This is a genomic window from Advenella sp. FME57 (genome assembly GCF_014897675.1).
Taxonomy (GTDB): domain Bacteria; phylum Pseudomonadota; class Gammaproteobacteria; order Burkholderiales; family Burkholderiaceae_B; genus Advenella.
Map to the genome: position 1 here is coordinate 1 of NZ_JABUXU010000011.1, position 55,869 is coordinate 55,869.

Annotated in this window: 54 protein-coding genes, 1 tRNA gene and 2 pseudogenes; 34 read left to right on the forward strand and 23 right to left on the reverse strand. The window is 56.1% G+C overall.

Features of this window, described 5'->3' with window-relative positions; genetic code table 11:
- A pseudogene (locus INT32_RS13520) lies at positions 1-177 on the reverse strand (phosphomannomutase/phosphoglucomutase); the annotation flags it as partial.
- A 172-nt stretch (positions 178-349) separates the two neighbouring features.
- Here INT32_RS13520 and INT32_RS13525 point away from each other — a divergent pair.
- Positions 350-1,774, forward strand: coding sequence for an FAD-binding oxidoreductase (locus INT32_RS13525; protein WP_193089273.1), 1,425 nt, complete (start codon positions 350-352; stop codon positions 1,772-1,774).
- On the opposite strand, the gene mutM is transcribed toward INT32_RS13525, so the two are convergent.
- Complete coding sequence (gene mutM / locus INT32_RS13530; RefSeq protein ID WP_193089274.1) at positions 1,755-2,582, reverse strand: bifunctional DNA-formamidopyrimidine glycosylase/DNA-(apurinic or apyrimidinic site) lyase; 828 nt, start codon at positions 2,580-2,582, stop codon at positions 1,755-1,757. The genes INT32_RS13525 and mutM overlap by 20 nt on opposite strands.
- A 149-nt stretch (positions 2,583-2,731) precedes the next feature.
- Here mutM and INT32_RS13535 point away from each other — a divergent pair, with 149 nt between their 5' ends.
- From INT32_RS13535 to INT32_RS13575, 9 genes are all read left to right on the forward strand, one after another.
- The gene (locus INT32_RS13535) at positions 2,732-4,513 is read left to right on the forward strand and encodes a tetratricopeptide repeat protein (protein ID WP_193089275.1); all 1,782 of its coding nucleotides are present in this window, start codon (positions 2,732-2,734) and stop codon (positions 4,511-4,513) included.
- A complete protein-coding gene (locus tag INT32_RS13540; protein WP_193089276.1) occupies positions 4,510-5,121 on the forward strand; it encodes an outer membrane lipoprotein LolB in 612 nt (203 codons plus the stop codon). Before INT32_RS13535 ends, INT32_RS13540 begins: the two co-directional genes overlap by 4 nt.
- Positions 5,118-6,014 (forward strand): 4-(cytidine 5'-diphospho)-2-C-methyl-D-erythritol kinase, encoded by an 897-nt coding sequence (ispE, locus tag INT32_RS13545; RefSeq protein WP_193089277.1) that lies wholly within the window; start codon positions 5,118-5,120, stop codon positions 6,012-6,014. The genes INT32_RS13540 and ispE overlap by 4 nt, the downstream gene beginning before the upstream one ends.
- A gap of 4 nt (positions 6,015-6,018) precedes the next feature.
- Positions 6,019-6,095, forward strand: a tRNA-Gln gene (locus INT32_RS13550).
- A 97-nt stretch (positions 6,096-6,192) separates the two neighbouring features.
- Entirely contained in the window at positions 6,193-7,143 is a 951-nt protein-coding gene (locus tag INT32_RS13555) for a ribose-phosphate pyrophosphokinase (protein ID WP_193089278.1), read from the forward strand.
- A gap of 104 nt (positions 7,144-7,247) precedes the next feature.
- Positions 7,248-7,898 carry a 50S ribosomal protein L25/general stress protein Ctc gene (locus INT32_RS13560; RefSeq protein ID WP_193089279.1) on the forward strand — a complete coding sequence of 217 codons (651 nt, stop codon included), beginning with the start codon at positions 7,248-7,250 and terminating at the stop codon, positions 7,896-7,898.
- A gap of 135 nt (positions 7,899-8,033) precedes the next feature.
- Entirely contained in the window at positions 8,034-8,639 is a 606-nt protein-coding gene (gene pth, locus INT32_RS13565) for an aminoacyl-tRNA hydrolase (RefSeq protein WP_193089280.1), read from the forward strand.
- Positions 8,636-9,376, forward strand: coding sequence for a type II CAAX prenyl endopeptidase Rce1 family protein (locus INT32_RS13570; RefSeq protein ID WP_193089281.1), 741 nt, complete (start codon positions 8,636-8,638; stop codon positions 9,374-9,376). Before pth ends, INT32_RS13570 begins: the two co-directional genes overlap by 4 nt.
- 112 nt (positions 9,377-9,488) lie before the next feature.
- The gene (locus tag INT32_RS13575) at positions 9,489-9,887 is read left to right on the forward strand and encodes a VOC family protein (RefSeq protein ID WP_193089282.1); all 399 of its coding nucleotides are present in this window, start codon (positions 9,489-9,491) and stop codon (positions 9,885-9,887) included.
- 495 nt (positions 9,888-10,382) lie between these two features.
- Here the strand turns inward: INT32_RS13575 and INT32_RS13580 are convergent, their stop codons facing one another.
- Positions 10,383-10,847 carry a hypothetical protein gene (locus tag INT32_RS13580; protein ID WP_193089283.1) on the reverse strand — a complete coding sequence of 155 codons (465 nt, stop codon included), beginning with the start codon at positions 10,845-10,847 and terminating at the stop codon, positions 10,383-10,385.
- A 369-nt stretch (positions 10,848-11,216) separates the two neighbouring features.
- Here INT32_RS13580 and ychF point away from each other — a divergent pair, with 369 nt between their 5' ends.
- The 4 genes from ychF to INT32_RS13600 all read left to right on the forward strand — a co-directional run bounded on the left by ychF (position 11,217) and on the right by INT32_RS13600 (position 16,663).
- Positions 11,217-12,308, forward strand: coding sequence for a redox-regulated ATPase YchF (ychF, locus tag INT32_RS13585; protein WP_193089284.1), 1,092 nt, complete (start codon positions 11,217-11,219; stop codon positions 12,306-12,308).
- 251 nt (positions 12,309-12,559) lie between these two features.
- Entirely contained in the window at positions 12,560-13,111 is a 552-nt protein-coding gene (locus INT32_RS13590; RefSeq protein WP_193089285.1) for a YidB family protein, read from the forward strand.
- Positions 13,112-13,560: 449 nt separating this feature from the next.
- The gene (locus INT32_RS13595) at positions 13,561-16,227 is read left to right on the forward strand and encodes an AsmA family protein (RefSeq protein ID WP_193089286.1); all 2,667 of its coding nucleotides are present in this window, start codon (positions 13,561-13,563) and stop codon (positions 16,225-16,227) included.
- A 61-nt stretch (positions 16,228-16,288) separates the two neighbouring features.
- Positions 16,289-16,663, forward strand: coding sequence for an MOSC N-terminal beta barrel domain-containing protein (locus INT32_RS13600; protein WP_193089287.1), 375 nt, complete (start codon positions 16,289-16,291; stop codon positions 16,661-16,663).
- Positions 16,664-16,791: 128 nt separating this feature from the next.
- On the opposite strand, the gene INT32_RS13605 is transcribed toward INT32_RS13600, so the two are convergent.
- From INT32_RS13605 to rsmD, 3 genes are all read right to left on the reverse strand, one after another.
- Positions 16,792-17,043, reverse strand: a complete 252-nt coding sequence (locus tag INT32_RS13605) for a YfhL family 4Fe-4S dicluster ferredoxin (protein WP_014751910.1) — start codon at positions 17,041-17,043, stop codon at positions 16,792-16,794.
- Positions 17,044-17,417: 374 nt separating this feature from the next.
- Positions 17,418-17,936: a pantetheine-phosphate adenylyltransferase gene (gene coaD / locus INT32_RS13610; protein WP_193089425.1), complete on the reverse strand. Its 519-nt coding sequence runs from the start codon at positions 17,934-17,936 to the stop codon at positions 17,418-17,420.
- Positions 17,937-18,022: 86 nt separating this feature from the next.
- Positions 18,023-18,631, reverse strand: coding sequence for a 16S rRNA (guanine(966)-N(2))-methyltransferase RsmD (rsmD, locus tag INT32_RS13615; protein ID WP_193089426.1), 609 nt, complete (start codon positions 18,629-18,631; stop codon positions 18,023-18,025).
- A gap of 556 nt (positions 18,632-19,187) precedes the next feature.
- Between rsmD and ftsY the strand changes: the two genes are divergently transcribed.
- Entirely contained in the window at positions 19,188-20,402 is a 1,215-nt protein-coding gene (gene ftsY, locus INT32_RS13620; RefSeq protein ID WP_226817061.1) for a signal recognition particle-docking protein FtsY, read from the forward strand.
- A 376-nt stretch (positions 20,403-20,778) separates the two neighbouring features.
- Here ftsY and INT32_RS13625 read toward each other — a convergent pair whose 3' ends face one another.
- The 3 genes from INT32_RS13625 to INT32_RS13635 form a co-directional block, all read right to left on the reverse strand.
- Positions 20,779-22,482: a CYTH and CHAD domain-containing protein gene (locus tag INT32_RS13625; RefSeq protein ID WP_193089288.1), complete on the reverse strand. Its 1,704-nt coding sequence runs from the start codon at positions 22,480-22,482 to the stop codon at positions 20,779-20,781.
- A 261-nt stretch (positions 22,483-22,743) separates the two neighbouring features.
- Positions 22,744-24,333, reverse strand: coding sequence for a glycerol-3-phosphate dehydrogenase (glpD, locus tag INT32_RS13630; protein ID WP_193089289.1), 1,590 nt, complete (start codon positions 24,331-24,333; stop codon positions 22,744-22,746).
- A gap of 298 nt (positions 24,334-24,631) precedes the next feature.
- On the reverse strand, positions 24,632-25,105 hold the full coding sequence (locus INT32_RS13635) for a MarR family winged helix-turn-helix transcriptional regulator (RefSeq protein WP_193089290.1): 474 nt from the start codon (positions 25,103-25,105) through the stop codon (positions 24,632-24,634).
- A gap of 291 nt (positions 25,106-25,396) precedes the next feature.
- Here INT32_RS13635 and INT32_RS13640 point away from each other — a divergent pair, with 291 nt between their 5' ends.
- The 14 genes from INT32_RS13640 to INT32_RS13705 all read left to right on the forward strand — a co-directional run bounded on the left by INT32_RS13640 (position 25,397) and on the right by INT32_RS13705 (position 38,333).
- Positions 25,397-27,751, forward strand: a complete 2,355-nt coding sequence (locus INT32_RS13640) for a bifunctional salicylyl-CoA 5-hydroxylase/oxidoreductase (protein WP_193089291.1) — start codon at positions 25,397-25,399, stop codon at positions 27,749-27,751.
- 6 nt (positions 27,752-27,757) lie between these two features.
- Positions 27,758-28,555 carry an SDR family NAD(P)-dependent oxidoreductase gene (locus tag INT32_RS13645; RefSeq protein WP_193089292.1) on the forward strand — a complete coding sequence of 266 codons (798 nt, stop codon included), beginning with the start codon at positions 27,758-27,760 and terminating at the stop codon, positions 28,553-28,555.
- A 237-nt stretch (positions 28,556-28,792) separates the two neighbouring features.
- Complete coding sequence (locus tag INT32_RS13650) at positions 28,793-29,650, forward strand: enoyl-CoA hydratase family protein (RefSeq protein WP_193089293.1); 858 nt, start codon at positions 28,793-28,795, stop codon at positions 29,648-29,650.
- A gap of 2 nt (positions 29,651-29,652) precedes the next feature.
- Entirely contained in the window at positions 29,653-30,822 is a 1,170-nt protein-coding gene (locus INT32_RS13655) for an acyl-CoA dehydrogenase family protein (RefSeq protein WP_193089294.1), read from the forward strand.
- A gap of 71 nt (positions 30,823-30,893) precedes the next feature.
- The gene (locus INT32_RS13660; protein ID WP_193089295.1) at positions 30,894-32,546 is read left to right on the forward strand and encodes an AMP-binding protein; all 1,653 of its coding nucleotides are present in this window, start codon (positions 30,894-30,896) and stop codon (positions 32,544-32,546) included.
- 18 nt (positions 32,547-32,564) lie between these two features.
- On the forward strand, positions 32,565-32,987 hold the full coding sequence (locus INT32_RS13665; protein ID WP_193089296.1) for a RidA family protein: 423 nt from the start codon (positions 32,565-32,567) through the stop codon (positions 32,985-32,987).
- Positions 32,988-33,092: 105 nt separating this feature from the next.
- A complete protein-coding gene (gene ribBA / locus INT32_RS13670; protein ID WP_193089297.1) occupies positions 33,093-34,241 on the forward strand; it encodes a bifunctional 3,4-dihydroxy-2-butanone-4-phosphate synthase/GTP cyclohydrolase II in 1,149 nt (382 codons plus the stop codon).
- Between the two features lie 16 nt (positions 34,242-34,257).
- A complete protein-coding gene (gene ribH / locus INT32_RS13675) occupies positions 34,258-34,821 on the forward strand; it encodes a 6,7-dimethyl-8-ribityllumazine synthase (RefSeq protein WP_130304539.1) in 564 nt (187 codons plus the stop codon).
- Positions 34,822-34,850: 29 nt separating this feature from the next.
- A complete protein-coding gene (gene nusB / locus INT32_RS13680) occupies positions 34,851-35,294 on the forward strand; it encodes a transcription antitermination factor NusB (protein ID WP_193089428.1) in 444 nt (147 codons plus the stop codon).
- Positions 35,295-35,388: 94 nt separating this feature from the next.
- Complete coding sequence (gene thiL / locus INT32_RS13685; protein WP_193089298.1) at positions 35,389-36,396, forward strand: thiamine-phosphate kinase; 1,008 nt, start codon at positions 35,389-35,391, stop codon at positions 36,394-36,396.
- 4 nt (positions 36,397-36,400) lie between these two features.
- Positions 36,401-36,952: a phosphatidylglycerophosphatase A gene (locus INT32_RS13690; RefSeq protein ID WP_193089299.1), complete on the forward strand. Its 552-nt coding sequence runs from the start codon at positions 36,401-36,403 to the stop codon at positions 36,950-36,952.
- Positions 36,953-36,954: 2 nt separating this feature from the next.
- Positions 36,955-37,467, forward strand: a complete 513-nt coding sequence (locus INT32_RS13695) for a CinA family protein (RefSeq protein WP_193089300.1) — start codon at positions 36,955-36,957, stop codon at positions 37,465-37,467.
- Positions 37,468-37,644: 177 nt separating this feature from the next.
- Positions 37,645-37,902 carry an Arc family DNA-binding protein gene (locus INT32_RS13700; protein ID WP_193089301.1) on the forward strand — a complete coding sequence of 86 codons (258 nt, stop codon included), beginning with the start codon at positions 37,645-37,647 and terminating at the stop codon, positions 37,900-37,902.
- A complete protein-coding gene (locus INT32_RS13705; RefSeq protein WP_193089302.1) occupies positions 37,899-38,333 on the forward strand; it encodes a type II toxin-antitoxin system VapC family toxin in 435 nt (144 codons plus the stop codon). The genes INT32_RS13700 and INT32_RS13705 overlap by 4 nt, the downstream gene beginning before the upstream one ends.
- A gap of 69 nt (positions 38,334-38,402) precedes the next feature.
- Here INT32_RS13705 and pyrF read toward each other — a convergent pair whose 3' ends face one another.
- The 4 genes from pyrF to groES form a co-directional block, all read right to left on the reverse strand.
- Positions 38,403-39,227 (reverse strand): orotidine-5'-phosphate decarboxylase, encoded by an 825-nt coding sequence (gene pyrF, locus INT32_RS13710; protein WP_193089303.1) that lies wholly within the window; start codon positions 39,225-39,227, stop codon positions 38,403-38,405.
- Positions 39,228-39,233: 6 nt separating this feature from the next.
- Positions 39,234-39,629, reverse strand: a complete 396-nt coding sequence (locus tag INT32_RS13715) for a diacylglycerol kinase (protein WP_370540234.1) — start codon at positions 39,627-39,629, stop codon at positions 39,234-39,236.
- A gap of 332 nt (positions 39,630-39,961) precedes the next feature.
- A complete protein-coding gene (gene groL, locus INT32_RS13720; RefSeq protein WP_193089305.1) occupies positions 39,962-41,608 on the reverse strand; it encodes a chaperonin GroEL in 1,647 nt (548 codons plus the stop codon).
- Positions 41,609-41,688: 80 nt separating this feature from the next.
- The gene (gene groES, locus INT32_RS13725; RefSeq protein WP_193089306.1) at positions 41,689-41,976 is read right to left on the reverse strand and encodes a co-chaperone GroES; all 288 of its coding nucleotides are present in this window, start codon (positions 41,974-41,976) and stop codon (positions 41,689-41,691) included.
- A 701-nt stretch (positions 41,977-42,677) separates the two neighbouring features.
- Between groES and INT32_RS13730 the strand changes: the two genes are divergently transcribed.
- The gene (locus tag INT32_RS13730; RefSeq protein WP_226817063.1) at positions 42,678-43,385 is read left to right on the forward strand and encodes a tripartite tricarboxylate transporter substrate binding protein; all 708 of its coding nucleotides are present in this window, start codon (positions 42,678-42,680) and stop codon (positions 43,383-43,385) included.
- Positions 43,386-43,420: 35 nt separating this feature from the next.
- On the opposite strand, the gene INT32_RS13735 is transcribed toward INT32_RS13730, so the two are convergent.
- The 3 genes from INT32_RS13735 to INT32_RS13745 all read right to left on the reverse strand — a co-directional run bounded on the left by INT32_RS13735 (position 43,421) and on the right by INT32_RS13745 (position 45,940).
- A complete protein-coding gene (locus INT32_RS13735) occupies positions 43,421-43,885 on the reverse strand; it encodes a nuclear transport factor 2 family protein (protein ID WP_193089307.1) in 465 nt (154 codons plus the stop codon).
- Positions 43,886-44,144: 259 nt separating this feature from the next.
- Positions 44,145-45,527 (reverse strand): MFS transporter, encoded by a 1,383-nt coding sequence (locus INT32_RS13740; RefSeq protein ID WP_193089308.1) that lies wholly within the window; start codon positions 45,525-45,527, stop codon positions 44,145-44,147.
- A gap of 53 nt (positions 45,528-45,580) precedes the next feature.
- On the reverse strand, positions 45,581-45,940 hold the full coding sequence (locus tag INT32_RS13745; RefSeq protein ID WP_370540237.1) for an SDR family oxidoreductase: 360 nt from the start codon (positions 45,938-45,940) through the stop codon (positions 45,581-45,583).
- Between INT32_RS13745 and INT32_RS22175 the strand changes: the two are divergent.
- A pseudogene (locus INT32_RS22175) lies at positions 45,932-46,257 on the forward strand (AraC family transcriptional regulator); the annotation flags it as partial. The gene INT32_RS13745 and the pseudogene INT32_RS22175 overlap by 9 nt on opposite strands.
- 183 nt (positions 46,258-46,440) lie before the next feature.
- Positions 46,441-46,731, forward strand: coding sequence for a helix-turn-helix domain-containing protein (locus INT32_RS22180; RefSeq protein ID WP_255509718.1), 291 nt, complete (start codon positions 46,441-46,443; stop codon positions 46,729-46,731).
- A gap of 57 nt (positions 46,732-46,788) precedes the next feature.
- Here INT32_RS22180 and INT32_RS13755 read toward each other — a convergent pair whose 3' ends face one another.
- The 3 genes from INT32_RS13755 to INT32_RS13765 are packed head-to-tail and all read right to left on the reverse strand — an operon-like array spanning position 46,789 to position 48,742.
- Positions 46,789-47,775, reverse strand: a complete 987-nt coding sequence (locus INT32_RS13755) for a trans-acting enoyl reductase family protein (RefSeq protein WP_193089309.1) — start codon at positions 47,773-47,775, stop codon at positions 46,789-46,791.
- A 45-nt stretch (positions 47,776-47,820) separates the two neighbouring features.
- Positions 47,821-48,162 (reverse strand): nuclear transport factor 2 family protein, encoded by a 342-nt coding sequence (locus tag INT32_RS13760; protein WP_226817043.1) that lies wholly within the window; start codon positions 48,160-48,162, stop codon positions 47,821-47,823.
- Entirely contained in the window at positions 48,146-48,742 is a 597-nt protein-coding gene (locus INT32_RS13765) for a VOC family protein (protein ID WP_226817045.1), read from the reverse strand. Before INT32_RS13765 ends, INT32_RS13760 begins: the two co-directional genes overlap by 17 nt.
- 131 nt (positions 48,743-48,873) lie before the next feature.
- Between INT32_RS13765 and INT32_RS13770 the strand changes: the two genes are divergently transcribed.
- Positions 48,874-49,755, forward strand: a complete 882-nt coding sequence (locus tag INT32_RS13770) for an AraC family transcriptional regulator (RefSeq protein ID WP_193089310.1) — start codon at positions 48,874-48,876, stop codon at positions 49,753-49,755.
- 458 nt (positions 49,756-50,213) lie between these two features.
- Here the strand turns inward: INT32_RS13770 and INT32_RS13775 are convergent, their stop codons facing one another.
- On the reverse strand, positions 50,214-50,957 hold the full coding sequence (locus INT32_RS13775) for an SDR family NAD(P)-dependent oxidoreductase (RefSeq protein WP_193089311.1): 744 nt from the start codon (positions 50,955-50,957) through the stop codon (positions 50,214-50,216).
- Positions 50,958-51,019: 62 nt separating this feature from the next.
- Here INT32_RS13775 and INT32_RS13780 point away from each other — a divergent pair, with 62 nt between their 5' ends.
- Positions 51,020-51,607: a TetR/AcrR family transcriptional regulator gene (locus tag INT32_RS13780; protein ID WP_226817047.1), complete on the forward strand. Its 588-nt coding sequence runs from the start codon at positions 51,020-51,022 to the stop codon at positions 51,605-51,607.
- A 255-nt stretch (positions 51,608-51,862) separates the two neighbouring features.
- Here the strand turns inward: INT32_RS13780 and INT32_RS13785 are convergent, their stop codons facing one another.
- From INT32_RS13785 to INT32_RS13795, 3 genes are all read right to left on the reverse strand, one after another.
- Entirely contained in the window at positions 51,863-53,338 is a 1,476-nt protein-coding gene (locus tag INT32_RS13785) for an aldehyde dehydrogenase family protein (RefSeq protein ID WP_193089312.1), read from the reverse strand.
- 130 nt (positions 53,339-53,468) lie between these two features.
- A complete protein-coding gene (locus INT32_RS13790; RefSeq protein WP_193089313.1) occupies positions 53,469-54,548 on the reverse strand; it encodes an MBL fold metallo-hydrolase in 1,080 nt (359 codons plus the stop codon).
- A gap of 73 nt (positions 54,549-54,621) precedes the next feature.
- Entirely contained in the window at positions 54,622-55,701 is a 1,080-nt protein-coding gene (locus INT32_RS13795; protein WP_370540235.1) for an NAD(P)-dependent alcohol dehydrogenase, read from the reverse strand.
- Positions 55,702-55,869 lie beyond the last annotated feature (168 nt).

The window sequence follows — 55,869 nt, forward strand, 5'->3', positions numbered from 1 at the left end:
ATCCGGGCTGGACAGGCGACCGTCGAAGCCGACCACGATCCGATCCGTGCCGCAGTCGCGGGCACGCCGGGCCAGCGCGCGACCCAGCAGGTAGGCAAACGAAGCATTGAGCTGTTCAGGCACAACACCACGAATGTCATAAGCCTTGAATACGGATTGGGGAAGCGCTGGGGTCATGGATTGTCCTTGTAAAGGCTGTTGCAGTCGTTGCTTCATGCAAGCGGCGGGCAACAGCCACGAATTTCGGTAAAATGTGGGTTGTATTATACGTCTGTTGCCAAAGCGGGCTGGTGGGAATCTGTCCGCCTGCCCATTGCGACAACCGTCAAACTGAAACGGGCAGAAAAAAATGAATCTATTGGCAGTATTGCAAGACATCGTCGGCGCAGATCATGTATTGATCGGAGCTGCGGCACAGCCTTATCTGACCGACTGGCGCGGCCGCTATACCGGTCAGGCGCTGGCGGTGGTGCGCCCCGCCTCTGTCGAGCAGGTCGCACATGTGGTGCGCACCTGTGTGGAGCATCAGGTGCCCATGGTGCCGCAGGGCGGCAACACCGGTCTTTGCGGGGGCGCCACGCCCGACGGACAGGGAAACAGTGTCGTGATTGCGCTCACGCGCCTTAACCGCATCCTGCAGGTCGATACGGCCGACGATACGATTACCGTGCAGGCCGGCTGCACCCTGCGCGAGGTGCAGCAGGCTGCCATTGAGGCAGACCGTTTGTTTCCGCTGAGTCTGGCTGCCGAAGGCAGTTGCACGATTGGCGGCAATCTGGCCACCAACGCCGGAGGCACGCAGGTGCTTCGCTACGGCAATACCCGTGACCTCACGCTGGGCCTGGAAGTGGTCACAGCAGATGGCGAGATCTGGCACGGCTTGCGTGGCCTGCGCAAGGACAATACCGGTTACGATTTGCGCGACCTGTATATCGGCAGCGAAGGCACGCTGGGTATCATTACCGCGGCAACGCTCAAGCTGTATCCGCAGCCGGTGGCGCGGTGTACGGCCATGCTCGCTTTCAACGACATGCCGGCGGCCGTCCGGATGCTGGCGCGCGCCCGTAAGGGGTTCGGCGCGGCCCTGACCGGTTTCGAACTTATTTCCCACTATTGTCTGGATTCGGTCACGCTTGAATTTGACCAGCAGAAATGGCCGTTTGACGCTTCCGGCAGGCAGTGTCCCTGGTATGCGCTGCTGGAAATCTCCGACAGCGAAAGTGCCGATCATGCGCGCGAACGCTTTGAAACGGTGGTGGGCCAGGCCATTGAAGAGGCCGATGTTGTCGACGCCGTCATTGCGGCCTCCATTGCCCAGAGCAACGAGTTGTGGCATTTGCGTGAAAGTATCCCGCTGGCGGAAAAGCAGATGGGCAAAAATATCAAGCACGATGTGTCTATTCCGGTCTCGCGCATGGCCGATTTTGTCGAGCAGACCAATGGCCAGTTGCAGGCGGCTTTTGCGGGCGTGCGGCACATTGTTTTTGGCCACCTGGGTGACGGCAATCTGCATTACAACGTGGCGGCGCCGGCTGGCTCGGACGAGACCGCTTTCCTGGAGCTGCAGCCGCAAGTGTATCGGCTGGTGCATGACAGTGTGCACGCCTTTGGCGGTTCCATCAGCGCCGAGCATGGGGTAGGGCAGCTGAAAAAAGATCTGCTGCCGCTATACAAATCCGAAGTGGAGCTGGCGCTGATGCGCAAGATCAAGCGTGCGCTGGATCCTCACATTCTGATGAACCCGGGCAAGGTCATCAATAGCGCTGACATTTAGGACAGAAGAAAGTGGCGCGCTGGCCCTGCACGATTTTGCGTATCGGCGTGCCACAGCTGCGGCAGGGCTGGTTCTCGCGGTCATAGACGGCCGCGTGAATCTCAAAATAAGCGCCTGGCTCGCCCTGTGTACCGGTGTAGTTGCGCAAGGTGCTGCCGCCCGAATCCAGCGCTTTTTCCAGCGTACTTAAAATAGCCGCATGCAGGCGTTGCGCTCTTGCCGGCGAAATGCGGTTGGCCGGCGTGCGTGGATGAATGCGGGCTGCGAACAGGCTTTCCGACGCATAAATATTGCCGACGCCCACCACAATCTGGCCGCCCAGCAGCGCCTGCTTAATGGCTATGCTGCGCCCCTGTAGCCCGGCATGGAGCATGTGCGGCGTGAAGGCCGCCTCAAAGGGTTCTACGCCCAGCCCGGCCAGCAAGGGGTGGGCCGCCACAGGACCGGCGTCATGGGCGTGCCACAGGACTGCGCCAAAACGTCGCGGATCGTTCAGGCGTACGGTGACGCCATCGAAGCACCACTCCACGTGATCGTGCTTGCGCAAGAACTCACCTACCTGGACATGGCGCAGCGATCCGGACATGCCCAGATGCACAAGCAGGGTACCGTGTTCGAAACGCAACAGGAGGTATTTACCCCGCCGCTCGCAGGCCAGCAACTGTTTGCCCTGCAAAATGAGATTGAGCTCGGGTGTAACCGGCCAGCGCATCCGTGCCTCATGCACGTGGACCGCAAGCAGCCGCTTGCCGGTAATGATCATGTCCAGGCCGCGGCGGGTGGTTTCAACTTCAGGTAGTTCGGGCATAGGAATAATGGGGGCGCCCACGGCGCGCGCAAAGTCACGCCGGCGCAGATAAAATGCTTATGTTTTAAGGATTTATTAATAATAACTAAGCAAGGATGATAACATTTGTTTTTTGTTATCAGCCACTGCCTCGCTTGCCTGTGATTCCGATGAAAAGCGTTATTCGCGCCGCAGCCCTTGTTGCTCCGCTCATGTGGACTGCGCTCGCGCATGCCCAGTTCGATCAGCCGGTAGATCGGCGCGCCATGCTGGATTTTCTGTCGAACGAGCAGGCCAGGCCTGTGACGTTGGTCAACCATACCGAGGCCGACGATATTTACCGTCTGCTCATCATGGAAATTGCTGCCCAGGAGGGGAAAACCGACTTGGCGGCAGAAACGGCAATGGCACTGGCGCGCGACCGGAAAATGCCACGCCTGGCCAAACGCGCCATGCATCTGTATATGGCCAAGTCCCAGTCCCGGCAGGCTGCCGCAGCGGCGCGGCTCTGGAACCAGCTGGCGCCCGGAGATGAAGAAGCCGTGGCGGCCACGCTGGCGCTGGCGGCCAGCAACGGCGATACGGATGGCATTGTCAAGGCGCTGCGCGAGCGCATCGCCAAGGCCGGCAACAAGGATCGCGCTCTGTACCAGGCTGCCGCCGTGGTGGCGCGCATGAAAGACAAGCAGGAAGCCCTCAAGGTCTTTACAGAGGTCATTCACAAGAACGGCGACAATTTTTCGGTCGCGCACCTGCTGCTGGCAGACCTGGCGACTCAGGCGGGCGATCCGGTGCTGGCCTGGGAAGCGGCGCGCAAATCGCTGTCGCTCGATCCGGACTCTGATGCCGCCGCCGAGCGCGTATTGCAATACGGCGTCAAAATCAATCACGACTTGGCCATGTCGCTGGGACGCAAGTTCATCACCGCTCACCCCAGTATCCGCCGGGTTCGCCTTTTGTATATCAGCCAACTGGTCGAAGACAAGAAATTTGCGCCTGCCCTGGCCGATCTGGCGCGTATGCGCAAGGCCTTTCCCGAGGACTTTGACCTGCTGTACCTGGAGGCCCAGGTCAATTACCAGGCCAAACACTATAAAATGGCGCGGGCGCGGTTGACCGAGTTCCTGGAGGTGCAGGGACAGCGGCGCGAGGCATTGTCAGATGCCGAAACCAACGCCCAGGGGCAGTCCACCGATGCACGCCTGTTGTTTGCCCAGATTGATGAGGATGAAGGCAAGTATCGCGATGCGATAGCCCAACTGGAAAAAATCGATGAGTCGGCCGCCCTGCCGCAAATTCGCATGAAACAGGCGGCGCTCTACGGCAAGCTGGGACAGTTGAACAAAGCCATGGCGCTGATTGCCGACATTCGCACCGAGACGCGCGAAGACAAAATTATTGTTGAGCTGGCGGGTGCGCAGGTGCTTGCCGCCGCCGGACGCACGGATAGGGCGCTTGCCCGCCTGGTTCAGGCCGACAAGGCCCTGCCTGCCAGCCCGGCCATCAAGTATGACCTGGCCATGCTGTACGAGCGCCAGGGCAAAATCGTTGAAATGGAAACCTTGCTGCGGCAGGTGATCGCGCTCAAGCCCGATTCACCCGATGCATACAACGCGCTGGGGTATGTCTTTGCCGACCAGAATATCAATCTGGAGCAGGCGCAAACGCTGCTGGACAAGGCCGTGCAACTGGCGCCGGGCAATCCGTTCATTCTGGATAGCATGGGCTGGCTGCAGTTCCGGCTGGGCAATCATGCGCTGGCCAGTCAGTATCTGGAAAATGCCTTCGAGTTGTCGCCGCAAGCCGATATTGCGGCGCATCTTGCCGAAATCTACTGGTCCAATGGTGACAAAAAACGGGCTCGGGCGCTGCTCAAGCAAGGCTGGCAGCTGGACAAGGAAAACCCGACGCTTAAAGAAACCCTCAAACGACTGGGAGTCCGCCTCAAATGAATGTACGCGTTTTACATCGCTATATCCGGTTAACCGCAATCTGTCTGGTGGCTGCAACACTGGCTGCGTGTTCGACTGTGCCCACGCAGCCCTCGACGTCACAGGCCGCTCGTGCCGACGGCGCGTTCGAGCGTTCCGGGCGCTTTGCCCTGACCGTTTATGATCGCAGCGCAGAGCGCAATCGCGACTCGGTGCAGGGCGGTTTCACCTGGCTGGATACGGGAGCGGTGCTGACGTTGGACCTGACCAATCCGCTGGGTTCTACATTGGCCCGGGTGGTCGTGGCCGATAATCAGGCGGTGCTGACGCGCTCCAATGGACAGCGCACGGTCGCCGGTGATCCCGATGCATTAGTGGCCGAGGTGTTGGGCAGCCCGATCCCGGTCAGTGGCATGCGTAACTGGCTCAAGGGCCTGCGCAATGGCCAGCGTAATGGTCTGCACACGGCAGGGCAGACCGGCGCGGCCCAGGGCGCCCAGACGTTTGACGAAGCAGGCTGGCGGGTCAATATGTCCGATTTTGACAGCAAAGGGCCCACGCGCCTGAACTTTGAGCGCACCATGGCGGGCGACCGCATTACCGTTCGCGTGGTGACCGAGAGCGAATGAAGTCTTTGCATGACGTGGCAGCGCCGGCCAAGCTGAACCTGTTTCTGCACATCACCGGCAGGCGTGCCGATGGCTACCATCTGCTGCAAACCGTTTTTACCTTTGTTGACCTGGCCGACCGGCTGCATTTCACCTTGCGTGACGATGGGCGTATTGTGCGCGCCACCGATATTCCTGGTGTGCCCCATGATGAGGATCTGATCGTACGGGCGGCGCGCCTGCTTCAGCAGCATGCCGCAGCTCAGAGCGGCGCGGCCGCTGGCGTGACCATTGCCGTTGATAAACAGATTCCCGCCGGTGGCGGCCTGGGTGGCGGCTCCAGCGATGCGGCCAGCACCCTGATTGCGCTCAACCGCCTATGGGGTTGTGGTTTTTCCCGCGAGGCCCTGCAGGCCCTGGGCCTGACGCTGGGCGCCGACGTGCCGGTTTTTGTCTTCGGTGAATCGGCTTTTGCCCAGGGTGTGGGCGACGCGCTGCAGACCTGCCCGGTGCCGCAAGCCTCTTATGTCGTGTTTGTGCCGACAATCAGTGTCGCAACTGCAACAGTTTTTGCCCATCCTGATTTGACAAGGGCCACAAAATCCCTCATAATGCACGACTTTGCTGGACATGATATTCATCAGTTTGGCAGAAATGATCTACAGGCAGCAGCATGTGCCCTTTTCAAACCGCTTTCGCTTATTGTCGGCTGGCTTGAATCCTTGGGTATACAGGCCAGAATGACAGGATCAGGTGCGTGTTTTTTTGTACCGTTCGATACTGCCGATCAGGCCTTGGCATGCAGGCAGCGTGTAGAATCTGCGCTTGCTTCTCATCCAGAGGCAAGCCAGTGGATAAAACAGGTCGTTGTCTGTCACGGCATCAATCGGCATCCGCTGTATAATTGGATATAGAATTTGGGGCGTCGCCAAGCTGGTTAAGGCACTGGATTTTGATTCCAGCATGCGAAGGTTCGAATCCTTCCGCCCCAGCCAAATTCGTACTATATGTGCGGAAACCGTGAATAAGCCGCTATAAACCGGTATGTGCTTATCACGGTTTTTTTTATTCACTTCACCGATTCCAGTCATCATGACCAACACTAATTTCATGATTTTTACCGGCACAGCCAATCCCAGGCTTGCCGTAGACGTCGTTAATCATTTGGACATGTCGCTGGGCAAAATGACCGTCGGTCGTTTTTCTGACGGTGAAGTCATGGTGGAAATCCTGGAGAACGTACGGGGCCGCGATGTATTCGTGCTGCAGCCCACCTGCGCGCCTACCAACGACAACCTCATGGAAATCATGACGATGGTCGATGCACTGCGCCGCGCTTCGGCCGGCCGTATTACCGCCGCCATCCCATACTTTGGCTATGCCCGGCAGGATCGCCGGCCGCGTTCGGCCCGCGTGGCCATCACGGCAAAAGTGGTTGCCAACATGCTGCAAAGCGTGGGCGTTGATCGCCTGCTGACCATGGACCTGCACGCAGACCAGATCCAGGGCTTTTTTGATATTCCGGTAGATAACATCTACGCCGGTCCCGTGCTGCTGGCCGATATCGGTCAGCGCAACTTCAAGGACCTGGTGGTTGTCTCTCCCGACATTGGTGGTGTGGTCCGTGCCCGCGCACTGGCCAAACAGCTGGAAGCAGACCTGGCGATTATCGACAAGCGTCGCCCGCGTGCCAATGTATCCGAAGTCATGAATATTATCGGTGAGGTCGATGGCCGCACCTGTATCATTATGGACGACATGGTCGATACCGCCGGCACGTTGTGCAAGGCGGCTTCTGCGCTTAAAGAGCGCGGCGCCGGCGCCGTCTACGCCTATTGTACGCATGCCGTGCTCTCCGGCGGCGCTGTTGGCCGCATTGCAGAGTCCGAGCTGGACGAGCTGGTTGTGACCGACACCATTCCGCTGTCCCAGGAAGCGGCCGATTGCGCGCGCATCCGTCAGCTTTCCAGTGCATCATTGCTGGGCGAGACCATTCTGCGCATTTCCCATGCAGAGTCGGTTAGTTCACTGTTTGTAGAATAAGGATTTGATCCGTTGCTGGTCGCGGCAGCGGGTCGGGTGGCTGAGCCAACCGGTTCAGCCTTTTTGAAAATACCGTAATCGGTATTGTTTATTTGGAGTTCTCCATGAAATTTGAAGCCACCACGCGTAGCGTTCAGGGATCGAGTGCGAGCCGCCGCCTGCGTCGCGCCGGCCGTGTACCGGCCATTGTTTATGGTGGAAAAGGCGAAGCGCAAAGCATCGAACTTGACCACAATGAAATTTTCCACGCATTGCGCAAAGAGCCATTCCACACGTCCGTACTGGACATGATGCTCGACGGCAAAAAGCAGAACGTTCTGCTGCGCGCCGTGCAATGGCACTCATACAAGCCACTCGTGCTGCATGTGGATTTTCAGCGTGTCAGTGCCAACGAAGCGCTTACAACACGTATTCCTTTCCACTTTATCAACGGTGACGAATCTCCTGCCGTCAAACAGCAAGGTGCGACAATTTCGCACGTTCTGAACGACATCGAGATCACCTGCCTGCCTAAAGACCTGCCTCAGTTCATCGAAGTAGACCTGGGCAACCTGCAAGCCAATGAAGTTGTGCACCTGTCAGACGTTAAAGTTCCGGCCGGTGTTGAGTTTCTGGGTATTGGCGAAGAAAGCCCCGTACTGGCCACTGCAACTGTGATTGCAGAAAGTCCTGACGAGGACCCGCCAACTGCAGCTGATGTTAGCGCGGCCGAAGCAGAAAAATCTGACAAGCCTGCCGAAGACGACGCCAAGTAAGTCTCGAATGTGTTACTTTGCCTGAAGGCAGGGTAACGCGGGCCGGCCTTGCCGGTCAGGCCATTATGTTGGTACACCCCCGCAGTGCGTTCGCATTTCGGGGGTTTGTTTCGTAAACTGCAGGGAATTTTGTACATGGCTTCGTTGCCTATCCGTCTGATTGTCGGGCTGGGAAATCCCGGCCCGCAGTATGAACCCACGCGCCACAATGCCGGGTTCTGGCTTGTCGACCACTACGCCGATGATCTGAAAACCCAGTTCAGCCTGGAAACTGGCTTTTCCGGACAACTGGCGCGTGCGCGTCACGATGGCGAGGCCGTTTATCTACTCAAACCCGTCACATACATGAACCGCTCAGGCCAGTCTGTGGGGGCAGTGGCGCGGTTCTTCAAGATTGAACCCGAACAGGTGCTGGTGCTGCATGATGAACTGGACCTGCAGCCGGGCGAGGTCAAGTTGAAAAAAGGCGGCGGTCATGCCGGCCATAACGGGCTGCGGGATATTCAGGCAGCATTGGGAACCAGCGACTACTGGCGCATGCGTCTTGGCATTGGCCATCCGCGCAGCCGTGGCCTGGCCCAGGGCGTGGCCGATTACGTACTATCCATGCCAGCCAAGGAAGACATGCCGCTGATCGACAATGAAATCGACAGCGCCAGGCTGGTGCTCGGGCCCCTGCTCGATGGCGACTTTGCCGCGGCCTCGCGCCGCCTTGCCGCAGCGCGCGAGGCGCGGTCATGACCACCGCGACTTTCGGCGCCGATCTCAAAGTGTTTCTGCGCTTTGTGCGCAGGCCACGCTTTACCCCACGCATCGCCCAGCGGGGCGGCGGTTCGGGTTGGTGGCGCGATTGGTATCCGAATGTCCGTTTTGCCCGCATGCTGTCCTGGGTGGCCCTGTTATGGTTTGTGAATCTGTTTGTACTGGCGCCATTGGCCTTGAGCGCAGCAGAAAGTGGCGGCGCCCAGCACCGGCTGGACCCGGATAATATTCCCTGGCTGATGGCGGTGCTGTGGGCGCCACTGGTCGAGGAAATGCTGTTTCGCTACAGTTTGCGCTATCCCCGTGCCATCCTATGGGTATTGCCGGTGATGATGATGGTGGTCTTTTCGGGCCCATCGTGGCTGAGCGCCGGCGCATTTATCCTGGTGCTGGCACTGCTGGCCGCCCTCAAGTTCCGGGGCTTCGTCGGTAATGACCAAGCGCTGCCATGGCGCATACGCAAACTTTATGTACAATGGTTTCCCTGGATCTTTCACCTGTCGGTGCTGGTTTTTGCTTTTGTGCATTTGAACAATTTCAAGCTGAACGATACGCCGTGGTGGATGTATCCGGTCATGGTCATGCCGCAATGGATGACCGGCCTGGTCCTGGCCTGGATGCGAGTCCGTTCCGGGATCGGCACTTCTATTCTGATGCATATGATGTTCAATGGCGGGCCGTTGCTGCTGATCTGGCTTATGCTGCAAGGTCGTTAGGACTGCGTGAGACGTCGGGCTGCGGTGCTTTGGGCATTTGTTTTATCTGGCCATTGGCCACTGGCAGTCGCTGGATATTCAATCAATCGCGATTCATAGATAGGAGCAGCGCATGCGAATTTATGTAACGAGTGTGTTTGTTGATGATCAGGCCAGGGCATTGGATTTTTACACCAATATTCTGGGTTTCCAGTTAAAGCATGACGTTCCCGCAGGCGATTATCGCTGGCTGACGGTTGTGTCCAAAGAGCAGCCCAAGGGCGTGGAGCTGTTGCTTGAGCCAGACGCGCACCCGGCAGTGGCGCCATACAAAGCGGCCCTGGTCAGGGACGGTATACCTGCCACATCCTTTGAAGTGGACGATCTGGACGCCGAGGTTGACCGGTTAACCCGGCGCGGCGTGCGCTTTACAGTGCAGCCCATGGACGCAGGGCCGGTGCGAATGGCTGTGTTTGACGATACCTGCGGTAATTTAATCCAGATTATTCAGATGGTTGATGCGCCGCAGTAACGTGGGGCATTTGTTCGAACCTCTCGTTCTGAACACAATTTCAAGGCTCCGTAACGCCATTTTCAGGTGCTTTTTGCCCGCTCAGCCGGTTGCGAGAGTGTCACGGACCCCGGATGCCTGGGATGGCAAGTTTGAATATCTGTGCTGTTCTTGTATGGCTGAGCTATGTGGGTCTCTCTTGTTGTCCAGAATTGTGCTTTTTGATAAAATTTTCGTATAACATCGATTTATAAACGTATTGTTTGTATTACTGTAGGAAGTTTGGAAGCTGGAATTTGACCCCGACCACTGGTCCAGCATATCCCCTGACAGCAGGTGAAATCGGTAAGCCTGATGATAGCAGCATGAACGCAGGTTTGGTTCGTGCGCCGACGACAGCACTATGCAAGGTGGCTTGCATATACAGACTAAGAAGGTTGCTCGACTATCTCTCACTAATACGGAATTGAGGCCCTCATCATTTGGGGGCCTTTTGTTTTATGCCAATGGACCTTGTTATGTGCCGTAGTCAATGGCAATGCTCCCTATACGAGGCTTTTTGGGTTTTCTGAAATTTCGTGAGAACCATGTCACTATGGAACACACGTGTTTTCGGTCAAGGTATTGCATGACGACCGTGTTGCAGGTTGCGTGTGCGATCACAACAGCGCGATGATTGCCGCCCGGATGTTCAAACTCACAATGAATGCTGGCCCTTGACAGAAGGGTCTTTATTTCACCCACAAGGAAGGGCATCGCCGTTTTCATTGACAGGTTAAATTCAATTCTGAGACGTTGTTCCCAGATGTGATACAAGCCAAAGCCGTGATGGGTACTTTTGTGTTCGCCGTAGTATAGAAAGATGGGTGCTTCGCAATAATGGTAGCCGCGACCCTTCAATTCAGGGAATATGCCGAAGCTGGCGTCGTCGAATGGACCTTCTATGACGGCATATTTGGACATATGTGGTTTAACTGTCATGGACTTATTAAGCAATAAATCACGTTTAAAATTTTTAAATATTATGAAGATCCACACACCACCGCAACTACTTGCCTGGGGAAAATATAAGACGCCAAGTCGGTTTGATCGTTAAGCGCACGTTCAAAAAAGCGCTGATTCAGGCTATTCTTGGGTTTGAAGGCATCAATCGATCAAGTAGAGCGTCAGACAAGGTTACAATCTCTTCTTTATTCAAAACTGATGCAAAATCGCCAGATACGCGTGCTGGTTTACAAGGTTTTGTCTGTAAAACGGCGACCCGTATGCAAACATACGACGTTCTGCTGATCCGGCACCTCCATGGTGCCGATGCTGGGTTCGTATGTGCTTGTTATCTAAGGAAATTCAATGGCTCTTCAATGTGGGATTGTCGGACTGCCCAACGTGGGCAAATCCACGCTCTTTAACGCCCTGACCAAAGCGGGCATCGCGGCGGAAAACTATCCGTTCTGCACCATCGAACCCAATGTCGGGATCGTAGAGGTGCCCGATGAGCGCCTGAATAAACTGGCCGAAGTGGTCAATCCCGAGCGCATTCTGCCGGCCACGGTCGAGTTTGTGGACATTGCCGGGCTGGTGGCGGGCGCCTCCAAGGGCGAAGGGCTGGGCAACCAATTTCTGGCCAACATCCGCGAAACGGATGCGATTGTCCATGTCGTGCGCTGCTTTGAAGACGAAAACGTGATTCACGTGGCCGGTCAGGTCAATCCGATTTCTGATATCGAAGTGATCAACACCGAGCTGGCGCTGGCCGACATGAGCACCGCTGAAAAGGCGATGCTGCGTGCCCAGAAGACCGGTCGGGCGGGCGACAAGGAAGCGCAGCGCCTGGCTGGCCTGCTGGAAAAGATCATTGCCGTGCTCAACGAGGCCCGCTCCATCCGCTCCATGAACCTGGATCAAGACGACCTGGATCTGATCAAGCCGTACTGTTTCATTACGGCCAAGCCTGCCATGTACGTGGCCAATGTGAAGGAAGACGGTTTTACCGACAACCCGCATCTGGCTGCAGTACAGGAATTTGCCGCCAAGGAAAATGCGCCTGTTGTGGCCGTATGCGCGGCAATCGAAGCCGAAATTGCTGACCTGGATGATGAGGACAAAAACGTATTCCTGGCTGATATGGGCATGGATGAGCCGGGTTTGAACCGCGTAATTCGCGCCGCTTTCCGCCTGCTGGGCCTGCAGACTTACTTTACAGCAGGTGTCAAGGAAGTGCGTGCCTGGACGATTCATGTGGGCGATACCGCCCCGCGCGCCGCCGCTGCGATCCATACAGACTTCGAACGTGGCTTTATCCGTGCCCAGACCATTGCCTATGACGACTTTATTACGCATAAAGGCGAGCAGGGCGCCAAGGAAGCGGGCAAAATGCGTGCTGAGGGCAAGGAATATATCGTCAAGGACGGCGATGTGCTCAATTTCCTGTTCAACGTATAAAGCTCATTTTGACCAGGGAAAGCGTGCTGTGCTTTCCCAAACCCGACAAAAGCCGCGTATGTGCGCGGCTTTTGCTGTTCCTGCCAGGCCGGGTTGCGGGCTGTTTTTCAGCTGACTGAGCCGGTCAACTGTCTTGCAATAACAATAATTTCATCTGTATCAAATGTTTATCAGATAAATAACATTCATGATGCGGCCCTGTTCCGGTGTTATAGTCAAAACTCCTCTTCTTACTCAATCAAGGAAAGATCATGGGAATTCTGGATGCAATCAATGCGGTGTTGGGCGGTGGCAAAAAGCCTGAACAGCAGCCACAAAGTGAACAAATACAGGAAGGCCAGGTAGCATCCGGGCAGGCCCCGGAAGATCAGACGCCCGCCGCGCAGCAGGAAGACATGGGCGGCCTGGGTGGTTTGGGTGGCCTGGGCAATGGCCTCAATCTGGGCGCCCTGAGCGCGCTGTTGCCAGTGGTTTTGTCCGTGATCAATAACCAGCAGGGCGGCCTGGGTGGTTTGGCCGAAAAATTCCAGCAAGGTGGGCTGGGCGACATTTTCAATTCCTGGGTCAACAAGGGTGAAAACCGTGATATTTCCCCGGAACAGGTCGATACTGCGCTGGGGGCCGATACGGTCGATTCCATTGCAGCCCAGTCGGGTCAGTCCCGTAATGATGTTCTGGGAAGCTTGTCGGGTATTTTGCCGCAAGTGGTCGACAAATCAACACCGGAAGGCCAGATTCCGGCCGATGGGCAGGCGCGTGGCGAGAACGAAGTACTCAATTCGCTGTCCTCACTGTTCAAATAGTCCTGTTCTGCCTGCATTCGAATGCCATATCTGTTAGCATAATCAAAATAACAGCCCGATAAATCCAGACAGGCAGATCCGGCGCGCGCAGCACACGATTACGATTGTGAGCTCGACTGGCAGGCGGTGCATGCTTTTTGAAAAGAAGTGCCGCCTGCGACTGCATTGTATGAAATGCATGAACAGCATGTCACTGCAGGCATGTCGCTGACGTTGTGCGTCGCGACCGCCGATCCATAGCGTGGCCATGACGGTGGTACGCTGCGCATTGTTGTGTGGCAATACCGCTTGTGTGGGTAGTGTGGTTCGGCAACCCGGCGTTCATGTCCACCGCTCATGCCCACTTTACACAAGGGCAGAGCTGCTCCTGTCGGCTGCGCTTATCTGGATGACAGACGGTCCTTGAGCGGGCTGTTCCCACTTATTATGAATGAGAGATCAAGCCGCCCATGAAAGTCTGGCTTAAAAGAATTTTGATCGGCCTTGTGGTGCTGATGCTGTTTGCCTTTGTAGGCGCAGCCATTTTTTTATTGACGTTCGATCCGAACGCCTATAAACACAAGATCGAAAGCATTGTGCAGGAACGATACAATCGCACCATGGTCATTGAGGGCGATCTGGAACTGTCCCTGTTCCCGCGTATCGGTCTGTCAGTTCGAAAAATTTCACTGTCCGAGCCCAATTCCACCACCACTTTTGCCTCTATCGACAGCGCTCGTTTTGCCGTGGCCATCTGGCCGCTCATATCGAACCGTCTGGTGGTCGATCATGTTGCCGTGTCTGGCTTAAAGGGCTGGATCGTGCGCGATGAAAAAGGCAATTTCAACTTCGAGGACCTGCTGACCCAGGATCCGCCTGCCATAGAGACGGTCGATCCGCGCTTCAAAAGCGATGAAATCCGTCCCGTGCCTGCCGCGGCCGCCGAGAGCAACAGCGTTTTGCCGCAGCCCAAAAAGACCGATTTCAAAATCGATATCGCCGGGCTTGAAGTGCAAAACGGTGCGATCTTCTATAAGGACAAGCTGAACAATCTGGATATGCGCCTGAACCAGATGACGGTCAATACTGGCCGGGTCACGTTCGATCAGCCTTTTGACGTGTCTGTGACGGGCAATCTGGAAGGCGCAAGACCGGTGGCCAATGCCAGCGTGAATATTCAGGGCCTGGTCAAACTGGACCCGGTCACCAAACTGTATTCGGCCCGCAATCTGGAAGCCAATATCAAGGGTGTCGTGGGTGATGTGGATGTGCAAACCGGCACGTTGACCGGCGATTTTGCCGTCGATAGTTTTGCGCACGCGCTCACCGGATCGGGTATTGATCTGACCATTTCGGGCAAAGGCGCCAAGGGCACCGGGTTGCGCAACCTGGATATGAGCCTGGCCGCGCCCAAGCTGAATTTTGACTCAACTGCGCCGCTTTTGCAGATGACCAACTTCGCCGTCAAAGGTACCGCCTCTGATGAAGACGACGAGAGCTACGAATGGGTGCTCAATTCGCCGGCGCTGGATATCTCGCCTACCGGCGCGGGTGGCAAGCCACTGACCGGTTCTGTCCGGATCAAGGGCAAGGAACAGTTCGGCGTCAACTTTCGCATGGAGGGCATCAGCGGCACGTCCGATGCCCTGAATGTGGCCCAGATCAAGCTGGACGGCGCGTATGCCCGTGGTAATAAACGCGCGGTCAATTTCAATATTTCTTCGCCGGCCAAAATGGATCTGGCGCGCCGCCTGTTCGCGCTTTCGGCCATGAGTGGCAATGTGGTGCTCAAGGATGTGGAAACGCGCGAGCAGAACATTCCCGTTATCGGCACCTTCAGCGCCGATTTCCTCAAAAGTGTCGCCAGCTTCAAGGCCGATGCTGTCATCAACTCCGGCAAGTTCAGTTTTGACGGCAATGTCTCCAGGTTTGATGAGCCTTATGTGCGTTTTGCTGTGGGCGCCGATTCGGTGAATCTGGATGAGCTGATCGATAACGTGTCGGGTGCAGCCGCAACACCGCCGGCCGCTGCTACCGGCGGCGCCAAGGCACCCGCTGCGCCCCAGGAGGCCGAGGCCAAGCCCGCCACCACCGCTGTACGCAACCTGGTCAGCGACCTGATGGGCTCGCTCATCGGATCGGGCACCGCCAGCCTTAAGCAGATCACCTATCATGGCGTGGTGTATAACGATGTGACGGCGGCCTTAAATTTCACCAAAGACCAGTTGGGTATCACAGATATCAAGTCCAATATTTTTGACGGGCAGGTACAGGGCGACGCGTTGATCAACATGAAGGACGACGAAGTCACGACCAAACTCAATTTCCAGGACGTATCCATTGAACCGCTGCTCAAGGGACTGGGCATGAATCCGGTCATGACAGGCACAGGCACATTCTCGCTGGTCTTTGCCTCCAGAAATGCGCCCGAAGGCGCCAACTGGCTGACCAATGCCACCGGCTCACTCGAAGGCGAGGCCCGCGAGGGCGCGATCAGTGGCTTTGATCTGGCGCCGGTGCTTGCCGATCCCGCCGCCTACGCCAACAACATTGAGCAGGCCGGCACCTGGAAATTTGATCCAGCGGCCAAAACCCCGTATAAAACGCTAAAAACCAAGCTGGTGCTCGATAAAGGCGAGTTGCATTTTGCGCACTTCAGCCTGCTGACCGATCCCTTGCTGATCCAGGCCGATGACAATCTGGCGGTGTACAACCTGATCAATAACCAGTTTTCGTTCCCTGGCAAATTTGTCACGCGCCAGCCGGTCACGTTGAATCAGGAGGGGTTGCGCGTAAGCATCAAACAGGTGACCTTGCCGTTCGAGTTGACCGGATCGCCCCAGGGTGCGCAGTTGAAAGTCAAATGGCAGCGCTTGAATAACTCGCCGTTGGGCCAGTTCGTCAAGCAGCGCAAGGACAAAGAAGCAGAGGCGCAAAAGCAGGCGGCCGAGCAGGCTGCTGCACAGAAGGCTGCTGTACCCGAGCCACAGGCGCAGCCTGGTGCCGCGGCGGGCGGACAGCCTGCACCAGCGGCGGCAGGCGACGGTAACCCCCCACCTGCTCAGGCCGCACCCGACGCTCCGGCAGCGACTGAGCCGCAAACGCCGGCCGCGCCCACGCCTGCTCCCGCTCAATAGGCGGGCTTTTTCCTATATTCCTCTCATTTAAGCGGCCTTTTTCCATTTTCGATTCTGCATTATGACAACTTCAGATTTTCAGCCTATTTATCAATGCCCGGCCATTGCGGGGCCGGTCAAGCCCGCAGCACAACTGCGCTGGCTGCTTGTTGATGAGCAGTCGCAGGCGCTTGGCCGGGATGACCCGGCATTGAAACAAATTGAACTTTCCATCCGTTTCGATTACTTGGTTATCCGCGCGCCAGGCATGTTGCGACTGGATATCCCGGTCGATGTGCTGGAAGATGATGAGGATGCTTTTGAAGAGGCGCAGCTAGACGGGCGTGCCTTGCGCGTGGTCAGCGAGGGGCAATTGGCCGATGCGTGGTTCAGTAAGCTGCTTGAGCGGCCGATTCGACTGGTCAAGCTGCACCCCGATGAAGACCTGACCGCTTGATGCCTAGACGCCTTGACGCCAGTCGTGATAATGCTGCTGTCGCAGGTTGCGGCGGCGGGCGGAAAATCAGGGGTGATGTGTTAGACGGCCCGCCCGCATAAGGTGCGGACCGTTGCGAGGCGGGCTTGTCAGGCTACAGCAGTCAGCTTGTAGAATTTGGCCATGAGCATATCCTGGGATTCTTTCCATTCCGGATTGATCTCAATACACTCGACAGGACAGACGACCTGACATTGCGGCTCGCCATGGTGCCCGACGCATTCGGTGCACTTGGCAGGGTCGATTTCATAGAAATCCACACCCATATAGATGGCTTCATTGGGACACTGCGGTTCGCAGACGTCGCAGTTGATGCATTCATCGGTAATTAGCAGGGCCATAATCTTTCCGGCACTTTCGTTTATACACAGTGACAGTGTACGCCAATGGTTGGACAAATACCTGAAAACAGGCAAGCGTGTCAGGGTTAATGGGTCGCTGCGTGTCTGCGATCCATTCGGGCGCTGTCGCCGGGTGCGTTGCGGTGCAGTCGAGGGACCAGGACAGCATGGCAGGCACAATCAGGCTTTGCATGAGATAGAGCGCACATCATTGGGCATGCAGCGGCACATGCAACTGGTCAGGCCAGGGTGCCAGCTTGAAACATGAGCACACGGGCATCAATTCTGGGCATGAATCCAGGGCCTCGGAACACGGGCCTGGCCAGAAAAGGATGGTGTCGATGTTCGCCCTGACATGCATTGACGCAGTTTGCTTAGTCGCTCTCGGGCGCCTGCTCGTTTCTGGCAGCCAGGCGGGCCTGTGATTTTTCCTGCAACCAGCGCTCAACCGACGGGAATACAAATTTACCCACATCGCCACCGAGCAGGGCAATTTCACGGACAAACGTGCCGGAAATAAACTGATACTGATCAGACGGGGTCATGAATAGCGTTTCCACGTCGGGCAGCAGGTGGCGATTCATGCCGGCCATTTGAAACTCATATTCAAAATCGGATACGGCGCGCAGGCCGCGCACAATGATGCGGGCGTCTTCCTCGCGTACAAAATCCTTGAGCAGGCCGCCAAAGCTTTTGACAGAGACATTAGGATAGTGGCCCAGCACTTCTTCGGCAATCTGCAAGCGCTCTTCGATAGTAAACAGCGGATTTTTGCCCGCGCTGACAGCGACGCCAACTACAACATGATCAAACAGCCCGGCTGCGCGTCGGACCAAATCCTCGTGTCCGCGGGTGAGAGGATCAAATGTCCCTGGGTATACAGCAGTGATCATCATGAGCTCCGTTTGCTCCCGATCGATGCCGGGAAAGAGGCCGAAAACCGGCCCGAGCGTTTAAAGGAACGTCGATTATAAGGTATTTACTCGCTTTTGTGCGGTGCAATAAGGTGTTCATGTAACTGATAATACACCTGCCCGGCCTTGCCCTGCCGGATAGCAGGGAAGTCGGGGCCCGGGTCTTCGGGCTGGTCCGATTCTATGTAGACCAGGCCGCCCGGTTTGACAATGGCGGGCAAAAAGGGATAGATGCGATCAAACAGCTTGCCGGCAAAGGGCGGATCAAGCATTACCAGGTCGAATCTGGCGGCATCCATGCGTTTTAACATCAGAAACGCATCGGCGCTGTTGATGCGTACCTGGCTGGCCTGCAATTTGTCGCGCGTAGCGCGCAATGTTGCCAGCGCAGCAGGACTGGTTTCGGCCATCTGTACATGCGCAGCGCCACGTGAAGCGGCCTCAAAGCCCAGTGCGCCCGTGCCAGCGAACAGGTCCAGCACCGATTTGTCGTCGAACTTGCCGTCCCACAGATAGTTCAGCCAGTTAAACAGCGTTTCCCGGATACGGTCCGAGGTCGGCCGCAGGCCGTCGGCATCAACCACCGGAATCTGCGAGCGTCGATATTGACCACCAATGATTCGGATGGTCTGGCGTTTGCCGAAAGTGCCTGCGGGGCGGTTTGCTGGTTTCATCATTGTTGCGACGTACACTGTTAAAATAGGGGATCCTATTGTTATTGTAGTATTCACTTTCCTGCGACAACCTATGTTCAGTTTTTTCAAACGTAAAAAGAAAACCAGCGAGCCTGTTGAAAAGCCCGTTGAACCGGCACTCGAGACCCGTCAGCCCGAGACGCTTGAAGAGGGCGCGGCGCTCATGCCGGTGCCCGAACATACCATCGCTTCGGAGTCGGTAGAGACTGAGCCAGCGCCCCAGGACATACCTGCTGCGCAGGAGCCGCCCGTCAGGGAGCCGACTTTACCCGAACCGCCGGCCAAAGAGCCGCCGACACCCGTTGAACCGCCCCCACAGGAGCCGCCATCCAGAGAGCCACCGGTTCAGGAACCGCCGGTGCGCGAGACGACCGCGCCAGAGTCTGCCGATGCTGCTTCAGCGGCCCCAGCAGGTACGCCCGCGCCGTCGACATCATCCTTGCCACCGCAAGCGCAGCGCAATGTGCAGTCTGTGCCCTCGACTCCACCGGTTCATGTGGATCTGAGCGATAAAGCGGCAACCTTGAAAAAGCCCATGGATGCCGTTTTGCCGCCGTCTGTGGGCCAGGGTTCCGGCGCTGCGATCAAAGCCGCTGCACAGGGCGAGCAAAAGAACGTTTCAGTTGCGGACAGTGTGGCGCAGCCCACTATTGCATCGGCAGCAGCACAAGCGCCCGCGCCCGAAGTGTCTGCCGTTCCGGCAACGTCCGAGGCCCCCCAGGTACCAGCAACACCGGTAGCATCTGCGGTATCCGCTGCGCCTGCCACACCCGACGCCGTTGCGATGGCCGAGCAGGCGCCGGCAGCGTCCAGCACGGCGCAGCGTCCCAAATCGGATCGCAAATCCTGGCTGGCGCGCTTAAAGGATGGCCTGTCCAGGACCGGTTCGAATATCAGTTCGCTGTTTGTCGGCGTCAAAGTTGACGAGAATCTGTTTGAAGAGCTGGAAACGGCGCTGATTATGGCCGATGCGGGGATGGAAGCGACCGAATCGTTGTTGGGCAAACTGCGCAACAAGGTGAAAAAGGAACGCATTGAAGACGCACAAACCGTCAAACACGCACTGCGCGATCTGCTGGCCGAGCATTTGGCCCCGCTGCAAAAGCAGTTTGATGCAGGCACCGGGCAGACGCGTGTTGTGATGATTGCGGGCGTGAACGGCGCAGGCAAAACCACCTCTATTGGCAAACTTGCCCACCATTTTCAGGCGCAGGGACACAGTGTGTTGCTGGCGGCCGGTGACACTTTTCGTGCCGCGGCACGCGAACAGCTGATTGAATGGGGCTCGCGCAACAATGTGGCCGTGATCGCCCAGGATGGCGGCGACCCGGCTGCGGTGGCATTCGATGCGGTCAATGCCGGACGGGCCCGCAAGGCGTCGATTGTCATGGTCGATACCGCCGGCCGCTTGCCCACGCAGTTGCATCTGATGGAAGAGCTCAAGAAAATCAAGCGCGTGATCGGCAAGGCCGATGGCGACGCCCCCCACGAGGTGCTGCTGGTGGTGGACGGCAATACCGGCCAAAACGCCATCTCCCAGATCAAGGCTTTTGATGCGGCCTTGACGCTGACCGGGTTGGTCGTGACCAAGTTGGATGGTACGGCCAAAGGCGGTACGCTGGCAGCCGTGGCTGCGGGCAGCCAGGGCGTGCGGCCGGTGCCTGTTTACTGGATTGGCGTCGGCGAGTCATTGCAGGATCTGCAACCCTTTGTGGCATCCGAATTTGCCGGTGCATTGCTGGGCGATTAATCGGCCAAAGGGCTGCGCTTTCCTCCAGGGGGCTGGTTCGGCTTCATATGAATAAAGCAGCCTGGCCTATAGCGCAACCTCTGGCGCGCCCAGCACACGCTGCCTGCCTGTCGCAGGACGAGCGTTTCTTGGTTGGGCGCAGGCTTGTTTCTTTGTGCAACGGGATAACCATCAACGGCTGGCAATGCGACTGATGAGACGCCGACGGGATGCTTGGCCGTCATCCTCTCAACAGCCCTTGAGTAAGTCCCCTTTAGTAAAAAAGATTTAGTACAAAAAGACACCCTGCAAACCCGGATAGATCATCCGAGCTTGCAGGGTGCTTTTTTTACGGTGCTGATCGTGACCATGACCATGCTCACGATCAGGTGGTGTGTCAGTCGTAGCGGATTTTCGCGGGGATATGCGTTAGCGCTTCATCGGCCTGGTGTTTCAGCGTTTCAAGCGTGGCGGTAAGCCAGCCCACGGCGAACCAGGCGGCGGGATGGGTTTGCGTATGAGCGCTGAAGAACGTGAGGGCAGTAGACATATCGTTCAGATTGCCGAATACTTCCTGCGCTGCTGCCAGCTTTTTGACATACCCGTTCAGGTTGCAATTGGGGCGCAAGCCTTCGTATACGTTCAGTGCGTAACGCATGCGCTTGATGCGTTTGCGCAGGTCATGATACGACTCGATATCCGATTTATCTTCGGTTTTCCAGTGACGAACGATTTGCCTGTTCCATTTGTTCAGGCGCTGCTCCAGCAATCTGCGCAGAACAGGGCGGCCGTGTGGCAGCGGCGTCAGGGGGATAATGATCGGTTCAATCTGGGTTGATGCACCGGCTGCGGCGGGCGCTGCTGCTTCAGCGCTCTGCTCGGTCGCTGCCTGCTCATCCTGCGTTTGCTCGCCCGGTTGTGCGTCTTCAACCGCGTCCGTTTGAACCTGTTCGGTGTCATCCTCGATGGGAGCCACGGGATCGGTTGTTGGTGTCAGGACAGTCCACTCCAGCAGCCGCAGCACCCATTGCTGAAATGACGGGTCTTTGGCGATGTCGTGAGGTGTGGCGCCTTCTTCATGCGAACTGAACTGCATGGTGGGCATGCCTGCATCGTTCAGGACCGGCACCACGGTCGCGAGCATGACGTCCAGATCACGCGTGGCGCCGAATCGACCCAGGTGCACGCGAAGCTCATCGCGCACGTCCTGTTCGGGCAGCCAGGCCAGGCCGCTAAACAACTTCCAGTTGCTGGTCAGGCGCCGCATGCCGATACGCAATTGATGCACATGTTCGGGGCGGCCTACCGCAACGACGCCCAGCGTATCAATTTCGGCCAGGGCGCCGGCGTTGGCACAGATTTGTTCCAGGCATTCAGTCGTGACCGAGACCAGCGCCTGCGTGGCGCTGTCCTGTTTGTCGATTTCGTAGGCGCGTGCCTTGCGGGGCGCCCAGAAACGCAGCACTTCGTTGTTGCGCACCGCATTCTTTACGGTAGCGGTGTCCGAGCGCCTGATATTGACTGCAGATTGAGCCAGGGCATCGCCACGCTGTGACTTGCTGCGCAAGTCCAGAATCAGCTTATATTGCGACAGCCATTTTTTTCCGATCTCAAAGATTGCTTCGGGTGAGCCCGAAACCAGTTCGAACTCCACTTCGGATACCGGCAATTCCAGCTCGGCCGCACGAATGACACCGGTATCGAAGGCGATCTCTATAGTGCCCTTGCGCGTGCGCTGGCGCCGATACAACCGGGTGATATCTGTTTCGTAGCGCAGCTCCAGCGGCTTGGCCAGTTTGAGCAGGGCGGCCTCGGCCGGCGTGCCTGCGTACAAACTTAAATCCAGCACCGGGCTGGGGCGATTGTGGTTCAGTTCCAGCTTGGTCAGCGCATTGCTGCCGGGCATTTTCAGCGTTTGTACCCAGTTGTCGCCTTCCAGGCGTAGCCTGATGGCGATTTTTGATTTGGCCAGCTCGCGATCTGCTGTATCAAAATACATGGCGCGCAGCGAGATAGTTTCGCATTTTGCTTTTTTCAGCGCCTTTTCTACTTGCGCAGCGGCAGACGCAGGCACATGTAGCTTGAGTTCCTGTTCAGACATAGTCGTGATTGATGTAATTACACTGTAAAGGGGAAGGGGATTTGTAGCTGGCATAGTAACACCCCAGGTATGCATATTTGATGACATGTCATAAATAAGAAATACATTGCCTGCTAGGCTACAAGGGTTTTTGCATATGGTACAGTTGTGGCTTGCATGGCCGACGCGTAAACAACGTTGCGCGCAACGGTTCCTGCCATCGGCGAGCGTGGCTAGATTATTAGCGTGGCTAGATTATCGCGACTAATTTATCGCGACTAATTAACGTGACCGGGCCGACTCAAAAAACGTGTCGCGCGCCATGGCCGCCGCCAGGGTTGTTCCGGTGAGCCAGTGTTCCAGTGTTTGTTGTTGCCCGACGCTGAACTTGAGGCCCAGCCGGGTGCGGCGCCACAGGATATCCTGGGTGCTTTGCGCCCACTCGCGATTGATCAGCCAGCGCGCTTCGGCCTCGTACAGGCCGTGTCCGAAATGCATACCCAGACCTGCAACGGAATCGGCATCGCCGATAATTTCAGTTGTCATAGATCCGTAGGCAGCCACCAGGCGGGCAAGCAGCGCAGCATCCAGCCAGGGGTAGCGCGCCTGCAATTGCTGCGTGTAGCGCTGCGGGTCCAGGTCGGGCAATTGGCCGCCTGGCAGCGGTGCCGTGGCGGTCCAGGCCGGCCCCTGTTTCAGATACGGCTGGAGTTTTTCCAGCGCATGTTCGGCCAGTTTGCGATAAGTGGTGATCTTGCCGCCAAAAATCGATAGCATGGCCGGTTCGCCGTTTTTGCCGCCGCTCACATCAAAGACATAATCGCGGGTGACAGCAGCAGCCTGGCCTTGCGCGTCATCATACAATGGTCGCACACCGGCCCAGCTTGAGACAATGGCGTCGCGCTGCACCGGCTGGCGCAGATATCGATTGACCACCGACAGCAGATAATCGGTTTCCTCTTCGGAAATGTGCGCGCCACGCGCATCGCCATGGAAATCCACATCGGTAGTGCCGATCATGGAATAGACATCGCGATGCGGAGTGATGAAAACGATCCGCTTGTCATCATTCTGCAGGATATAGGCATGATCGCCTTCGTATAGCTTGCGCGTCACCAGGTGGCTGCCTTTGATCAGGCGCAGGTGATTGCGTGGCTGGGCATCGGGGTCGTGCAGCGTTCCGAGTACGTTATCAACCCAGGGGCCGGCGGCGTTGACCAGCACCTTGGCGCTCACCTGCAAGTGGCGGCCCGTGACATCCTGCAGGGTCACCAGCCAGCGACCTTCTTCAATGTGTGCGCCGGTGCAGGTTGTCTGCGTAAGAATCTGCGCGCCGCGCGCTTGCGCATCCATGGCGTTGAGCACGACCAGCCTGGAATCATCCACCTGGCAATCGGAGTAAATAAAGCCCTGTTTGATGCGCTCGCTCATGGGTCGGGCAAATGGCGAGTCATCATCCAGACGGATATGACGGGACCCTGGCAGGCGCGCGGAGCGCTTGGCCAGATGATCGTAGAGAAAGAGTCCCGCACGGATCATCCATACGGGACGCAGGGTGTGATCGTGCGGCAGTACGAAGCGCAAGGGCCGCACAATATGAGGGGCGATATTCAACAACACTTCGCGCTCGGCCAGCGCTTCGCGCACCAGACGGAATTCGTATTGTTCCAGATAGCGCAGCCCGCCATGGATCAGTTTGCTGCTGGCCGATGAAGTGGCGCTGGCCAGATCATCCTGTTCACAGAGCAATACGGACAGGCCGCGTCCTGCCGCATCACGCGCAATGCCAGTCCCATTGATCCCGCCACCGATCACCAACAGATCTGTCTGGTGGATTGATTGATCGTTTTGCTGAATCGTTGCCGCATTCATCCGTACTGCTCCAAAGAAAGATATCGCCGATTGTTGCCAGGATAGTCAAAAAAGACTATTTTACCCGATTGCTGTCGCTGGCAGCGGTGGCGAAAATGCCGACAGTCGCAAAGTCGACAAGCTGTAAGGTCGCCAAACGTCGGCATGACTGCTGCTGTCTTGAGGCCGGGCGTTCTCACCCTGGCGTCGGCACCGGCATGGCATTTCACCGGCGTCGGCATGGCATAACCCGGGCACCGTGGTCAGGCGGCGTCATGCGTGAAGTCACGCTGAAAACAGCATCCTTGCACGGGCCGTGTCACTGCTGGGATGCAAGTGCTGCCTGCTTCAGATCGGCCAGCAGCGTATACAGCTCCTTCTGATTGCCCTTGGGCATCCCGCTGAACATGTCCTGGAGCCAGGCTTCATGAGCCGAGGCCATTTGGTCAAATTGTCGGCGTCCCTTTGCGCTGAGCCGCAAAAAGGTACTGCGGCGGTCTTCACTGCTGACCTTGCGCAGGATCAGCCCTTCTTTTTCCAGCTGATTGGCAATGGTGGTCACGTTGCCGTTGCTGACCATCAGTCTTGCAGACAGATCTCCCATCCGCATGCCTTGCGGTTCCTTGGCCAGTTGCGCCATCAGGTCGAAGCGCGGCAAGGTGCAATCGAATTGCACGCGCAGATAATTGCGGATGCGATTTTCGATCAGGCTGGTGCAGGTAAGCAGGCGTAGCCACAGACGCAATTCGGAGTGATCAATGGTTGCTGCGCGGGTTTCCAGATCGTGTTGCATAACTGCTCCTGCTGAAATAAACGTAAATAAAACGACATAGCCGTTCATGTAGGGCCGGGCAGATTGTAAACGCAGTCCGGTTCGTTCGGGTGCCCACGCTTGGCATGAGGCAGCCATTGTCGCCTGTTTAAAAAAAGTTTGTAGTGCATTATAAATTAGTTTAAACTTAAAATAAATCACAATTTTGAAAGAGGCAAAACCGCAGTGCTGCACTCTTGTGTCTGTACGGCGGCGCCAGAAAGGCAGCGGCTGGGCAGGCAACGGCCACAGACCGCATTCAAAGGATCTGTCATGAATATTGTATGTATCGGTGGCGGCCCAGCTGGTTTATATGCCGGGCTGCTGTTGAAAAAACGCAATCCCCAGGACCGGATAGTGGTCATAGAACGCAACCGTCCGTTTGATACCTTCGGCTGGGGAGTGGTGTTTTCTGACGCCACGCTGGAAAACTTGAAAAAGGCCGATCTGCCTACAGCGGAACAGATCATTCGCCAATTCAACCATTGGGACGATATCGATATACATATCGGCCAGACCACGATCCGCAGCGGCGGACACGGGTTTATCGGCATCGGCCGCAAGAAGATGCTCAATATCCTGCAGCAGCGCTGCCTGGATCTTGGCGTGGAACTGGTGTTCGAGACGGTGGCCGAAGACGACCAGGCCATGGCAATGGATTACGATGCGGATCTGGTCATTGCGTCCGACGGCATCAATAGTCGCATCCGGACGCGCTATGCCGATACATTCAAACCGGATATCGACACCCGGCGCTGCCGTTTTGTCTGGCTGGGCACGCAAAAGACGTTTGATGCGTTTACCTTTGCCTTTGTCAATACAGAACATGGATGGTTTCAGGCGCACGCCTATCAATATGAAGAGGGCATGTCCACCTTCATCGTGGAAACCCGGGACGAAACGTGGCGCGCTGCCGGGATCGACACGATGTCGCAGGAGGAGGGCATTGCCTATTGTGAGGCCCTCTTTGCGCCGTGGCTGGATGGTCACAAGCTGTTATCCAATGCCAAGCATTTGCGTGGAGCGGCCATCTGGATTCAGTTTCCCCGCGTCATTTGCGAGCAGTGGGTGCATCAGCAGCGCCTGCCTAACGGTAAAACCGTACCCGTGGTGCTTATGGGCGATGCCGCGCATACCGCGCATTTTTCCATCGGTTCGGGAACCAAGCTGGCGCTGGAAGACGCCATAGAGCTGGCCAGCAGTTTTCGCACCCACGATGATGTCGGCGCAGCGCTAACGCACTACGAAGCGCAGCGCAGCATCGAAGTGCTGAAAATCCAGAATGCGGCGCGCAATTCCACCGAATGGTTCGAGAATGTCAAACGCTATAGCCGCCTGGCGCCGGAGCAGTTTGCCTATTCGCTGCTGACACGCTCGCAGCGTATTTCACATGAAAACCTGCGGCTGCGCGATCCGCAGTGGATGCATCATTTTGAAAGCTGGTTCAGCCGTCAGGCCAGCCAGACCAGGGCTCGTGAGAGGGCAGCAGGCGCGGACAACGGTGCCGCTGCGATCCCACCCATGTGGACGCCCTTCAGCCTGCGCTCTGTGGTATTGAAAAACCGGATCGTGGTCTCGCCCATGGCCATGTACTCGTGCGTTGACGGGGTGCCCGGCGACTTTCATTTCCAGCATTTGCTGGCGCGCGCCCTGGGCGGGGCCGGACTGGTCATGGTTGAAATGACCTGCGTGTCGCCTCAGGCGCGGATCACACCGCATTGCCCGGGCCTGTGGAATACTACCCAGTTGCAGGCCTGGCAACACATCGTGCAGGCGGTTCACGCGCAATCGGATGCAAAAATCGGCATCCAATTGGGCCATGCGGGTCGCAAGGGGTCGACCAAAGCGGCCTGGGATGGTATCGATATGCCACTGGAATCAGACAACTGGCCGCTGGTCTCGGCGTCCCCCTTGCCGTATTTGCCAGACGTCTCGCAAGTGCCCAAGGCGCTGGATGCGGCGGACATGCAGCAAATTACTGAGCAGTTCGTGCAGTCCACCCGGCTTGCCGCCCAGGCGGGGTTTGATGTGCTTGAACTGCATTGCGCACATGGCTATTTGTTGTCGTGCTTTATTTCGCCATTGACCAATCAGCGCACGGATGCCTACGGGGGCGCGTTGGAAAACGGCCTGCGTTTTCCCCTTGAAGTATTTAAAGCGATGCGTGCGGTGTGGCCTGAAGATCGACCGCTCAATGTGCGTATCTCGGCCAGCGACTGGGTCGAGGGTGGCATTACGGCAGACGATGCGGTGCTGATTGCCCGGGCCTTCAAAGCGGCGGGCGCCGATCTGATCGATTGCTCGTCAGGTCAGGTCAGCCCCGAACAGAAGCCGGTGTATGGGCGCATGTACCAGACGCCATTTGCTGACGAGATCCGCAATCAGGAAGGGATTGCGACCATGGCGGTCGGCGCCATCACAGAGGCCGACCAGGTCAACAGTATTATTGCGTCGGGCCGTGCAGATTTGTGCGCCATTGGCCGCCCCCATCTGGCCAACCCGGCCTGGACGCTGAGCGAAACCGCCAAGATCGGCTATACGCAAGTGAACTGGCCCCAGCAGTACAGCGCCGGCAAACGCCAAATCGAGACCCTGTTTGAACGGGCCCAATCAATGCAGAACGGATAAACCATCATGAAGCAGACCGCTACACCTTCTTTGGAGGATCGCCACGTCCTGATTACCGGCGCCAGTCAGGGGATCGGGCTTGAAGTGGCACGCCTGGTGCTGGATGCCGGCGCCCGGGTGACGCTGCTGGCCCGCAATGGCGAGCGCCTGGCCGCGGCTGCGGCGAGCCTTGGTGCAGATGCGCAGCGGGTGCACACGGTGCAGGCCGATATCACAGATGAAAAGGCAATCGGCAGCGCCTTTGACGCGGCGCGGGCGCACTTTGGCCCGATCAGTATTCTGGTCAACAATGCCGGGCAAGCGCAAAGCGAGCGCTTTGACCGCATGGATACCGAATTCTGGAACCGGATGCTGCAGGTTAATCTGACCGGGACCTATCAATGCATTGCCGCCGTGCTGCCCGACATGCTGGCGCAGGACTGGGGGCGTATTGTGAATGTGGCCAGCGTTGCCGGGCTGAAGGGCTATGGCTATGTGACTGCTTATTGTGCAGCCAAGCATGGGGTGGTAGGCCTGACCCGTGCCCTTGCCCTGGAGCTGGCCGCAAAGAATATTACCGTCAATGCCGTATGCCCCGGTTATACCGACACGCCGCTGCTCGATGGTGCCGTGGCCAATATGGTTGCCAAAACCGGCATGGCCGCAGACAAGGCAAAGGCGGCATTGGCCAGCAACAATCCGCAGGGCAGGCTGGTGCAACCCGAGGAAGTGGCGCATGCCGTGCTGTGGTTGTGCCTGCCACAGTCGGCCAGTATCAACGGGCAGGCCGTACCGGTCGATGGCGGCGAGAAAATGGCCGGGTAAAACGTAGTGCAGTTATTTGCCTGATGCCTACGGCGTGTGGTCAATTGTCTCTACTTGATAGGAATCCCTAAGGGCCTGCCTATGAACGATCTACGGCGCGACCACCGGGCAGTGAACAATATAGTCCACTTATGCAGATGAAAACACCCGGCGTTGAGCGGGTACGGAAAGCAGCGATGACAGATGTGAATGCCAAAGAATCCATGCATTCACCAGAAGGAAAACAGGAGATATACGATGACTATTTCGGATGACATCAACCCCATGCAGGATCAGCATAAGCCGCTGGCAGGCTATCGGGCCACGCATTTTGACTGGCAGGTCAGCGATGACCACAAGGTGGCAACCATTACGCTGAACCGGCCGGAAAGAAAAAACCCGCTGACCTTCGAATCTTATGCCGAATTGCGTGATCTGTTTCGCGCCTTGTCCTGCGCCAGTGACATCAAGGTAGTGGTCATCGCCGGCGCTGGCGGCAATTTTTGTTCCGGTGGCGATGTGCATGAAATTATCGGTCCGCTGACCCGGATGTCCATGCCCCAGTTGCTTGCTTTTACCCAGATGACCGGCGACCTGGTCAAGGCCATGCGCGGGTGCCCGCAGCCGGTGATCGCAGCAGTGGCAGGGGTGTGTGCCGGCGCTGGCGCCATTCTGGCCATGGCGTCCGATATTCGACTGGGTACGGCCGACAGCAAAACCGCCTTTCTGTTTACCCGCGTGGGCCTGGCGGGAGCAGACATGGGTGCGTGTGCGATTTTGCCACGCATTATCGGCCAGGGCCGCGCCAGCGAACTGCTCTACACCGGCCGTTCCATGTCTGGCCAGGAAGGTCATCACTGGGGCTTCTATAACCAGTTGCATGAGCCAGACCAGGTGCTGGCGGCTGCGCACACGATGGCAGCGCAGATTGCAGCGGGCCCGACCTTTGCCAATGGCATCACCAAGCATTGCCTTCATCACGAATGGAATATGGGTGTGGACGACGCCATTGATGCCGAAGCCCATGCACAGGCCCTCTGTATGCAGACCCGGGATTTTCATCGGGCCTATCATGCTTTTGTGGCAAAAAACAAACCCGTGTTCGAGGGAGACTGATCATGCCTGACCACGAGTTTCTGGACTGGCCTTTTTTTGAAGAGCAGCATCGTCATGTTGTTGTTGAACTGGATCGCTGGGCAAAAGATAATCTGCGCAATGTGCCGCACGGTAATACCGATGACACCTGCCGCGAACTGGTGCGCCGGATGGGAGAAGGCGGCTGGCTGCGTTATGCCGTTCCGGCAGGGCCCAATGCAAGTTGGGGCGGCGCGCTGGAGCAGATTGATTCACGCATGATCTGCCTGATCCGCGAGACCTTCGCGCGCTATCACGGCCTGGCCGACTTTGCCTTTGCCATGCAGGGCCTGGGTAGCGGCGCCATTGTGCTGGGTGGCTCCGAGGCGCAGAAAAAATTCTACCTGCCGCGCGTGGCGCGAGGCGAGCTGATTGCTGCCTTCGCCCTGTCCGAGCCCGATGCCGGGTCCGATGTGGCCGCCATGGCCTGCAAGGCCACGCAGCAAGGATCCGAATATGTTCTTGATGGCGTCAAAACCTGGATTTCCAATGGCGACATTGCCGATTTTTATTGTGTCTTCGCGCGCACCGATTTTCTGCCGAGCGCGCGGGGCATCAGCGCCTTTATCGTGGACAGCAACACGAAGGGGCTGGATACGTCCGAGCGCATTCACGTCATGGCGCCGCATCCGATGGCGGTGCTCAAACTGAAGCAGTGCCGCCTGCCTGCCGAGGCCCTGCTGGGAACCAAGGGCGAGGGCTTCAAGCTGGCGATGCAGGTGCTGGATATTTTCCGCGCGTCGGTTGCGGCGGCCGCCAACGGGTTCGCCGCCAGGGCGCTGGACGAAGCCCTGGCGCGCAGCAAGACCCGCCAAATGTTTGGCGGTGTACTGGCCGACCTGCAACTGACGCAAGCTACGTTGGGCGATATGGCAACGGCGCTGGACGCCAGCCGCCTGCTGACCTATCGCGCCGCCTGGCGACGCGACGTGTACCAGGCCAGAACCACCAAGGAAGCCGCCATGGCCAAGATGTTTGCGACTGAATCGGCGCAGCAGGTTATTGACAAGGCCGTTCAGCTGTTTGGCGGACAGGGCGTGGTGGCCGGCGAGTGTGTAGAAGGGTTGTACCGGGATATTCGCGCCCTGCGTATTTACGAAGGCGCCACCGAAGTGCAGAAACTGATTATTGCACGTGAATTATTGCGGGACTGAATCGAAACGGGAGCAAAGACTTCCTGACTCATCCGCGCCGCCGGTTGAGCCGACAACCCAGGAGACAAGACATGCCAGCACAGATAGGATTGCAAGACCGCTTTGTCATTGAACATCTGCCCGAGAGCGGGCAGCAGCCACAGTACCTGTTCGACTTGCCACAACTGCACTATCCCGAGAAACTCAATAGTGCCGTGGAACTGATTGATCGCCACGTGCAGCAGGGGCGAGGCCAGAATATTGCATTGCGCTGGTTGCAGGACGGTATGCAGAAGCAGATGACCTATCAGGCGCTGGCGCAATGGACCAATCAGCTGGCACGGGTGCTGACCGAAGATCTGGGACTGGTATCGGGCAACCGGCTGTTGCTGCGCGGACCCAATAACGTGGGTATGGCTGGCGCGCTGCTGGCGTGCCTGAAGGCGGGCATTGTCGCTGTGCCCACCATGCCGCTGTTGCGCGCCCGGGAGCTGAGCGCCATTCTGACAATCTCACAGGCGCAGGCAGCGCTTTGCGATGAACGGTTGCTGCAGGAGCTGGAGCACTGCCGCAACGCCGATAATCCGAACTATTGCCCGACGCTGCAGCAGATCATGGCTTTCGGCACGCAGACGCCAGACAGCATGCAGGCGCGGGCCGACACCAAAAGCGATGCGCCCTACGACGCACAGACGCTGCGCGACGACCCCTGCATGATCGCCTTTACCAGCGGCACGACCGGCAAACCTAAGGGCTGCATCCATTTTCATCGCGATGTGCTTGCCATGTGCGATACCTTTTCCAGCCAGGTTCTGCAAACCCGGGCGACCGATATCGCTTGCGGCACGCCGCCGCTGGCGTTTACTTTCGGGCTGGGCGGGTTGCTGTGCTTTCCATTGCGCGCCGGCGGCTCGACCCTGCTGGTGGAAAAGCTGACCCCTGACGCATTTTTACAGATCATTCAGGACCATAAGGTGACCATGACCTTTACGGCGCCCACCTTCTATCGCAAGATGGCCGGCCTGGCCGACGACTATTCGCTCGATTCCCTGCGGGTCTGCGTCTCGGCTGGCGAAGCGTTGCCCGATGACACGCGCCAGATATGGAAAAAGGCCAGCGGCATCAATATGACAGATGGCATTGGGGGGACGGAAATGATGCATGTGTATATTTCCAGTACCGGTAACGATATCCGGGACGGGGCAATCGGGCGGGTGGTGCCCGGCTACCAGGCGCGGGTGGTCGATGCCGATATGAACGAGGTGCCGCCCGGCACGCTTGGCCGGCTGGCCGTGCGCGGCCCGACCGGTTGCCGTTATCTGGATGATGAGCGACAGTCTCGTTACGTGCAGCAGCAGTGGAACCTGCCCGGCGACGCTTTTGTGATGGATGCAGACGGCTACTTTTATTATCGAGCGCGCGACGATGACATGATCGTCTCGGCTGGATACAACATTGCTGGTCCGGAAGTCGAAAGCGTGCTCATGACTCACGAAGCGGTGAACGATTGCGGGGTGGTGGGCCGCGGCGACGCCGAGCGCGGTGCGATCGTCAAGGCCTATATTGTGCTGAACGACGGCTTTACGCCCGGCGCAGAACTGGTCGCGGCACTGCAAGATTATGTGAAGCAGGAAGCGGCGCCCTACAAGTATCCACGCGAAATTGAATTTGTTGAGCAGTTGCCGCGCACCGAAACCGGTAAGCTGCAGCGCTTTGTTCTGAGAAAAATGACCGAAACCCGGTAATGGAATGGGAATTGAAACATGGAAATATTGCAACCGTCAGACTGGACCAAGCCCCGCGGCTACGCCAACGGCACCATGATCACCGTCGAGGCCGGCAGCCGCCTGCTGTTTGTCGGTGGCCAGATCGGCTGGAACGGGCAGCAGCAGTTTGAATCCGACGACCTGGGCGAACAGGTGCGCCAGACCCTGGAAAATATCGTGGCTATCCTCAGGGAGGGCGGGGCAGCGCCATCCGATATTGTCCGCATGAACTGGTACGTCACCGACAAGCGCGAATATGTGGCCGCTTATCCGGCGATTGGCGAGCATTACCGCAATGTTATCGGCCGGCATTTTCCCGCCATGACGGCGGTACAGGTGGCCGGCCTGGTGGAAGACCGGGCCAAAGTGGAAATCGAGGTGACGGCAGTGGTGCGCGGCTCCCAACAATCCTCGGACTGAATGGGGGTTTTGCCGCCTTTTACAGGGGCGAAAAGGGTAAAATAACGCTTTTGCTCATTGTTGGTGCGCCGCGCCAGCCCAGTCTTTCCGGATTCAAGCACGATCATGACTTCTGCCGCCCCTGTATCTCTGGTGCCCGACTGCACCATCTCTCCCGTCTCTGAAATTGTCGAAGAGCTCAAGGCGGGGCGTATTGTCATCCTGGTCGACGAAGAGGATCGCGAAAATGAAGGTGATCTGGTCATGGCGGCAGACTTTGTCACGCCTGAGGCCATCAACTTCATGGTGACCTACGCCCGGGGCCTGGTATGCCTGACGCTCACTGAAGAGCGTTGCCGCCAGCTGGAGCTGCCGCTCATGGCCTCACGCAACGGCACCTCCTTTGGCACCAACTTTACCGTGTCCATCGAGGCGGCCGAGGGAGTGACTACGGGCATTTCCGCCGCTGACCGGGCCCGCACTATTCAGGCGGCTGTTGCCAAAAACGCCAAGCCCCAGGATCTGGTCAACCCGGGACATATCTTTCCGGTCCAGGCCGTTTCGGGCGGCGTGCTGATCCGTGCCGGGCACACCGAAGCGGGCTGTGACCTTACTGCCATGGCAGGCCTGACGTCAGCCGCGGTCATCTGTGAAATTCTCAAACCCGATGGCAGCATGGCGCGCCTTCCCGATCTGGTTACCTTCGCCCGTGAACACAATCTGAAAATCGGCACGATCGCCGATCTGATCCAGTATCGCAGCGAAAACGAATCCATGATTCGCCGCCTGGGCAGCAAGACCCTGAACACACCTTTCGGCCGGTTCGAAGCGGTATCCTATCAGGACAGCATGTCGGGCGCCGGGCATATTGCGCTGGTGCATGGCGCTATCGATCCCGACCAGGAAACGCTGGTGCGCGTCCATGAGCCGGTATCGGTCCTGGATCTGCTGGACCTGGAACGCAATGCTCACAGCTGGGGCATCGCACAGGCGCTGGAAGTTATTTCCGCCAGCCCGGCCGGCGTTCTGGTGCTGCTTAACTGCCAGGGATCGCAAAAGGGCCTGATCGAGGCGCTGGAAAAATGGGGAGAAACCGAGAGCACCGCGCGCAGAGATGATCGCTACGATCTGCGCACTTACGGTATCGGTGCGCAAATATTACGTGAACTGAACGTCGGAAAGATGCGCCTGCTCGCACTTCCACGTAAAATGCCAAGCATGACTGGTTATGCACTTACCGTGACAGGTTACGAAACTTCTTCTGACCCCCGCTGATTTTAAAGGAATGGCTATGAAACCCTATACACTCGCCCCTGATCTGAATGGCGAAGGCCTGCATATCGGTATCGTGTGCGCACGATTTAACGAGGAAATTGGTTTTGCCGAGCTCGAAGCCTGCCTGGCCGAGCTTGGCGAGCTGGGTGTCGACGAGCGCGACATTATGGTCGTGACTGTGCCCGGCGCGCTCGAAGTCGGCCTGACGCTGGCGCAAATGGCCGAAACCTACGAATTTGATGCGCTGATCGCCCTGGGGGCGGTCATTCGCGGTGAAACCTATCACTTCGAAATCGTCAGCAATGAAAGTGCTGCGGCCATTACCCGAGTGTCCATGGATACCAATGTGCCGGTGGCCAATGGTATTCTCACGACAGAAGATGAAGAGCAGGCCAAGGCCCGTGCCGAACAGAAAGGCAAGGATTGCGCCCAGGTTGCCGTGGAAATGGCCAATCTGTCGGCCGCACTGGTGCCCGAGTCGGAAGATGAAGATGATGACTTCGAAGATCTGGACGATGACGACGACCAGGACGACGAAGACGATGAAACCGAAGAAGTAGCAGATACCCCAAGGCGATAGGACAACGAGTGGCTCAGGATAATAAAACAATGCATCGCAGTGCGCGCCGTCGGGCGCGCGAATTTGCCCTTCAGGGTATCTATGCCTGGCTGGTCAGTGGCGACACTGACCAGCGCGAGGCAGGCGCCATCGACGCTCACATCCAGGACAGCCCGGAATTCGAAAACGCCGATCCGGTCTGGTTCAAGACGTTGTTGCATGGCGTTTTTGCCGATGCGCCGGCGCTGCGTGAAGCATTCGTGCCCTATATCGACCGCCCGCTGGACGAACTTTCACCCATCGAGCACGGCATTCTGCTCATCGGCAGTTACGAGCTCATTCACCATCTGGATGTTCCGTACAGAGTTGCCATTAACGAAGCAGTGGAGCTGGCAAAGGAATTTGGCGGCACCGACGGCTTCAAATTTGTCAATGGCGTACTGGACAAACTGGCGGCCCGCGTGCGTTCTCTCGAAGTCAATGCCGGCCGCTGACCTAGGTTCGGCGACCGGATGCGCTCTGGCCGGCGCCTGGCGCTAGCCGGACGCTTTTGTGAAGCGATGCTCGTGCAATTGAAGAGCGGTTCCTATGTCCGGCGAATTTGATCTGATCCGTAATTTTTTTACCCGCCCCGCAGCGTCTGTTGATATTGCGGTGGGGGACGATTGCGCCATCCTGACACCCACGGCTGGCACCTCCCTGGCGGTCAGCAAGGATCTGCTGCTCGAAGAGCGCCATTTCTTTTCCGACGTGGACCCCGAATCGCTGGGCCATAAATCGCTGGCAGTCAACCTGTCCGACCTGGCCGCGATGGGGGCGACGCCGCGCGGTTGTCTGCTGGGCATTGCGCTGCCGCGTTACGATGCCGATTGGCTGACGGCGTTTTCCCGTGGCTTTAACCGCCTGGCCGACAAATACCAATGCCCGCTTATCGGTGGCGATACCACCCGCAGCGAACACGATATTGTCATCAGCGTTACCGTGCTGGGCGAAGTGACCCAGCCGTTTTTGCTTCGCAGCCGGGCTCTGCCCGGTGATGATATCTGGGTTTCTGGCACCCTGGGCGCTGCCGACTGGGCCCTGAATCTGCTGCTGCGTCAGAAGGCGGGTGAAATTCTGAACGAACGCGAAACACAAATGCTTCAGGCCACCCGGCATGCCCTGGAATGGCCCGAGCCACGTGTGTCCCTGGGGTTTGCCCTGCGGCCACTGGCGCATGCCGTCATAGACCTATCCGACGGCCTGGTGCAGGACTTGAAACATATTTTGCATGCCAGCGGTGTCGCTGCCGTATTGTATGAATCTTTAATGCCTGTTAATCTTAGCCTGCCAGACGATGACCCGCAGCAATTGCGCCAGTCCGTATTGGGCGGGGGTGACGTCTACGAGTTGTGTTTTACGGCGCCGCAGACCGCCAGAGCGGCACTGCAAGCCATTGCTGCCAGCCTGCCTGTGATGCTTACGCGCATCGGCGAGGTTCACGTCGGGCAGGGTTTGCGGGTACTTGATGCTGCGCAACAGGATATTTCCGCACTTCCAGCGGGGTTCGACCATTTCCGGCCAGCTCGTCGGCGCAAGCCGTACACACAGAAGTAATAGCATGATAGAAGAAATTCATACGCAAACGATACACAATGCCGCTGGCACCAAAACGACCGTGAACGCACAATGGCCTACTTTCGGCTGGATCCGGGCTGATGCCCACCGCTTCTTTGCCTTTGGGCTTGGCGCCGGGCTGATCAGACCGGGATCCGGAACCTGGGGCACCCTGCTGGCCTGGGTGCTCTGGTGGCCGCTCAGTTTTGTGCTGGGCACCGATTTTTACATGGCGCTGTTCATTCTGATCGGCTTTGCTTACGGCGTCTATTGCTGCCATCGCGTCGCACAGGAAATGCATGTGGATGACCACGGCGGCATCGTCTGGGACGAGATGGTCGCCTTCTGGGCGGTCCTTTTGCTGGTGGCGCCCATGAACCTGGGCTGGCAATTGGTCGCCTTTATCCTTTTTCGCTTTTTCGATATCGTCAAACCGCCACCCATTGGCTACTTTGATCGTACGCTCAAAAACGGGTTCGGCGTCATGTGGGACGACGTGGTGGCAGCGGCCTATACGCTGTTCATCATGGCGATCGCCACCAGAATGCTGGGGTGAGTATGTCAGAATTGTTGAGTGAACAGTGGCAGGTCGCTGCCCAGTTGGGAGAAGCGCTCAAGAAAAAAAGCGGGTTGCTGGCCACGGCCGAATCCTGCACGGGCGGGCTGCTTGCCGGTGCGATTACAGCCATCGCTGGTTCAAGCCAGTGGTTTGATCGGGGGTTTGTGACCTATACCAACGAAGCCAAAATGGATATGTTGGGCGTAAATCTGGCTGCGCTGGACAATTTTGGGGCGGTCAGCCAGGAAGTGGCCATCGAAATGGCCGAAGGGACGTTAAACCATGCACCGCTTTCCACCTGCGCGGTCAGCACAACCGGCATCGCCGGTCCTGATGGCGGCACCGAACACAAACCGGTAGGTCTGGTGTGCTTTGCGGTTTCCTATCGCAAGGCTGACGGCATCGTCACGCTGCCATTCTCGCAGAATTTTGTCGGAGATCGTCATCAGGTGCGTGTCCAGGCGGTCATCTACGCCATGGAAATTACCCGACGCATCGTCGAGGAAAATTGATCTGATTCTGGCAAGACAGTGAAGAGGCGGCCGGGCCCGCAGTTGCTGTCGCCAGGTTGTGGCCGCTATTTCAGCACTTTAATTATTGCACTCCTGACACGCCTATCAGCGTCGCTTGATGCTTATTGATATCATAAGTTATAATTGCTATCAAAGTAATCAAAAGGAGATATTGATATGGCATCTGTCACTATCCGACATATCCCGGATGAAGTTCATCGTGCATTACGTCTTCGTGCCGCCAAACATGGGCGCAGCACCGAAGCTGAGATCCGCAGTATTCTTGAACAGGCTGCCAGACCAGAAGGGCGTCTTCAACTCGGTTCGTTAATGACAGCTATTGCTAAAGACGCGGGCGGATTGACCGACGCCGAGGTAGCGCATTTTGAACAGCTTCGTGACAAAACTCCAGCCGAGCCAATGGGGTTTGAATGATCGTTCTAGACACAAATGTTATTTCTGAGCTATGGAGGATCAAACCGGATTCCAACGTGCTGGAATGGATCGATGCTCAGACGATTGAAACATTATATCTATCGGTAGTGACGGTGGCTGAAATACGATATGGGGTGGCTACCATGCCGGCAGGTAAACGCCGTAAGATCTATCAGGACAGGTTAGAGCAGGAGGTACTGCCAGCATTCAAGGGGCGTGTTCTTGCCTTCGATCTGGAAGCGTCCAGGGTCTATGCCGAATTGATGGCCGGTGCAAAAGCGCAAGGTAAGCCTGTAGGCAAGGATGATGGTTATATTGCAGCCATTGCCGCAACCAATGGTTTCATCGTGGCAACACGAGACGTCGGCCCATTTGCAGCGGTCGGCGTCTCAGTGATCAATCCCTGGGTACAGCCGCCCAGGATACATTGATTGCGGTCTCATCATGGCACATAAAAGACTGCCTTCTACGTTTTAAGACAGCCATATCCAGATGTGATATCAGATCCCGCGCGCCCGATTGATCTGATCGCGCGTCTCCCGTGCTACACGAGCCGCTTCTTCTTTCCAGTTTTCATCCGAGCTGGCATACAAAATGGCGCGGGACGAATTGATCATCATGCCGGTACCGGCGATATTGCGGCCGGCCGTCACGGTTTGCTCGATATCTCCGCCCTGGGCGCCGATGCCCGGCACCAGCAACGGCATGGCGTCGCCCACCCGGGCGCGAACCTTGCTCAACTCTTCGGGGAAGGTGGCGCCTACCACCAGGCCGCACTGACCGTGCGTGTTCCATTTTTCCGCGACTATGCTGGCCACATGCAGGTATAGCGGTTCGCCGCTGGCAGACTCGACAAATTGCAGGTCGGAGCCGCCCGGATTGGAGGTGCGGCACAGAATAATAATGCCCCGGTCTTTCCACGCCAGGTACGGCTCGATGGAATCGAATCCCATATATGGACTGACGGTAACGGCATCGGCCTTGTACCGTTCGTAAGCCTCGCGGGCGTAATGTTCAGCCGTCGTGCCGATGTCGCCGCGCTTGGCGTCCAGCACAATGGGTAAATGCGGATAGGTCTCGTGGATATAGGCGCACAGTTGCGACAACTGTTCTTCCGCGCCCTGTGACGCAAAATAGGCAATTTGCGGTTTGAAGCCGCAGGCGTAGGGCGCTGATGCATCCACGATGCCCTTGCAGAACTCGAATGTGGATTCGCGGTTCTGTTTCATGCTAACCGGTAGTCTTTCGGGATCAGGGTCAAGGCCGACCATGAGAAGGGAGTTCTGGCTTTGCCAGGCGGATTCCAGTTTTTCGATAAATGTCATGAATAATTAATGTGAAAACAGACGAACAAAGAGCAAACCAAACCAGACCAGGCCGGCGAAAGTGATCACCATCATGACAGCAGCGCTGGCAATATCCTTGGTCTGGCCAATCAGGGGATGGGTTTCAGCACTGACCGTATCGGCCAGCACTTCGATGGCCGAGTTGATCAGCTCTACGGTCAGGACGCTGACCAGCACCCCCAGCAACACAATGATCTCCGCAAAGTTGCGTCCCAGCAGGAAGGCAAAGGGCGTGAGCGCGATGCAGACAATCAGTTCCTGGCGGAAGGCTTCCTCGCTGGAAAAGGCTGCACGAAAGCCCTGTGCCGAGTACACAGTCGACTGGATAAAACGCAGTACGCCGCGATTTTTGCGGCCGTGCGGATGGCTTGGTCGATTCATGAACGACATTGTAGTTCACAAAACGCTACGGCTTGATTAAACGGCGCAGTACCTGCTCATTCAAACGTGTTGATCCGACATTTTCTCTGCCGTGGGCTGTGTGTCGGTTTTTGTATTCGCCACTGCGCCGCACTTTGCAAACAGGGCGCAAGATCGCGGGCGAGGGCGTTGGCCGATGGTTCATTGTTGAACCGATGTTGTTAAACGCTACGGCTGACGCCTGGATCGCAATTTAAGGAAAGCCACGCAAAGAAAAGCCCCGAAACGGCGAACCGTTCGGGGCTTGTTTGCAGCGGACCTGCACAAGGCAGGCCCAGGGTGTATCTGGCAGATTAGAATCCGCCCATGCCACCCATACCGCCCATACCACCCATGTCTGGCATGGCAGGAGCTGGTTTGTCTTCAACGATTTCGCAAACAGCAGCTTCAGTTGTCAGCAGCAGGCTGGCAACAGAGGCAGCGTTTTGCAGTGCAGTGCGGGTCACTTTGGTTGGGTCCAGAACACCTTGTTCAACCAGATCGCCGTACTCGCCAGTTGCTGCGTTGTAACCGTAGTTGCCTTCACCGGCAGCAACTTTGGCTACAACAACGCTTGGCTCGTCGCCAGCGTTAGCAACGATCGTGCGCAGAGGCGCTTCAACAGCGCGCAGAATCAGTTTGATACCTGCGTCCTGATCGGCGTTGTCGCCCTTGATTTTTTCAATGGCTTTCTTGGCACGAATCAGCGCTACGCCACCGCCAGGAACGATACCTTCTTCAACAGCGGCGCGTGTTGCATGCAGTGCGTCTTCAACACGGGCTTTCTTCTCTTTCATTTCGATTTCGGTTGCGGCACCAACACGGATCACGGCAACACCGCCTGCCAGTTTGGCAACGCGCTCTTGCAGTTTTTCGCGATCGTAGTCAGAAGTGGCTTCTTCGATCTGTGTACGGATTTGTTTAACACGAGATTCGATGTTTGCGCTAACGCCTGCACCGTCAATGATGATAGTGTTTTCTTTGCCCACTTCGATACGTTTGGCCTGGCCCAGATCTTCGATCGTGGCTTTTTCCAGAGACATACCGGTTTCTTCAGAGATCACAGTACCACCAGTCAGGATGGCGATGTCTTCCAGCATGGCTTTGCGACGGTCGCCAAAGCCTGGTGCTTTGACTGCAGTGGTTTTCAGGATGCCGCGGATGTTGTTCACAACCAGCGTTGCCAGGGCTTCGCCTTCAACGTCTTCAGCGATGATCAGCAGAGGACGGCTTGATTTGGCAACTTGTTCCAGGATAGGCAGCAGATCACGGATGTTGCTGATTTTTTTGTCGAAAATCAGAACGTATGGATCTTCCAGAGCAGAAACCTGTTTGTCCTGGTTGTTGATGAAGTAAGGAGACAGGTAGCCACGGTCAAATTGCATACCTTCAACGACGTCCAGCTCGTTGTCCAGTGATTTGCCGTCTTCAACAGTGATCACGCCTTCTTTGCCTACTTTGTTCATGGCATTGGCGATGATGTCACCAATAGAGCTGTCGCTGTTGGCAGAGATGGAACCAACCTGGGCAATTTCCTTGCTGGTTGTGCATGGACGTGACAGTACTTGCAGTTCTGCAACAGCAGCGGCTACAGCCTTGTCGATACCACGTTTCAGATCCATTGGGTTGATACCGGCAGCCACGTATTTGAGGCCTTCTTCAACGACGGACTGAGCCAGCACCGTTGCTGTTGTGGTACCGTCACCGGCGTTGTCAGATGTTTTTGAAGCAACTTCTTTAACCAGCTGGGCGCCGATGTTTTCGAATTTGTCTTTCAGTTCGATTTCTTTGGCAACAGATACGCCGTCTTTTGTTACGGTAGGGGCGCCGAATGAACGCTCCAGAACAACGTTACGGCCTTTAGGGCCCAGTGTTGTCTTAACAGCGTTTGCCAGAATGTTTACACCACGGACGATGCGCACGCGTGCGTCGTCACCGAATAGTACTTGCTTAGCAGCCATGTTTAATTCCTTGATTGATTGTCTCAGTAGCCCTTGTATGCCATGCAGAGCAGGGCGGGCGGGTTAGTCTTGCGGGCGGATCAGCCGACTACTGCGAGGATTTCTTCTTCGCGGATAACCAGCAGCTCTTCGCCGTCAACTTTGACGGATTGACCGGCATACTTACCAAAAAGGACTTTGTCGCCTACTTTCAGGTCAACGGCGATAACTTTGCCATCGTCTGTTTTTTTGCCTGGACCAACAGCAACAACTTCACCCTGATCTGGTTTTTCTGCTGCACTGTCAGGGATAACGATACCGGACGAAGTTTTCGTTTCGTTATCGAGGCGCTTGATGATCACGCGGTCTTGCAAAGGACGCAATGCCATGGAGAAACTCCTGAAAATATAAAAATAGGTTGGTAAATTGAGTTAGTCAGGTCGGCTGTTAGCACTCGACCCTACTGAGTGCTAATTATAGGGATGAATGGCTCAGTTTCAAGAGGGAAAGTTGGCTTGTTACATTTTTGACACGGATTGGGGGTCCTGTCGATTGTCAGTTGTCGAAGTTTTCATAGAATCAGATTTCGGTAACTTTAAAACCAGAGCGATTATTATTCGATTGTTGTCTTGTGTCGAAGTTTTCATAGAATCAGATTTCGGTAACTTTAAAACCAGAGCGATTATTATTCGATTGTTGTCTTGTTTATTTAAATCAATAGCTTACGAGAAAATGGCTAATCGCCTCTAAAACGTGGTTTTTTTTCTCTTGCAACGAAAGTAAAACTTTGGTGCTTAAAGAGGCTCTTTCCGACAAATCTCTTGCTATGAAAGTAGTAATTCGGAAAATATCAAGATAAGAAGGTTATTTTCGTTAGATTATCGATAAATCTGGATTGAGAAGAACTTTTTTAGTGAAACTATGGCTTTAAAGCTTCCCGGCGCATTGAGTCATTTGTTAGATTTTCTCAATGGGCGACCTCCTATGCTCAAATCAGGCCACAAGTGCGCTTAATTCTCTGGGTAGTCCAGTATCTGCCTTGTGAAACCCGTATCTTCCTGCTCAATGCGATAATGCAGTTACAAGCATCCTGCTTTCATCAGATTCGACGAACGTCCTTAATTCGCTGTTGTATCCCAATCTCAGCTACGATCCGAGCCTACATTTAAAGCCGCTGTCACTTCTGAGCGACCTTCCGATTCTGCTGGTCGTCGATCCGAAGCTTCCCATCACAAATCTAAAGGAGTTCGTGGCTTATGCAAAAGCGAATCCGAGAAAGCTGAATTTCGGATCTCCAGGCAATGGGGGGATCTTCCACTTGGCAGGAGAGCTTTTCAGTGATCAAGCAGGCATCGAGCTTCAACACATCGCGTACAGAGGTGGCGGGGAGGTGATGAACGCAGTTATGCGCGGAGAAGTGCAGGCGTACTTCGGTGTTGTGGGCTCTACATTGCCATTTGTCAACAGCGGTAAATTACGTGCGCTTGCTGTGGGCGGGGGAAGCAGGATGCCAGCGCTTCCCGAAGTGCCCACCTTTTCAGAATCTGGTTATCCTGAGTTTCAGGTTGCTTCCCGTTATGGGCTGACCATTCCAGCGGCAACTCCGCAGCCGATCGTGGATCGCCTAAGCAAGGCCATTCAAGCTGTCCTGTCTAATGCGGAGTTTCGAAAGAGGTTCGAGTCCCTAGGATTTGTGGTTCCCGTTACATCTAGTCCGTCTCAATTCAAAGCCATTATTGAGGATGATAAGATCCGATGGCAATCTCTGATTAGACGCCAAAAGCTCACTCTGGAATAAAGGATATGTGCGAGCATTTGTGGCGTTGCCTTTTTTTAGCTCACATGAAATTTCACGTCGCCCATCAGATGAGCTACGACCTCACGGCGAATAAATTGCCAGGTACCGTCTAGTTTGGCAAATCGATCTTCATAGCGACCGGTGCAGATGGCCTGAAGCGGAAATTCGGGAAGTTCCTGATGAACTGTGAAGTAGCTCGTGGAAGTCGCAGAGTCTTTATCTAGATCAACGTTGACTAGAATGTTAGAGACTGCGTGCCAGGTACGAGGTGTCTCATCGTAATGCCGCTGGATTCCGGAAACGAAATACTGCTCGATCTCGGCGCGTCCTTTGACGACGCTGCCGGGAACTACCAGCGTTGCATGCTCTAGCAGCTTCGCTATCTCGTCGAACTTTCCGCCGTCGACAAGATAGGGATATGTTGAGATTAGTCGCGTGATTTCACGCTCGGCGTCCAATAGAGCGATGAGATTAGAGTCAATTTCAGTAACAGATTTCATGAACTGTTTATGTCCTCGTGTATTTTGTAATTACAAAGAATCGAAGTAAGGTTGTGTAGTAAAAGGCAAATCGTTGCAATGCTAGTTGGGTAATCATTTGGTCTGTGTGCAAGGCGGGTGTGTGGGCGAATTGGCGACGTCAATATCTATCTGCAAGTTACAACAAAGTTATGTCACAGTAAAAAAGCATGCATTTTAAAGGAGCAGGTAAGCTTTATTGGTCTGTCGATGTAAATTTTAAGCGTTCATGGGGCGGCAATTAATGACGGTCTAAACTCATAGCAATCCATGCTGATATCACCGCGATAGATGCAGCGGCGTAGAATGCAACCGGCAAGCCCGGAACGAACCGACCAGGCTCGGCACCCATTGTATAAACCGCCGCAATGATTGCAATACCTAGTGCGCCGCCAATCTGCTGATCCATTTGCAATAGTCCAGAAGCTGTTCCAGTTTGCTTGTTTGGCACACCTTGCATGATCGCCATGGTGCCAGGCACGAAGACTAAGGCAATGCCCACCGCATGTACCAGAAGAGGGACCAATACGCCAGGGAAATAGTGGCTGGTTTGATCCAACGTTGCAAATAAACATAGACTGACTGCAACTAGTAGGCTTCCGACAACTAACAACATTCGTGGACCGGTTTTACTGATCAGGCTTGGTACGAAATGGCTAATGGTGAAAACAGTTGCGGTAAGAGGCACATAGGCGAGCCCTGCCATCAGTGGCGCCAATCCCAAGACGCGTTGCAAATATTGAACGACCATAAACAACATTGAAAAATGCATGCCTACAATCAAAGCCATGACGACCAAAGCCGCTAGTCTTGATCGATTACGTAGCAGGCCAAGGTCGAGCAAAGGCGCTTTGTGTCTTGCCTCGATTCGATAAAACGTGGCGAAGAACACCGCTGCTGCTGCAAACGCCAGGATGCATCCTGGCGTGACCCACCCATTTTCGGCCGCGTGGATAAACCCATACACCAGTGCAACCGAACCCAGCGTGCCAGTAATAGCACCACCGATATCGAGTCGGGACGGTGTCGGGCGTGTTTCTTCCACCAGACGACCGATTAGCGATATGACTATCATCCCTGCGGGTACGTTAATGAGTAGTGACCAATGCCATGACAAGAATTCCGTTAATGCCCCGCCAAAAATTAAACCAGCTGAAGCACCGATAGATGAAACAGCAATGAATAATGCCATCCCACGTGCTCTTTCGGCTTCATTCCTGGCCATGACTGTTACCAGTGCGAGCACGCTAGGGCCTGACAGAGCGGCGCCTATGCCTTGCAGAACACGGGCCGCAATAAGCACTTCTGGTGTCTGCGCGACGCCTCCGATAAAGGACGAAACCACAAAAATAGCGAGACCTAACCGAAAAGCACGTACTTGGCCAATCATGTCGCCAAGCCTGCCACCGAATAGCAACAGGCCACCGAAGGCGAGCGCAAAGGCGTTAGGAATCCACGAAAGCGTAGCAGGACTGAAGCCAAGTTCTTGCTGAATGCGCGGCAAAGCTACGATAACGATTAGAAAATCCATTTGCAACATCAACTGGGCCGCCAGTATGGTCCAGAGTGCAAAAGTTCGGCGTCCTGAATTGGACGCGTTTTGTTGTAAGGGTAGCGTTGCCATGTATGGCCTTGGAGTAACGTGTGTAAGGTGAGGGTGGGTGCTCAGGCCCCCAATTAGATTTGCGAAGCGCCACCGTCGACAAATAACTCAACGCCGTTGATGTAACTGGCGGCATCATTGGATAGAAATACCACCGCATTTGCAATATCTTCGGGCGTGCCAATGCGGCCGACTGTGCTTTGCCCGTTCATGTGTGTAAATGCAGCTTCCCTTTGCTCCGGCGGAAAAAAGGTTTCCAGGCTTTCAGTGTGCACAGGACCGGGACTGACTACGTTGATCCGGATAATGCAATGAATGAATTGCGCAGTATTGTGATGCGCGCCGACAGCAAGTGGACAGACACCGGTATCCCGCGCGTGTCGATGGTTAAGGCAGAAGCGTGTGCGAATCAGGTTTATCAGCCCATGCTTCACCTTGTTCTTCAAGGCAGCAAGAGCCTGTCTATTGGCGGCAATATTTTTAACTATGACGCTGCGACTTACTTTGTTGTTCCGGTTGACGTGCCCGCGACGGGAGAGATCTATGCGGATGGACCTGATCTGCCTTATCAGGCCATCAGTCTGGCACTGGACCGGATGTGATTGCCACTTTGCTGGATGAAAACAGCGATGCCACCGGTGGGCATGAGCGGAAAAGTATGAGCTGTTTTTCAGCGGTCACTGCGCCTGCTGAAATGATTGATGCCTGGTTGCGCATGATGAGACTCATTGACCGGCCAGGGGAGGCTGCTGTGCTTGCCCCTATGATCGAGCGTGAAATTCTTTTTAGAGCGATGCAAGGCCCGCTAAGAGAGGTGCTTTACGATATCGCCTGCCCTGATGGACGGCTGTCACAGATTCGCCGCGCTATCCAGTGGATACGCGAGCATTATACCCAGCCGTTTCGAATCGATAGCCTGGCCGCCATAGCGGATATGAGCGTGGCGGCATTTTATCGTCATTTCAAAACAGTCACCAATATGACGCCCATACAATACCAGAAGCGTCTACGTCTGCTGCGGGCGCGCTGGATGCTTATTTTCGATCCAGGCGATGCCGCAACAATTGCTTTTAGCGTAGGCTATGAAAGCGCGTCACAATTTAGCCGTGAATACGTGCGCCTCTTTGGCATGCCGCCGGCGCGGGATGCGGCCAGGTTCAGACAACCTTCCGCTCTGGCACCGGTTAAGATCGGCGCGATGGATGCACTGGGCTATAACAGCTAAGGTGCAGTTGTAAGCCAAATCACATATTTGATATTTCCTCAACCGGTTACTCGTGCGTTAGTTGCAGTCCGATATGCGCGTATCGGCAATCGTTTGCGCAAAGCCTTTGCCAAATAGCCCGGCCGGTGTCTGAAAGCCAGACCTGTACTCTCCGCCAAGCACGCGCCGTGCTGCTTCGGCTGCTGCCATCGGTGTAAAGGTATAGCCATTTACCGTGTCAAGAACAGAACCCGCTTGCAGCCCGTTTGCCCCAATGACCTGAACCGCCGCCTGATAGCGATTGGCGTTGCGCTCTTCTATCGTCGGCCCGGCGGGCAGGGCGCTCAGCTCGCCTGTGGGGAAGGCATTACCCGACACGTGCACGAACGTCTCAATGTCCGGGACACCGGTCGCTATGCCGATTGTGATGAGGTCGGGCAGTGTCACCGGAAAACACGAGACCGGGCCAGCGCCAAAGTCAAAGACGCCTGCAGCGGTGCTGCTTTTGGTAACCAACTGACCGCCTGAGCGAATGAGCAATTGCGTCGTCAGGTTTTCGCTGGCGCTGACCGCGGAACCGCGCGACATCGAACCGGACACATGCAGTGCAATGCTGATCTTGCGCGGCTCGCTAACGCGCTCTATCGCATGCGCAGCCAGGCAGCCCAGCATTGTCACACTCCCGCCGCTGCCCGGTAGCAGCATCACGCCCGCAGCTTTGGCCTGTGCGTCCAGTTTTTCCGCCAGTTGATAGCTATCGAGCTCCGCGGCGATATCAAGGTAATGCACACCATTACGTATCGCGGCGTGCATGAGCGGGCCTGCGGTATGCATATAGGGCCCGGCGCAATTGAGGATTACCGACACGTCTGACAGCGCTTTGTCGATTGCAGCGTCATTGTCAAGACCAAATACGCGATACTCAGCTTGTGTCTGAGCAGCCAATGCAGATAACGGCTCAGCATTGCGACCTGCCAGAACCAGCGCAAGGCCAGCGGCGTGGGCAAGTTCAGAGGTCATGCTGCCGGTATAACCTGCTGCGCCATAGATCATTAATTTTTTCATGTCATTTACATCTGTAAAAAAGTGGTTAATCAGAATTTGAACGGATTATTCCAGATCTGCGTCAATACGAACAATGCGCCAGCCGGTGTCGAACAAGAAACACAACAAGCCGATCTCGTGACCGAATTCGCCTGTAAAATCCACGCGTACCTGTGCCTGGCCCTGATCTTTGAATTCAGCAGACAGCAAATGGGTCTGCGTGTGATAGTCAACGAAATACCGCTTCAGGTAATCGCTAATGCCGGCATGTCCGGTGAACTGCTTACCGACCGACACATCGTGAATGACCGCCTCCGGTGAGAACAATGCAAGGGCTGTGTCAATATTGAATGCATTGGTGGCTGCAATCAGCTTGTTTACGACGGCTCTGTTATTGAGTGGCATCATCGTGCTGCCAGCTTTTGTAGACGAACTCCAGGCTGTAGCCGTCAGGGTCCCTGACCTGCGCCGCGTAATAGCGGGGGTCATAATGAAGTTGAGGTCCTGGCTTATGGATCTGCGTCGCACCGGCAGCCAGTGCAGCAGCATAGGCTGTGTTTACGATGTCTTCAGAGTTTGCCACAAAACCCACGTGCACCGCTTCAGGCGCCGGCTGTCCTTGTCTTAACCAGAAAAATATCCTTCCTTTGGCGCCGAACCCCATCAAATCTGGATGCCCTGCGGGGCCATCCTTGCCGTCGTAATCATGCCGGTTGGTAATGCCAAGGATGGGCAGCACTTTTGTGTAAAAAGCGATGGCGCTCTCGGTATTGCTTACGGTAAGAAAGATATGATCAAGCATGTTGAATTCCTGGTTTAAATGACATTGCCGCCTGAAATGGCGCTTCTTCGTTCGACTTTCACGGTCGCGGTCGCGGTCCGGACTGCAGTTAAAACAACAATATTGCTTATTTCTTTTTTGATCGCCCGGGCCAACTATACCTGCGCCCATGCGGGGATTGCTGTCAGTATTCTTTACCATCTTCATTGGTTAAATCCGGATGGGACAAGCAAATTGTAGCGTTTGCTTTGATCCGGCACTCTCACGATTCTCCCCAAAACTTGCCTATTTCTGCTTTTTTGTTGACGATCGGCCATAGCCGTGAAAGAATGCTTTTCATGGAAACGCAACTTCAGGAACTTCGGCGCCTGGCTGCCGGGGCAGAAAGCCGGCGAACAGAAACGGGAATACCGCGCGTGGCTATGGTGCGTGGCAAGATCCCTGATCATCTGCTGGCTGCGGTTTATGATCCAATGATCAATTTGATCCTTACTGGGTCAAAGACCATGACCGTGGGGGATCAAACGCTGCGCTATGACCCCGCGACCTATTTCGTCATGTCCGTTGATCTGCCGGCTGTCGGTTCAATCCATCCGTCGGAAGCTGGAGAACCGTATTTGGCTGTCAGTCTCACACTGGAGCCGGCTATCGTCGCCAATTTGCTTGCTGACCTGCCTAAACCTGCAGGCGGCGGGGGCTACAGGCCTGGGTTCTCGGTGGCGCCTGTAACATCTGAACTACTTGATGCCTGGGTTCGCATGCTACGGTTAATGGGACAGCCGGAAGACATTGCCGCACTGGCATCCGTTTACGAGCGGGAAATTCTATTTCGCACGCTTCAGGGGCCGCTGGGGTGGATGTTGCGTGATATTGCAATGCCCGATACGGCGTTATCCCGGGTTGCTGTCGTTATTCGGTGGATCAGAGAGAACCATTCGCTGCCGCTGCGAATAGAGATGCTGGCAGAGATGGCATCGTTAAGCGTTTCGGCCTTTCATCGGCACTTTAAAGCAGTAACCGCGCTTAGCCCTTTGCAATATCAAAAGCATGTGCGGTTGCTGCACGCCCGTTCGCTGCTTCTCGCAGGCGAAGGCAATGCGACCTCCATTGCCTTCAGGGTGGGCTATGAAAGCCCAAACCAATTTAGCCGGGAGTATTCACGCCAATTCGGGTTTCCGCCATCCAAGGATAATGCGCGATTGATATACAAAGCGAAATAAGTAAAGGTGTCCGTCCCGGTGTAAGGGCATAGTTCGTTTGAAATTCTAGAATAATTAATATGCTGCAACGACTTATTACTCCTATGTTAGGGGCTGAAGCGCTCGTTGGCATATATAAAGCGTTATGGGTGCCGCGGTCTCGAACAACTAGCACATGGTAGTACAAGATGCGTATATTCCAGTCATCCGATTGTTTTATACAGATACTACATTCGCACGCATCCCGTGTTTTTCAGCTGAGCAATAACTATAAGACTTGTAGCGAGTTAAAATGCTGTTGTGTAATCTAAATAGTAGGGTGGACACCCGAGAGTTCAAAACTCAATGACAAACAGTACGGAAAATTCAAAGCTGAATGACGGATGTGTTCAAAACTGAATTACGAATTTTTTGTAAGCCGTTGATTCTAATATACTGTGAATTCGTAACTCAATGACAATCGACAGGTTGCCGGAGACCTAAACCGCGTTTACACCGCCATCGACAAAAAGTTCATGTCCGGCAACAAAGCTACTTTCGCTTGAAGCCAGGAAGAGGACTGCTCGTGCTACCTCGTTCGGTTCTCCCAAACGCCCCAACGGCACGCTTTTATTTAGCGCTTCTTCGGCTTCCGGTTGCGAGTCGAGGTAGCCCCGTATCAGGCGTGTTTCTGTTCCACCAGGAGATACCACGTTCACGCGGATGCCTCGTTCCTTAAGGTCATTTGTCCAGCTCCGGGCGAACGAGCGCACCGCTGCCTTGCTGGCGTTATAAAGAGACTGGCTTGGCAGGCCTTTACTGCCAGCGACGGAGCCGTTGAGCACGACAGCGCTTCCCGCTGTCATCAACGGTAGTGCTTTTTGCACAGTGAACACCATGCCTTTGACATTAACATTGAAGATCGAGTCGAAATGTGTATCGTCGATCGCATCGAGTGAAACGGCCTCGTAAATGCCCGCATTGGCGAACACGACATCGACCTTTTGGTGGTCGCGTTGGACCCGTTCGTAAAGCCGAGCGACGTCGGCAGAGTTGGTGACGTCACCTTGCACGCCGACTGCCCCGTGGCCGATCTCTTTTTCGGCCTCGGCCAGTAGTTCTTGCCGGCGCCCTGTAATGTACACGTGCGCACCTTCGAGGGCGAAAAGTTTCGCCGTTGCGAGGCCGATGCCATCGCTGCCCCCGGTTATAACCACGACTTTGTCTTCGAAACGATTTTTCATTTACTCGTACCTTTTTGATAAGTGGAGGGTTGCTCCATATATGATATGGAGGTATCCTCCATTTGACAAGCAAAAAAGGAAAAAAATTGAGTAACGAAGCTACCCTCAGGGCTGACGCACTGAAAAACCGCGAACTTATCCTTTCTGCCGCCGAAGCGCTTTTCCTGAAAAAAGGAGCGGGTGTTCCGCTGGAGGAAGTTGCCAAGCGCGCAGGCGTCGGTATCGGTACGCTTTATCGTCGCTTTCCTACTCGTGAGGCACTTTTGGCCGCTACGAGCAATGAGCGTTTTTTGTCGCTAGCGCAGACCAGTCGTGCTCGCGACGCAGATCTCGCTCCAGGCGACGCGGTACGAGCTTATCTTGAAGATCTTGCTGGGAACACGAGCACTTATCGGAGCCTTGCTGCGTCGATTGGGGCTGTTATCCAATGCGGGACGCCCGGATGTCATGCGATTACCGCGGAAGGGCATCGGCTGCTTCAGCGCGGACAAGAAACCGGCGCCATCCGCCACGATGTCACTTACGAGGATTTCATTTACGTGGTAACAGCCATTTGCATCGCAATCGAAAATGACCGTTCATCTAAATCGCGTATTGGGCATCTGGTAGACTTGTTCCTGAACGGCATAAGCGTAAAAGGTTCGGAATAGCCACCGATATACTTCGCTGTCGAACTGTGCTTGCTCGGCCTACTCTTCGGGGCCGTTTGGCACTTTGCCACGTAAACCAATATATTTCTGAGCTATTTAAAGGAAGCTTTTCCTATGGGGACACCGGACGAGTCGGCTTCCTATGTCGTGGGGTAACGCAGGAAACGCTTACGTAAACAGCGACAGGCTGCTGACATCCGTGAGCGTCGCCGCGCCTCGCCCGCAGTGTGAACGGCCCAACATGCCTGGCCCGTTTTAGCGCTCCGACCCTGTCGAGGGTCCAACCAAGCCAGGATTCAACGCTATGTGCTTGTACTCGATGAAGTCATCAAGTGCTGCACGCCCGTTGAGCCTGCCCAGGCCCGATAGCTTGAACCCGCCTTCTTCTGTGCCGTCATATACCTTAGCCCAATCATTTACGAACACGCTGCCCGCCTCCAGCGCCCCAGCGACGCGCAGGGCGCGGTTGATATCACGCGTCCAGACGCTGGCTGATAATCCGTAGTCGCTGTCGTTGGCAAGACCGATGGCTTGCGCCTCGTTGCCGAAACGCTGGATGGTGAGAACAGGCCCGAACGTCTCTTCCTGCACGATCGCCATGCTGTTGTCGCTGACCTCGAGCATGGCGGGGCGAAAGAACGCTCCCTTGGCGAGCGGGCCATCGGTGAACGGCCCGCCTCTGACGACGGCGGTGGCCCCAGACTCTAGGGCGTACCTGACGACCTCGTCGACACGCGCAACATTGGCTTTGTCGATCAGCGGTCCCATATCACTTGCTGCATCAGAGGCTGGACCCACACGAACGGCCCGCAGCCGGTTGGCAAGCTGGTCCCGGACGGTATCGTACACCCCGTCCTGAACGAGCAACCGGGAACCCGTCATGCAGAACTGGCCGGCGAAAACGGTTAGCGCTTTCTCGAGCACGGGCAGCATGGGCTGAATGTCAGCGTCATCGAACACGATCATCGGAGCCTTGCCGCCCAGTTCGAGTCCGAAGCGCTTCATCCGGCGCGCGCCGACCGCGCCGATGGCAGCGCCGGTCTTCGTGCTTCCGGTAAAGCTGATCGTTGGCACGGCCGCGCTTTCCACCAAGAGCGCGGCGCCCTCTGATCCGCTCTCCGCGAAGATGTTCATGACGCCGTTCGGGAGGTCCTTTACTTCAGAGAGAATGTCTGCCAGTACCGCTGCCGTTTGCGCGACCTGGCCAGGCATCTTTACCACCACTGAACAACCTGCCGCCAGGGCCGGCGCGAACGATCTGGTCCCCAGGATGATCGGCGAATTCCAAGGCACGATAACGCCGGCCACCCCCATCGGTTGGCGCAGGATAACCGACAGGCTGCCCGGTCGCGGCTGCGTGGCACGCCCGGCTTCCGTGCGCGCCATTGCAGCCCAGTAGCGCAGCTTGCTCGGGTTACCATCGACTTCGAATGCGGCTTCACCCCGGACTTTGCCGTTCTCGAGCGAAAGGATGTCAATCAGCCGATCTCGGTTCCTTTCGATCGCCACAGCCATCTGGTCGAGAACCTTGGCGCGAAGTTCTGTGTCGTGCGCCCAGCCCGTACCACGAAAAGCGCGGGAGGCTGCAGCGATAGCAGCAGCGGCAGCAGCACCGCCTTCATCGGCGTAGTCTCCGATGGACTCGTAGGTCGCTGGATTGATGGAATTGCTGCGCTTCGACAAAGAGACGAAGCGGCCATCAATCCAATTATTGGCAGAGTAAGTGGTCATCAATGATTGATCCTAATTTTGTATGGCACGATACGGTTCGCCACCCCTCCGACAGTGGGACGATGTCCTGAAACCGCGATCGCCGTTGTTCCCGCCAGCAGGTGGCGGGAGGGGAGGGGGAGGCTCAGGCTCAGGCGAGGAACGGCGGTGGTTTCTCGCCGCGCAGCCGGTAGTTGGGGCGCGGCCGCTCGAGGCGGATCGATTCCATGACGGTATAGGCGTGGTATTTGGTCTGAGTGGTCACGCCCGCCAGACGCTCAGACCAAAGCTTGCCATTGCTGGTCTTTTTCTCGAGCACATGCTTGGTTGCGTAGTTGACCATCGAATTGATCCAGTTCTCAGACCCAACCCAGAAGCGGTCGAGACCCGGTTTCAGAATAATGTCCATCAGCCGGTCCGACCGGGAGTAGATATCGATGGCTGCCTGCGCGCCTTCGAGAATGTCGGCGAAATACTCGATCGCCTCCTTGACCAGCTCCGGCGTGCCGTACTTCATGTGATGACCGGCAACAAGGAAGTCGAAGTCGTACTCCATGATCTGGTGCTGAGCCTCATACCAGGCAGTGATATTCTGCGAGGCATCGCAGTGCATGAAAGTGGCGCTGCCCGGGCTGATGATGTCGATGCAGGTCAGCACTTTCTGGGCAGGTGCGTAGATAAAGATGTTGCCGGGGCAATGGTTTTCACCCTTGTAGGACAGTTCCAGGGTCACGCCGCCGACCGTTAGTGTGTAGTCTTTCGCGAAGGTGACTGTCGGCAGCGGCCGGCCCGGATCCGGGAAGCGCTCCAGCAGTTCTTTGGTGATCTCGTGGGCGACAATCTCGACGTTCGGCCCGTAGACTGAGGCGGCACCGATATGGTCAGTATGCCAGTGGCTATAGATCACATGCGTCACCGGCTTGTCCGTGACCTCCTCGATCGCGGCTAGCATGTTCTCGCCTAGCGTCGGCGGTGCATCAATCGCGATCACACCTTCGTCTGTCACCACGAACGCGGCATCATAGCCGCCGCTGGTCACCCAGTAGAAACCGTCGCGCAGCTCCTCGCAGTGGTAGCCGAGCTTCTTGAAGCGCTCACTCCAGAAGTACGGCGGATAATAATCAGCTGGGTCCAGCGGATGCTCGCCCGCTTCCGGGAAACCGTAACGGTCAATGCCGAAAAAAGCCGGGGTATCCGATGCCGTGATCGGCTTCTGGTGGTTGTCACACATAATTCGATTCCTTATCAAATGTTTGGGGTAAGGCAATATTGAGGGTAGGGGCAGGCAATTCGTTGACCGATGGTCAGAAGCACAGTACTGCCTTGATGACGCGGCCTGCGGCAACGTCCTCGAACGCTTGGTTTATGTCTTGGAAATCGTAGAAGCTGATGAGCCGATCAAACGGGAAGCGGCCGCTGCGATAGAGTTCGATTAGTTGGGGAATCATCAACGCAGACACGGCATCGCCTTGAATAATGCCCTGGAGCGTCTGCCCGATTGCCAGCCGCGATGCATCAACCGTCGCCCCCGAATGGGCATTGAATGCAACAAAGCCGAAATGTCCCAGGGGCGCTAGTGCGCCAATCCCAGCATCCAGGTTCGACGCCCGACCGCTGGTGTCCAGAACGTACTCAACGCCTCGGTGCTCGATTTGCTGAATGGCGGCGGAGATGTCCACTCCACCAGCTGCGTTAATGACATGCGTCGCACCAAGCTCCATCGCCAGCTTCAGCCTCTGATCGTTCACATCAATGGCAATGATGGTGGCGGCATCGGCCACTTTGGCGCCCATTATCGCCGCAAGACCAACCGCACCGACTCCGAAGATAGCAACAGTGGCACCGACCGGTACCTTCATCGCTTTTAGTATCGCACCCGCCCCTGTCTGCAAACCGCAGCCGAGCGGTCCAAGGATTTCCAATGGGATGTCAGTTGGCACCTTGATTGTGTTGCGTTGATGGGAAAGCGCATATGTGGCGAACGAGGACTGGCCGAAGAAATGGGCATGCAGCTCGCCCGCGTCTTGCGCACTGACACCGATGGAGCCATCCAGTCTTGCGCCTGCAAAGTTGGCGTCCCAGACAGTGTCGCAGTATGCAGGGTGAGACGACAGACAGGGTTTACATTGCCCGCATGAATGATAGGAAAGTACAACGTGGTCGCCGGGCTTCAGATGTGTCACTGTTGATCCGACGCGCTCAATAATGCCAGCGCCCTCGTGCCCCAGAATTGCCGGCAATGGCGTTGGTAACAGCTGCTGCCGGACATGCATGTCTGTCGCGCAAATCCCTGTAGCAACCATCCGCACGAGTACCTCGTCCGGCCGAGGATCTTCAACGCTGACATCATGCATGACGAAAGCGTCATCCTTTCGTTCAATCACGGCAGCACGTGCTTTAGTAGTCATAAATAGTTATACCCGTCTGGAAAAAAAGTGAATGGTGTGGTGTATTTGAGCTGATCATCTGCAGTAGCCGCTGGGAGGCGGCCTGGGCCGATCGGTGATGCCTGCGCAACCCAACCGCTAGTCTGAGCGATTCTGTAGTGTTAC

Excerpts from the sequence above, each read along its gene's own strand:
- INT32_RS13525 (WP_193089273.1), top strand. The coding sequence starts at position 350 with ATGAATCTATTGGCAGTATTGCAAGACATCGTCGGCGCAGATCATGTA.
- mutM (WP_193089274.1), bottom strand. The coding sequence starts at position 2,582 with ATGCCCGAACTACCTGAAGTTGAAACCACCCGCCGCGGCCTGGACATG.
- INT32_RS13535 (WP_193089275.1), top strand. The coding sequence starts at position 2,732 with ATGAAAAGCGTTATTCGCGCCGCAGCCCTTGTTGCTCCGCTCATGTGG.
- INT32_RS13540 (WP_193089276.1), top strand. The coding sequence starts at position 4,510 with ATGAATGTACGCGTTTTACATCGCTATATCCGGTTAACCGCAATCTGT.
- ispE (WP_193089277.1), top strand. The coding sequence starts at position 5,118 with ATGAAGTCTTTGCATGACGTGGCAGCGCCGGCCAAGCTGAACCTGTTT.
- INT32_RS13555 (WP_193089278.1), top strand. The coding sequence starts at position 6,193 with ATGACCAACACTAATTTCATGATTTTTACCGGCACAGCCAATCCCAGG.
- INT32_RS13560 (WP_193089279.1), top strand. The coding sequence starts at position 7,248 with ATGAAATTTGAAGCCACCACGCGTAGCGTTCAGGGATCGAGTGCGAGC.
- pth (WP_193089280.1), top strand. The coding sequence starts at position 8,034 with ATGGCTTCGTTGCCTATCCGTCTGATTGTCGGGCTGGGAAATCCCGGC.
- INT32_RS13570 (WP_193089281.1), top strand. The coding sequence starts at position 8,636 with ATGACCACCGCGACTTTCGGCGCCGATCTCAAAGTGTTTCTGCGCTTT.
- INT32_RS13575 (WP_193089282.1), top strand. The coding sequence starts at position 9,489 with ATGCGAATTTATGTAACGAGTGTGTTTGTTGATGATCAGGCCAGGGCA.
- INT32_RS13580 (WP_193089283.1), bottom strand. The coding sequence starts at position 10,847 with ATGACAGTTAAACCACATATGTCCAAATATGCCGTCATAGAAGGTCCA.
- ychF (WP_193089284.1), top strand. The coding sequence starts at position 11,217 with ATGGCTCTTCAATGTGGGATTGTCGGACTGCCCAACGTGGGCAAATCC.
- INT32_RS13590 (WP_193089285.1), top strand. The coding sequence starts at position 12,560 with ATGGGAATTCTGGATGCAATCAATGCGGTGTTGGGCGGTGGCAAAAAG.
- INT32_RS13595 (WP_193089286.1), top strand. The coding sequence starts at position 13,561 with ATGAAAGTCTGGCTTAAAAGAATTTTGATCGGCCTTGTGGTGCTGATG.
- INT32_RS13600 (WP_193089287.1), top strand. The coding sequence starts at position 16,289 with ATGACAACTTCAGATTTTCAGCCTATTTATCAATGCCCGGCCATTGCG.
- INT32_RS13605 (WP_014751910.1), bottom strand. The coding sequence starts at position 17,043 with ATGGCCCTGCTAATTACCGATGAATGCATCAACTGCGACGTCTGCGAA.
- coaD (WP_193089425.1), bottom strand. The coding sequence starts at position 17,936 with ATGATCACTGCTGTATACCCAGGGACATTTGATCCTCTCACCCGCGGA.
- rsmD (WP_193089426.1), bottom strand. The coding sequence starts at position 18,631 with ATGAAACCAGCAAACCGCCCCGCAGGCACTTTCGGCAAACGCCAGACC.
- ftsY (WP_226817061.1), top strand. The coding sequence starts at position 19,188 with ATGGATGCCGTTTTGCCGCCGTCTGTGGGCCAGGGTTCCGGCGCTGCG.
- INT32_RS13625 (WP_193089288.1), bottom strand. The coding sequence starts at position 22,482 with ATGTCTGAACAGGAACTCAAGCTACATGTGCCTGCGTCTGCCGCTGCG.
- glpD (WP_193089289.1), bottom strand. The coding sequence starts at position 24,333 with ATGAATGCGGCAACGATTCAGCAAAACGATCAATCAATCCACCAGACA.
- INT32_RS13635 (WP_193089290.1), bottom strand. The coding sequence starts at position 25,105 with ATGCAACACGATCTGGAAACCCGCGCAGCAACCATTGATCACTCCGAA.
- INT32_RS13640 (WP_193089291.1), top strand. The coding sequence starts at position 25,397 with ATGAATATTGTATGTATCGGTGGCGGCCCAGCTGGTTTATATGCCGGG.
- INT32_RS13645 (WP_193089292.1), top strand. The coding sequence starts at position 27,758 with ATGAAGCAGACCGCTACACCTTCTTTGGAGGATCGCCACGTCCTGATT.
- INT32_RS13650 (WP_193089293.1), top strand. The coding sequence starts at position 28,793 with ATGACTATTTCGGATGACATCAACCCCATGCAGGATCAGCATAAGCCG.
- INT32_RS13655 (WP_193089294.1), top strand. The coding sequence starts at position 29,653 with ATGCCTGACCACGAGTTTCTGGACTGGCCTTTTTTTGAAGAGCAGCAT.
- INT32_RS13660 (WP_193089295.1), top strand. The coding sequence starts at position 30,894 with ATGCCAGCACAGATAGGATTGCAAGACCGCTTTGTCATTGAACATCTG.
- INT32_RS13665 (WP_193089296.1), top strand. The coding sequence starts at position 32,565 with ATGGAAATATTGCAACCGTCAGACTGGACCAAGCCCCGCGGCTACGCC.
- ribBA (WP_193089297.1), top strand. The coding sequence starts at position 33,093 with ATGACTTCTGCCGCCCCTGTATCTCTGGTGCCCGACTGCACCATCTCT.
- ribH (WP_130304539.1), top strand. The coding sequence starts at position 34,258 with ATGAAACCCTATACACTCGCCCCTGATCTGAATGGCGAAGGCCTGCAT.
- nusB (WP_193089428.1), top strand. The coding sequence starts at position 34,851 with ATGCATCGCAGTGCGCGCCGTCGGGCGCGCGAATTTGCCCTTCAGGGT.
- thiL (WP_193089298.1), top strand. The coding sequence starts at position 35,389 with ATGTCCGGCGAATTTGATCTGATCCGTAATTTTTTTACCCGCCCCGCA.
- INT32_RS13690 (WP_193089299.1), top strand. The coding sequence starts at position 36,401 with ATGATAGAAGAAATTCATACGCAAACGATACACAATGCCGCTGGCACC.
- INT32_RS13695 (WP_193089300.1), top strand. The coding sequence starts at position 36,955 with ATGTCAGAATTGTTGAGTGAACAGTGGCAGGTCGCTGCCCAGTTGGGA.
- INT32_RS13700 (WP_193089301.1), top strand. The coding sequence starts at position 37,645 with ATGGCATCTGTCACTATCCGACATATCCCGGATGAAGTTCATCGTGCA.
- INT32_RS13705 (WP_193089302.1), top strand. The coding sequence starts at position 37,899 with ATGATCGTTCTAGACACAAATGTTATTTCTGAGCTATGGAGGATCAAA.
- pyrF (WP_193089303.1), bottom strand. The coding sequence starts at position 39,227 with ATGACATTTATCGAAAAACTGGAATCCGCCTGGCAAAGCCAGAACTCC.
- INT32_RS13715 (WP_370540234.1), bottom strand. The coding sequence starts at position 39,629 with ATGAATCGACCAAGCCATCCGCACGGCCGCAAAAATCGCGGCGTACTG.
- groL (WP_193089305.1), bottom strand. The coding sequence starts at position 41,608 with ATGGCTGCTAAGCAAGTACTATTCGGTGACGACGCACGCGTGCGCATC.
- groES (WP_193089306.1), bottom strand. The coding sequence starts at position 41,976 with ATGGCATTGCGTCCTTTGCAAGACCGCGTGATCATCAAGCGCCTCGAT.
- INT32_RS13735 (WP_193089307.1), bottom strand. The coding sequence starts at position 43,885 with ATGAAATCTGTTACTGAAATTGACTCTAATCTCATCGCTCTATTGGAC.
- INT32_RS13740 (WP_193089308.1), bottom strand. The coding sequence starts at position 45,527 with ATGGCAACGCTACCCTTACAACAAAACGCGTCCAATTCAGGACGCCGA.
- INT32_RS22180 (WP_255509718.1), top strand. The coding sequence starts at position 46,441 with ATGAGCGTGGCGGCATTTTATCGTCATTTCAAAACAGTCACCAATATG.
- INT32_RS13755 (WP_193089309.1), bottom strand. The coding sequence starts at position 47,775 with ATGAAAAAATTAATGATCTATGGCGCAGCAGGTTATACCGGCAGCATG.
- INT32_RS13760 (WP_226817043.1), bottom strand. The coding sequence starts at position 48,162 with ATGATGCCACTCAATAACAGAGCCGTCGTAAACAAGCTGATTGCAGCC.
- INT32_RS13765 (WP_226817045.1), bottom strand. The coding sequence starts at position 48,742 with ATGAAGATGGTAAAGAATACTGACAGCAATCCCCGCATGGGCGCAGGT.
- INT32_RS13770 (WP_193089310.1), top strand. The coding sequence starts at position 48,874 with ATGGAAACGCAACTTCAGGAACTTCGGCGCCTGGCTGCCGGGGCAGAA.
- INT32_RS13775 (WP_193089311.1), bottom strand. The coding sequence starts at position 50,957 with ATGAAAAATCGTTTCGAAGACAAAGTCGTGGTTATAACCGGGGGCAGC.
- INT32_RS13785 (WP_193089312.1), bottom strand. The coding sequence starts at position 53,338 with ATGACCACTTACTCTGCCAATAATTGGATTGATGGCCGCTTCGTCTCT.
- INT32_RS13790 (WP_193089313.1), bottom strand. The coding sequence starts at position 54,548 with ATGTGTGACAACCACCAGAAGCCGATCACGGCATCGGATACCCCGGCT.